Consider the following 56,302-nt stretch of genomic DNA (forward strand, 5'->3'; position numbering starts at 1 on the left):
CGGAAAACCCGTCGTCCCCGACGTGTACTGAATGTTGATCGCATCATCAGCCGACAACGCCGCCTGCGCGGTCCGGAGCTGCTGCGGATCGGCGGCCCGCCCGAGCTCCCCCAGCCGGTCCCAGCTCGGGTCGTCGAGCAGCACCACCTGCTCCAGAGCCGGGCAACGACCGCGCACCCCGTCGATGATGGCCACGTAGTCGGAGCTCTTGAACGACTGCGCCGACACCAGCATCCGCACACCGGCCTGCTGGAGGACGAACTCCAGCTCGTGCGCCCGGTAGGCCGGGTTGATGTTCACCAGGATCGCGCCAACCTGGGCCGTCGCGTACTGCGTCAACGTCCACTCGGCGCGGTTCGGCGCCCACACGCCGACCCGGTCGCCCTTGGCGATACCGGACTCCAGCAGGCCGAGGGCGATGCGGTCGACCTCCGCCGTGAACTCCCGGTAGGTCCAGCGCCGGCCCGTGGAGAACTCCACCAGGGCGTCGTGATCGGGGAAGCGCGCCGCCGTCCGATCCAGGTTCGCGCCGATGGTGTCACCCAGCAACGGGACATCCGAGACGCCGGACGCGTAGGACAGTTCGACCGCAGGCACGATTTCCTCCAAGCAGGTGGGGCGTGTTCGTGCCCGCACACTGTAGGGATCGCGTCCGCGGCGCATTACCCCCGAATCGGGGTAGGCCCCGGGCTCACGGCAGCAGCCAGGCGGACCGGGCGCGTACCACGGCCTCGTGCCGGGTGTGCGCACCCAGCCTGCGCATGGCGGTCCGCAGGTAGGCCTTGACGGTCTCAGGCGAGAGCGAAAGCCGTTCCGCCACATCGGCATTGGTGCAGCCGAGCGCCACCTGCGAGAGCACGTCGATCTCCCGGCGCGAGAGCCGGAACTCCGGCACCGGTGCGGCCTGGCCAGACCTCAGATCGGTGAGCCGCTGCGCGACCTCGTACATCCGGGACCGCAGGCCGTCGTCCTCCACCGAACCCGCGATCGCGCACAGCTCCGAGTGCACCGACCGCAGCTCTTCGAGGTTGGCCACGTCCGGCACGTCGGGTCGCTGCGTGGCCGCGATCGTCTCGGCCATCGCCAGCCGCCGGTCCACCTCGTCCCGCACCGCCAGCTCGTCAGCGAGCCGCTGACCAGCCATGATCAGGGAATCCCTGGTGCGGTCGCCGACAGCGACGCGCTGCCGGATGGCGCCGTAGAGCACGGCGCGGCACTTCCCGCGCACCCGCACCGGGACGGCGAGCACCGCCGACAGCCGCTCGGCCATGACCGGGCCGTCGTAGTCGTGGGTGATGTGCCGGGCGGCGCCGTAGTCGACGACGCCGATGGGCCTGCCGGACACGAGCGCCTGGCCGCCGACTCCCCGCCCCTCCTCGACCTCCAGGTTCCGCAGGCAGTTGGTCCGGGTTCCGAAGTACTCGGTGAGCCGGACGCTGGTGCTGGTGACCTCGCCGCCGAAGGCGACCGGGAAGTCGAGTTCGGCTGACACCGCGCGCAATTCGGCGCGCAGCGCATCGCGGTCGTCGGGTCGCAGCCGCGCTTCGGAGCCCGCCTGGTTCCCGGATCTCCGCGTCGCAGCGCCGTTGCCGCTTCCGGCCATAGTGTCCGTCCTCCATCGGCTGATCGACGCGTTCCGGTTCGCGTCGAAGACACCGCCACTCGTTCGTGGCATCGGGTTGCAAGACTATACCGGCCATTTGGCGTCTGAACCGATTCGCCTCACGCACGGCACGCGGGCTACCCACTTACGGGGGCGTCCAACCGAGTGGTTCTGCGATCACCTCGCGTAACAGATCGATCACCCTGATCAAGCGTTCGATCCGCTGACCACCGGCAACCCCGATCACGCTGCCCGAGCACCGTCCGTCACGCCCGGAACACCCTTCTTCGGGGGTATTGGAAGCGGAATCCGGTCCTGCAACATGTCTCGCCAACCGACTCACTCCGGCGAGTACCGGACGAAAACCCACAGTGACAATGACGTTTCCCGAACCTCGCGACGCTTCCGAACTGATCAGCCCGTCGAAAGGGTGAGCCTCATGCGAGCCAGTCGCACGGACACCGACACCACCACGACAGACGGCGCCACCGCTCCCAGCAGGCGCCGCTTCCTCGGATACCTGCTGGCGGCACCGACCCTGGTGGCCGCGGCCGAACTCGGCGGCGGATCCGTCTTCGGCACCCCCGAGGCGGCAGCCGCTCCCGGCGGAGGAGTGCCGCCCACACCGCAGGTCGCCGACCACGTCGACCTCACCGATGGCCTGGTCTACGCGGCGCGCCCCACCGCCAACCTCATCGCCGTGCAGATGAACGAGGACGGCTCGGCGTCGTTCGCGATGAACCGCACCGAGGTCGGCCAGGGGCTGAGCACGGCGATCGGCATGCTGATCGCCGAAGAGCTGGAACTCCCCCTGGAGAAGGTGCACATCACGCTCGCCGACGCCCGGCCGGAGCTGGTGTTCAACCAGCTCACCGGCGGTTCGGCGTCGATCAGCGCGTTGTACTGGCCGGTGCGCACAGCGGCCGCGATCGCCAAGGGCCGGTTGCTGGAGGCCGCGAGCCACGTGCTCGGTGAGCAGGTCGACCTGCTCACGGCCAAGGCCGGTTCGATCACCTCTGCCGCAGGCAACGTCCTGTCCTACGCCGACCTCGTCCACAAGGCGGCCAGCGACCGGACGACCGAGATCGAGGTCAACCTCAAGCCCGAGTCGGAGTTCAAGGTCGTCGGCAAGCCGACCAGGCGCACCGACGCGCTCGACGCGGTGACCGGCCGCAAGCAGTTCACCACCGACCTGAAGGTCCCCAACGCGAAGCCGACCATGGTGTGCCGGCCGCCGACGATCAACGGCACCGTGCGGAAGGTGAACAACCTCGACCAGGTGCGCACGATGCCGGGCGTCACCGACGTCGTTCAGATCACCACCGGCGTCGCGGTGCGCGGCGAGACGTTCGGCCAGTGCATCGACGCGGTCAACGCGCTCGACGTGGACTGGGGCCCCGGCCCGGTGGATCACGAGTCCGACGCGACGGTCGAGCAGCAGCTGAAGGACGCGACGCCACCGGCGGTCATCCCGCCGACACCGGCGACCCAGACCTTGGAGCGGCAGTACACCTTCAGCTTCGTCAACGGCAGCGCGCTCGGCGTCAACTCGGCGATCGCCGACGTCCGGCCCGACCGGGCCGAGATCTGGTCGACCGTCAAGGTACCGATCGTCGCGCAGGCGACCATCGCCCAGGAGCTGGGGCTGACCCAGCCGCAGGTCACCGTGCACGTGGTTCCCGGCGGCGGTTCGTTCGGACGGTGCCTGTTCCACGACGCCGCGTCCGAGGCCGCGGAGGTCTCCCAGAAGATCGGCAAGCCGGTCAAGCTGATGTGGCACCGGGCCGACGACTGCAGGCAGGGCCGGGTCCACCCGATGTCGGTCGGCACCATCCGGGCCTCGTTCACCGACGACGTGATCAGCCTGGAGCAGCACCTCGCGGGCGTGCGCACCGACTTCAGCCACGGCTTCGGCGAGGCGCTCACCTCGGTGGCGAACCGCTTGCCCTTGGGCAACTACACCGTCTCCGAGGTCATCTTCACGCTGACGACCCCGTCGCTGTACAACTTCGGCGTCACCAAGACGTTGCTGACCGAGACGAACCACTCGCCGTCCAACGTCCAGAAGGGCGGCGGTTTCAACACCGGCAGCACGCGCAACGTCTACTCGCCGGACGTGGCGACCACGCGGGAGCTGTTCGTCGACGAGCTGGCCGAGAAGATGGGCATGAACCCGTACGACTTCCGGCGCAAGTACGTCAAGAACGAGAACCTGCTGAAGGTCCTGGACAAGGCCGCCGAAGTGGGCGGGTGGGGTCAGCCCACCCCGGACGGAGTCGGCCACGGGATCGCCCTGCACCACGAGTACAAGAACTCGATGGCGTGCTTCGTGGAGATCGACTGCCGCCCGGAGACGGTCAACCGGCCGGTGCGGGACGGTGTCACGGGTCCGCGGGTGACGCGCGGTGTGCTCGTCACCATCCCCGGGCACGTCGTGGTGAACCCGCTCGGGCTGGAAGCCATGATGCAGGGCGGTTTCATCGACGGCATGGCCCAGGCGCTCACCGCCAGCGTCCACCTCAACGAGGGGCGCATCGCCGAGGCGAGCTGGGACAACTTCTTCTACTGCAGGCAGTGGAACCTGCCGTTCGAGTTCACCCCGGTCATCCTGCCCGCCGAGGAGAGCGAGATGCCCTCCGGTGGCGGAGAGATGGGTGTGGCGCCCGCGTTCGCGGCCACGGCGTGCGCCTACCGCGCGGCCACCGGCACGACGCCGACGCACTTCCCGATCAACCACAACGATCCGCTGGCGTTCGAGCCCTACCCGCACGTCCCACCGCTGCCGCCGTCGCCGACCAACGGCCTCGACCACACCTACTGAGGAGGCGGAATGCCTGAGCACACCTTCAAGCTGAACGGCAAGGAGATCACCGTCGAGGCCGAGGACGACGTCCGCCTGCTGTGGGTCATCCGCGACCTGCTCGGCGTCACCGGGCCGAAGTACGGGTGCGGGATCAACGTCTGCAAGGCCTGCACCAGCCACATCAACGGCAAGGCCTTCAACCCCTGCTCGGTGCAGGTCAAGGACGTGGAGCCGACCGACGAGATCACCACGATCGAGGGCTTGCCGGACACCGTGGGCGAGGAGCTGCACCCGATGCAGGAGTCGTGGCTCGACCACGACGTCGTGCAGTGCGGCTACTGCCAGCCCGGTCAGATCATGGCCGCGGTGGCCAAGGTGAAGCAAGCGCGGGCGAAGGGCCGCGAGATCACCGACGCCGACATCGAGGAGATCCGGAACGTGTGCCGCTGCGGCACCTACTTCCGCATCCGCGAAGCCATCAAGGACGGCGCCACCAGGATGTGACCCCCACACACCCACGCGCGAGGGGCGCTCCGCACCGCAGGAGCGCCCCTCGCGCGCCGTCGTCCGCACTCCCGGGCAGTTTTGGTCCGAATTGACCGGGCAAAACGGACTTCGATCACGGACGGTTCGGACCAAAACTGCCCGGGAGTGAGAACCTCGGAACCGGGGTCAGGCGGGGTCGGAGGCGGGCTCCAGGCGAATGATGACTCCCTTGGAGGTGGGGGTGTTGCTGGTGTCGGCGACGCTGTCGAGCGGGACCAGGACGTTGGTCTCCGGGTAGTAGGCGGCCGCCGACCCGCGTGCGGCCGGGTAGGCGACGACGCGGAAGTCCGTCGCCCGCCGCTCGACCCCGTCGTGCCAGACGCTGACCAGGTCCACCAGAGCGCGGTCGGCGATGCCGAGCTCCTCCAGATCGGCGGGGTTTACCATCACGACCCGGCGGGCGTTGTGGATGCCTCGGTAGCGGTCGTCGTTGGCGTACGGGATGGTGTTCCACTGGTCGTGCGAGCGCAGCGACTGCAGCACCAGGTACCCGTCCGGCGCGTCCAGCCACTCGAAGTCGTTGGAGCTGAACACCGCCTTGCCGCTGTCGGTGCGGAAGTCCCCGCTGTTGACGGGGTTCGGCAGCCGGAACCCGGCGGGGTCGGCGACGCGGCGGTTGAAGTCCTCGAAATCCGGTACCACGCGGGAGATCCGGTCGCGGATCGTGTCGTAGTCGCCCTCGAACTCCTCCCACGGGACGCCGTCGTCCTCCCCCAGCACCCGGCGCGCCAGGCGGGAGAGGATCGCGACCTCGCTGAGCAGCGACCCGGACGCGGGTTCGAGCCGGCCGTAGGACGCGTGCACCATGCTCATCGAGTCCTCGACGGTGACGAACTGCTCGACACCTCGCTGCACGTCCCGGTCACTTCGCCCCAGAGTGGGCAGGATCAGGGCGGTTTCGCCGCACACGGTGTGCGATCGGTTCAGCTTCGTGGAGATGTGCGCGGTGAGCCGGCACTGGCGCATCGCCTTCTCGGTGACCTCGCTGTCGGGGGTCGCCCGGACGAAGTTCCCCGCCACACCGAGGAAGAACCGCGCGCGACCGTCGAGCATCGCGCGGATGGAATCCACCGAGTCCCAGCCGTGCTCCTGCGGCGGCGTGAAGCCGAACTCCCGCTCGATCGAGTCCAGGAAGGACTGCGGAACCCGCTCCCAGATCCCCATCGTCCGGTCGCCCTGCACGTTGCTGTGACCGCGCACCGGGCACACCCCGGCCCCGGGCTTGCCGATGTTGCCGCGCAGCATCAGGAAGCTGACGATCTCGCGGATCGTGGCGACCCCGTGCTTCTGCTGCGTCAGCCCCATCGCCCAGCAGGCGATGACGCTGTTGCTGGCCAGCACCCTGTCGCGGACCTGCTCGATCTCCTCGCGGGTGAGCCCGGTCGCGGCGTGCACGGCGTCCCAGGACAGCTGCCTGGCCTGCCGCGCGAACTCCTCGAACCCGGTGGTGTGCGCGCGGATGAACTCGTGGTCCAGGACCGTGCCCGGCGCGGCGTCCTCGGCTTCGAGCAGCAGCAGGTTCAGCGCCTTGAACAGCGCGAGGTCCCCACCGGGACGGATCTGCAGGAACTGGTCGGCGATGGTCGTCCCCTTGCCGAGGACGCCGCTGACCTTCTGCGGGTTCTTGAACCGCATCAACCCGGCTTCGGGCAGCGGGTTGACCGCGACGACCTCGCCGCCGTTGTGCTTCGCCCGCTCCAGCGCGGTCAGCATCCGCGGGTGGTTGGTTCCCGGGTTCTGGCCGATGACGAAGATCAGGTCCGACTGGTGGAGGTCGTCGAGGCTGACGCTGCCCTTGCCGGTTCCCAGCGTCTCCATCATCGCCGAGCCGCTGGACTCGTGGCACATGTTGCTGCAGTCCGGCAGGTTGTTCGTGCCGTAGGCCCGCGCGAACAGCTGGAGCAGGAACGCGGCTTCGTTGCTGACCCGGCCCGAGGTGTAGAACAGGGCCTCGTTCGGCGAGTCGAGGGAGCGCAGCTCCTCGGCGAGCAGGTCGAGCGCGTCGTCCCAGCTGATCGGCTCGTAGAAGTCGGAGTCCGACCGCTTGACCATGGGCTCGGTGAGCCTGCCCTGCTGGTTGAGCCAGTAGTCGGACTTCTCGTCCAGTTCGGACACGGAGTGCTGCCGGAAGAACTCGGCCGTGACGCGCTTGGACGTCGCCTCGTCGCTGACGTGCTTGGCACCGTTCTCGCAGTACTCGTTCATCGGCCGGTGCTTCGGGTCCGGATCGGGCCACGCGCAACCGGGGCAGTCGATGCCCTTGCCCTGGTTGAGGTTCAGCAGCGTCAGCGCGGTCCGACGCGGCGAGGTCTGGCTGAGCGAGTACTGCAGGGCGTGCGCGACGGCAGGGGCACCGGTGGCCCACTCCTTCGGCGCGGTCACCTTGAGGTCGTCGCTCGGATCTTCCCACCCACTCATGCTGTGGCCGTTCCCCTGTTCTCGACCGGCGCACCGATGCGCCCGAATCTCGGTCACCCCAGCTAAGGCCGACCGCGGGAGCGCAGTCAAAGAAGCGACACCTATGGTTCGATAACGCACTCTTCTCAACGCGCCATCCCGGCTCGCCGCACCACCAAAACCACTGGTGGTGCGGCGAAAGCCGGCAGCGTTCAGGCGAGCGGGCCGAGCTCGGGTGTGCCCGGGATCACTCCCCGGGGGAACGAATCCACTTCGAACACCAGGGTCACGGCCGCAGCAGGACCGGGAGGGTTCGGGGGGCGTGTACGTGGACGCTCCTGCGGTAGGTGAGTTCGGCCGGGTCGGCGACGACGCGCAGATCCGGGTAGCGGTTGAACAGGGCGGCCAGCGCGATCTCGCCTTCCAGGCGGACGAGCGCCGCGCCGAGGCAGCGGTGGATCCCGTGGCCGAAGGCCAGGTGGCCCGTGGTGTCGCGATCCGGGTCCAGGCGGTCGGGATCGGGGTAGCGGTCCGGGTCGCGGTCGGCGGCTCCGGTGGAGAGGGTGACCGATTCGCCCCTGGCGATCTTCACTCCGCCGATCTCCAGGTCCTCGGTGGCGAAGCGCAGGGAGGCGTTGAGCGCCGGGGACAGCCAGCGCAGCAGCTCCTCGACCAGCGCCGGGACCTTCGCGGGTTCCGCGAGGCGAGCGCGCGCGGAGTCGTCGTCGACCAGGGCGCGGACGCTGTTGGTGATGAACACCGCGGTGGTCTCGTGACCGGCCATGAGCAGCAGCATGGCCATCGCGACGATCTCCAGGTCGGAGAGCCGGTCGCCCTCGTCGGAGGCGGAGATGAGCGCGGAGAGCAGGGCGTCGTCCGGCGCCGCGCGCTTGGCGGCGACCAGCCCTTCCAGGTAGGTGGCCATCTGCGCCGAGGCGCGGGCGAGCTCCTCGTCCGGGCACTCGTCGATGAGGACCGTGGACAGCCGCGCGAACTCCTCGCGGTCGATCTCGGGGACGCCGAGCAGCTCGCTGATCACCACCATCGGCAGCACGATCGCGTAGCGGGCGACGAGGTCGACCGGCTCGTCCTCGGGCAGCTCCGCCAGCAGTTCCTCCGCGAGGGCCTCCACGCGCGGGCGCAGCCTGGCGATGCGCCGTGCGGTGAACGCCTGGGTGACCAGCGCGCGCAGCCGGGTGTGCTCCGGCGGGTCGAGCGAGGTCAGCATGTGCGACATGGGCGCGGGCAGGCCGGGCGGCGCGGCGGCGCGCTCCTCCTCGGGCAGGCTGGAGCGCCAGTCCTTGGCGAGGCGTTCATCGGTGAGCCCCGCCCGCACCTCGTCGTAGCGGGTGACCAGCCAGCTCCGGCCGCCCTCGAAGTCGACCTCCTGGACGGGGCAGGACCGGCGCGCTTCGGCGAACGCGGCGTGCGGGTCCTCCCAGTAGTGCTCGGTGAAGGAATCCTTCTGCGTCGCACCGGTCATCGGTTTCTCCGTTCCGTGAAGCGCGGGTTCAGCGCGAGGAGTCGCGGTAGCGGCCGAGCGCGCGCAGGGCCATGCCCTGCGCGAGGGCCGGGTTGGTGTAGCGGCTGACGTAGCGGACGTACTCGTTGACGCTCTCCGACGGCCAGCCACCGCCCGGGTCGCGACGGCCCAGCAGCCAGCTCACGCCCGGCTGCACCGAACCGGGGTCGGCCCCGGCGGCGAGCAGCCCCGAGACGGCCCACCCGGTCTCCTCGACCGTCGGCGGAGCGCCATGCCCGTCGCCCCACGAGCCGTCGTCCCGCCGCGCCCGCTCCAGCCAGGTCTTCGCGCGCTGCGCCGTCGCGTCGTCGGCGCGGCCGGCCCTGGCGAAGGTCTCCAGCACGGCGGCGGTGGCCATCGTGTGGTGGCGGTACCAGACGGATTCGAAGGCGCCGTCGGGCAGCTGCACCTCGGACAGCCAGCGCAGCGCGCGCCGAATCCTGCTGTCGTCGGCCGGGATTCCCGAGTCCAGCAGCGCGTCGACCGCCTGAACCGTGGTCATCGGGCACGGCCCGCTGTTGGCGACCTTGGTGTTGCGCACGCACAACCCCCAAGAGCCGCGCGTGTCCTGCATCCGGGTCAGCCAGTCGACACCTGCCTCGACCGCCTCCGCCTGCTGCTCGCCCGGGAGCCGGCACAGCACGGACAGGATCTCGCCGGTCTCCAGCGTCGAGGGCCAGCCCGCGGTCCCGGCCCAGCCCCAATAGCCGGGCGGGCAGCCGAACGCCAGGAACGGGCGGTGCTGCTGCAGCCGCACGAACAGCTCCGTCGAGGCCGTGAGCCGCGGGTCCTGGGCGTAACCGGCCTCGGCCAGTCCGCGCACTGCGTACATGGTCCAGGCGGCGTCGAGCGGCCCGGTCTGCCACCAGCCGTCGGGGTGCATCGTCCTGCGGAACCAGCCCACCGCGGCCTCGACGAGGTCGGGGGCCAGCTCGGCGCGGGCCAGCCCGGTGCAGACCAGACCGGTGACCCAGGCGTTCTCGCACCACGCTCCGGTCGAGCCCTCGTGCTCGTGGACCTGCCGGATCGCCTTGAGCGCGTTGGGTTTCCCGAGCTTCGCCAGCAACCGGTGGAACGGGTTGAGCGGCTTGTGCCGCGCCTGGGCGAGCCCGAGCGCGAACGCCATCGGGATGCGCAGGTCGAACAGCTTGCGGTGCAGGCCGGGCAGCAGCGCGACTTCGAGCGGGAAGCGGCGCATCTCCTCGTGCCCGAGCCATCCGACGAAGCCGTAGTACTGCCGGCACCACGACACGACCTCGGGGTGCGGGATCGCGTCCAGCCCGCCGAAGTCGGTCATCCAGCGCTGTCCGGCCGACACCGCAGACGCACTGCCCTCCGGGTCCACCAGGTGCAGCACCGCCGAGCCGACCGCGGTGGGGCCCGCCTCGCTGTCCAGGCCCGGGACCATCGCCCATCCGCCGTCGGAGTTCTGGGTCCGGCGGAGCCACCCGGCTCCCGCCTCGATGAGGTCGGCGCTGCCTTCGGGGTCGGCGTAGTGCAGCGCGGAGAGAGCACCGACCGTGCCCAGCGTGGAGGTCAGGTTGTCCGCGGAGTAGTCGAAGACGCCGTCGGCGCGCTGGGACAGCAGCAGTGCCTCCGCGCCCTCGCTGATCGCCTGATCGAGGGCGTCGGTGTCGGGCTGCACCGTCGTCATGCGGGTTCCTCCAGTCCGGCCGCGGGCGTGCACCCACGACCTGCTCCACAAGGATGCCGCCGATTCTCGCGATCGCGGGAGCTCGGATGAGACTCGTTGCCCGCTGGACGCTTTCGGCTGGGCGGACTCTACGCGAGCACGCCGGTCCCGGACCAGGCATGACCGGGAACGAACCGGATCTTCCTTCGCCGACTTCCGGCAAATTCCCGGAGTTCCGTGAAATTCTCGGGTCATCCACAGTGAACCGTTCGGAGAACGCCGGACGGAATCATCGAATTTCCCGTATATCCGCCAGATTCGACGTGCATCGGCGCGGATTCGTTGACAACGGCCGCGGTGACGCTCAAAGATCGTGTTCGTCAGGCCGTCGGCGACAGACTCCGCTGGTCCATCCCGCCTGATTCCGGTCTCCACGTCGTGGGTCAAGCCCGCTCGCTTGCCGCATCGACGTGCGCACGTCATGAACGGAGATCAGCCTGTGCCCACCATCCGGCACCAGTTGTCCCTCAACGAGAACTTCGCGCCCCCGCTGCCGGGCGTGCGCGAGGCGATCGTGCACGCCGCCGACCGGGTCAACCTGACTCTCGACGCGATGTCCTCCGGGCTGACCAGCGCGATCGCCGAGCACGTCGGGCTGGACCCCAGCGAGGTCTTCGTCGGCCCCGGCTCTGGTGCGCTGCTGCAGCAGTTCCTCGCGGCCTTCGCCGGTGGTGGCGAGATCGTGCACGCCTGGCCGTCGTTCGAGATGTACCCCCTGCTGGTGCGCTGCGCGGGTGCCGAGCCCGTCGCCGTGCCGCTGCGCGATGACGCGCACGACCTCGACGCGATGGCCGACGCGGTCACCGACCGCACCAAGATCGTGCTGCTGTGCAACCCGAACAACCCGACGGGCACCACGTTCGGCGAGGACGAGCTGCGGAACTTCCTGAACCGGCTGCCCTCGGGTGTCCGGGTGCTCATCGACGAGGCCTACGCCGACTTCGCCGACCCGTCGGCGATCGCCCACGGCATCCGGCTCGCCGCCGAGGACCGGCGCGTGTCGGTGGTGCGCACCTTCTCCAAGTCCCACGGGCTCCTCGGTCTGCGGGTCGGCTACCTGGTGGCCGACGAAGCCGTGGTCACGGCCCTCACCCCCAGCTCGTACTTCTTCCGGGTCAGCACGGTCGCGCAGGACGCCGCGCTGGCCGCGCTCCGCGCCGACGACGTGATGCGCAAGCAGTGCGCCGAGGTGGCGGCCGAACGCGACCGGGTGCACGACGGGTTCACCCAGCTCGGGCTCGACGTCCCGCGCAGTCACGGCAACTTCCACTGGCTGCGCTTCGGCGAGGCCAACGAGGACTTCGTGCGCCTCTGCGACGAGTCCGGCGTGCAGGTGCGGACCCTCGCCGACGGAGCGGGGGTGCGGGTCACCGTCGGTTCGTCCGAGGCCAACGACCTCGTGCTGGAGCTGACCCGCCGATTCCTCAGCGGTGATCGGGCCGGCACGCCTCGGTCGGACAGCGCGTGACATGAGCGACGACAACGGGTTCACGTCACCGGAGTGGGTCGAGCTGCTCGACCGGGAGATGCGCAAGCGGTGGTCGGCGGTCGCCGACCGCACGGAGCAGATGGCCGGATCCGCCCTGCTGACACCCGGCAAGATGGTGCGACCGGTACTCCTGCTCAACTCGGCCGAGGCCACCGGCGGTGATGGCGCCAAGCTGCTGCCGGCCGCGCTGGCGGTGGAGTACCTGCACGTGGCCACGCTGGTGCACGACGACATCATCGACGACGACCAGCTGCGCCGCGGCAAGCCCACCGTGCACGCCCGCTACGGCATGGCCGACGCGCTGGTCACCGGTGACTTCCTCATCCTCAACGTGGTCACGGCGCTCTCGGAGTGCACAGCCGTCCCGGCCGCCGCCGTGCTCGAAGCGGCCCGGGTGATCGCGGGCGCGGGAGCCGACGTGTGCCGCGGTCAGGTGCGGGAGGCCGAGATGGCGGGCGACCTCACGTGTCCCGTGGGCGACTACCAGGAGATGGCGTCGCTCAAGACCGGTGCGTTGTTCCGCGGCGCCTGCCGGGCCGGGGCGATCCTGGGCGGCGCCGACGACGAGCACGCCGACGCGGTCACCCGCTACGCCGAGCACCTGGGCGTGGGTTTCCAGATCTTCGACGACCTGCTGCCCTATCTCGGCGATGCCACCGGGAAACCGGCCACCAGCGATGTCGCCAACCTGCGACCGACCCATCCGGTTCTCCTCGGCTACCAGACGGCCGGGGAAGGTGACCGGCAGCGGTTCGCCGAAGCGCTCTCCGGCCAGCTGCCCGCCGAGGACGCGCACGAGCTGATGCGCGAACTGCTGGTGACCACCGGGGCGCTGGAGCGCAGCCGGGAGCGCGCGGCCGAGGAGATCGCGGCTGCCCGCCACAGCCTCGACGGGCTGCCGGGCGAGGCGGCGGTCGAGCAGATGGTGCGGATCGCCGAGATGGCCATCGACCGGAGCCGGTAGCCGTGGGCGACATCGCGGACCGCGCCCGCCGCAGCCTGTGGGCGCACGTGCAGACCTGCCGCCCGTACACGCTGAGCTACCCGGTGCTGGTGGGCATCGCGGGCGCCGGGACGACGGGTGCGGCAGGCCTAGCGGAGTTCACCGTCGCGGGCGCGGGCACGGCGTTCGGCTGGTTGTCGGCGCACTACCTGGGCGACTACTTCGACCGCGAGCTGGACGAGGTCGCGAAACCGCAGCGCCCCATCCCGTCCGGCCGACTCGCGCCGGACGTCGCGCTGGCCACCGGCGTCGGATTCGCCACCGCTGCTGCGGTTCTGCTGGCCTGGTCCAACGTGCGGACGCTGCCGCTGGTCGTGCTCGCGCTGTGCGGGGTCGTGGCCTACAGCAGGTTCTGCAAAGCGCGCGGCGTGTCCGGGAACCTGGTGCGCGGGCTGATCACGGCCACGGCGTTCCTCATCGGCGCGATGGTCGCGGCACCGCTGCCGGGCTGGACCGCCCTCGGCTTCTCCGTGGTCTTCCTGCTGCACGACACCGCGTCGAACCTGGTGGGCACGATGCGGGACGTGGACGGCGATCGCGCCGCCGGCTATCGCTCGGTGCCGGTCCAGCGCGGGCAGCGCCACGCCGCCGGACTCGCTGTACTCCTCCATGTCTCGGCGCTGGGCATCGCCGCGCTCGGACTGCTGCTCCCGCACCGGCCCGGATATCCGGTTCTGCTGGTCGTGGCGGCGTGCGCCGGGTTGTGCGCGGTGGTCCCGCTGCTGTGGCTCGCTCCGGCGTTGAGCCAGGTCCGCGCGCTGCGGGCGCACGAGCTGCTGGTCGCTGAACGGTTGGTGCTCGCCACGGCGATCCTCGCCCGCACGGTTCCCGCGTTCGCCGCGATCGGCCTGCTGGTCCCGGTACTGGCCTTCACCGCCTGGTCCCAGGCCGTGATGCGGGCGCGCCACGAAATCGCCGACGAGGAGGTCCTCCCGACATGAGCTCCCCTGCTCCAGAGCACGCGGACGCCGTCATCTGCGGGGCGGGCGTGGCCGGCCTCGCCGCCGCCCACGCGCTCGGTTCGCTGGGCCGGCGGGTCGTCGTCGTGGAGAAGCGGCCGACCGTCCCCCGGATCCCCAAGGGCGAGGTCCTGCAACCCGGAGCGTTGCGGATCCTGGAGTCCTGGGGCATCACCAAGGTCCTGGAAGACCAAGGGGCCGTTCGCCTTTCCTCCCTCGTCGCGGTCGAGTCCCGGGGCCGGATGTCGCTGGACTACACGCAGCTGCCCGAGGGGTCGAACTGGCTGCTGTCGGCCGACCACGAGCAGATCCTCACCGCTCTCGCCGACAACCTTCCCGGCAACGTGGAAGTCCGCCGGGGCGTCGCGGTCCAGGACGTGGTCCGCGACGACGACGGGCGGATCGCCGGACTCGCGGTGAAGGGCGCGGGCGAGGTCCGCGCACCGCTGGTCGTGGCGGCCGACGGGGTGTCCTCGCGGCTGCGCAAGGCGGCGGGCATCGCAGCCGACCGGAAGGACTACCCGCACCGGCTGGTCGCGCTCGACGTTCCCGACGTCGGCGACGTCGCACCGGAGGTGATCGCCTACACCACCGAGCGCGGTCTCCGGATGCGATACCCGTTGCCGGGCAACAGGATCCGCCTCTACGTGCAGATCCGGCCGGACGACTTCCGCGGACTCGACGACGCCGGCACGCTGCGCTGGACCGACTCGCTCATCGCGGAACTTCCGGAGCTGGGCGCGTTCGGCGACCAGCTGCGGGCGTGCGTGGCGGACCGGCAGACGCTGCCGGTGTCGCACTTCACCGCTTCCGGGATCTCCGCTCCCGGCATCGCGCTCGTCGGCGAGTCGGCGCACTCGGTGCACCCGATGGCGGCGCAGGGCATGAACAGCGCCATCTACGACGCGCACGCGCTGAGCGGCTGCGTCGCCGATCACTCCGATGTGGACGCCGCGCTGACCGCCTACGAGGCCCAGCGGCTTCCCGAGATCGCCCAGATCGGCAAGATCAGCCACAACGCCTCGCGGATGCTCACCGACCTGTCGTGGGCGGGTCGCGCCATCGGGCGGCGCGCGCTGCGCAACACCGGCGCCAACGACCGACTGAGCTTCACCGTCATGCACAACCTGGCCGGGCTCGGACTGCACCCGATGTCGCCGTTCGACCGCCTGTGCCAGCTCGGACTGCTGCCGGACCCGCGGTCACGGCGCCGGCCTCGATGGGCATGAGGGCCGGCGCCGTGCGCTGCTCAGGGCCTGCCGCACTCCACCACGACCAGACCACCCGGCCACGTGCGGGTTTCGGTCACCTTCAAGCCCGCCTCGGCGGCCAGCACCTCGAAGTCCGCCGCGCTGCGCTCCTGACCGCCCAGCAGCACCAGCGACTGCAGGTCGAAGGAGGTGTTCTGCTTGGCGTGGTCGTCCCCGGCGAGGACCTCCACGATCACGACGCGGCCGTCACCGGCGGCCTCGGCGCAGCGCCGCAGGATCCGCACCGCGTTCTCGTCGTTCCAGTCGGTGAGCACCCGGGAGACCAGGTAGACGTCCCGGCCTTCCGGGAGCGGTTCGAAGAAGCTGCCCGGCACGAACTCGGCCGCCTCGGCCACTCCCGCCTCGGCGAGGAACCGGTCGGCCTCCGTCGCGACGGCCGGAAGGTCGAGGACCTCACCCGCCAGGTGCGGGTTGACCCGGACGATCTCCGACAGCAGCGCGCCCTGCCCCCCGCCGACGTCGATGACGCTCTTGACCGGAGCCCAGTCGAACTCGGCCGCCAACACCGGCCCGGTCTGCCAGGCGTAGGCGGCCATCACGTCGCCGAAGAACCGACGCAGGTCGTCGTTGCGCTGGTAGTCGTCCCAGAACGGCGTGCCGTGCACCGTCTCGTAGGCCGAGGTGCCGTTCCGCACCGAGTGCAGCATCCCGCTGAAGGCCATGTCCATCCGCGCGCCCGGCCCGTCGAGCACGAGCCAGTCCTTGAGCCACTTGCCGTCCTCGGCCAGGAGCTGCCGCGAGAGCGCCGTGAGCCCGTAGGTCCCCTCGTCGGTCTGCGCGAAGAGACCGATGCGCACGAGGTGCCGCAGCAGCCGTTCGAGGGATTCGCGATGAGCGCCCGTGGCGGTCGCCAGCGACCCGATCTCGGCGCCGCCCTCGGCGATCAGCTCCGGCAGCCGGAGGGTCACCGCCGTCCGGATGGCGAAAGGTGTTGCCAGGTCGATGAGACTGGCGAGTTCGAGACTCGTCTCGCGCGATTCCTCGGAATCCATGGATCTCTGCTTTCTTCGGGATCGAAGACCCGTCCGCCTCCGTGCTTTTCATCCTTACCGACCGCCGAACACCGCGTCAACGACCGCGATGAGATCCGCACTCCCCCGACACGAGCGGGTGCGAGCGCGCCCGGAAACCGTTGTTCCACAACGAGAACGAGGTGATTCACCATGACGACCATCGACGTCAGGCCCGCGTCCGGCGCACTGGGTGCCGAGGTCCGCGGAGTCGATCTGGAGCAGCTCACCGAGGACTCCTTCGCGCAGCTGCACACCTTGCTCCTGGAGAACCTGGTGCTGCTGTTCCCGGAGGCCGAGCAGCTCTCACCGGAGGCGCACAAGACCTTCGGCCGCTTCCTCGGCGAGCTGGAGGTGCACCCGTTCCTGCCCAAGCTGGACGGACACCAGGAGGTCGTGGTCCTGGACTCCGAGCAAGGAGCCAAGGCCGACGTCTGGCACACCGACGTGACCTTCCAGGCGAGCCCGCCGATCGCCTCGGTCCTGCAGATCGTGCAGTGCCCGCCGCGCGGCGGTGACACGATGTGGAGCAACCAGCACCTGGCCTACGAGAACCTCTCCGCGCCGCTGCGCGATCTGCTCGACGGGTTCACGGCCATCCACGCCTTCACCCACCCCAACGGCACCGTGTTCGAGGCCGAGCACCCGGTGGTGCGGGTGCACCCCGTGACAGGACGGCGCTCCCTCTACGTCAACCGCATGTTCACCACGCGCATCCCGCAGCTGCGCCGAGCGGAGAGCGACGCCTTGCTGCAGCACCTGTTCACCTCGTCGGAAAGGCCGGAGAACGTCTGCCGGTTCAGCTGGACCGAGGGCGCGATCGCCGTGTGGGACAACAGGGCGACCCAGCACTACGCGGTCAACGACTACACCGAACGCCGCATCGGCCGTCGCGTCACGATCCTCGGCGACGACCCGAAGGGCGAAGAACCCCGCTGGCCGCACCTCGCCGACGCCACCACGGCCGCCGACTTCCGCGCGAAGCCCTGACCCGGACCACTCCCCGAGCCGTTGCGCTCGGGGAGTGCACCAGTTCCCGCCAACGGCCGATTGCCACGGCGAGCGCGGCGTGGCTACTCTCGTCGTTCTTCATCTGCCTGGATGCGCAATGTGGGGATTGGGCTTGTGAGCAGAGCACTCGCTGCGGCGAAGGATCAGGACGACGCACCGGCACTACCGCTGTTCCACGGCGTCGTGCAGGTCCTGGAACTGATCAGGGAACTCTACGGACGACGGCACGAGCGCTCCCGCGAGCAGCACTCCGGCACCGGCGATCATCGCGGACTGCCGATGTTGTGCCTGGTCAGGTCGCGAGAGCACGAGGACCTGCTGCCCGCGATCGGTGAACTGCTCAAGGACGCCGAACCACATCGCGTGCCGCACGCCCACATCCGCCTGGAACCCGCTGGGACGGAACCCAAGGACGACCACCAGGCCGCGCAGAAGCCGCTCCCGCCGCCCGAGGTCGACACGATCCGCCAGCTTCTCGCCGACATCGCCGAACAGCTGACCGGACCGCTCAACGCGCAAGCGGGACGCATGCGCTTCCCCCGGTTCAGCCTGGCGCTGTGGCTGATGCGCCAGGACCTGTCCGGAACCGAGATCCCGAGGCGGGAGGCCGAACTCCGCAAGCGCCTGTGGCGGCGCGACCCCGCCCAGCGGATCGCGGAACTGATCAACGCCAACACCGCCGACGCGCCGGACCGCACGATCTGGTCGGTCCTCAAGGTGCTCGCGCTCGTGCCGTGGTTGTGGTTCCAGGTCAAGCTGCGCTGGCGAATGCCGTTCCCCGGCGGATACCGGTGGTTCCGGCGGCAGCGCTACCTCGCACCCGAAGTTCCCGGCAACTTCCTCGGTTTCGCCGAACGCCTGACCGAGAACGAGTGGAACAAGGAAGTTCCCGAGCAGGTCGCGAAGTTCCTGACCAACACGCTGCTGGAGGACCTGCGCCGCTCCTACCGCCGTTTTCCCTGGCGGCTGCGCGGCAAGTGGCGCACCACCTACACCACGGTCCTGCTCGACAACGTCACGCGTTCCAACGGTGGTTACGCGCTACTCAAGCTGGTCAACGACATCCGCAACGAGACCGGGCTCGTCGACCCGCTGCTGCTGATCACCACCAGCTCGCTGGTGCCGCCGCACGCCGTGGAGCCGACCGTCGACAACGTCCTCGACGTGGTGTCCCAGGCGCACGAGGCCGACAAGCAGGGATACCGCGCGTGGCGGCACAAGCTCGCCGGGGCCAGGCGGGCGCGCAGGGACATGACCTGGTACCTGCCTGTCGCGATTCCCACGGCCGCCACGACGGACGCGGACAAGAGCGAGATCCGCCGTCACCTGGCCGCCGCCGACGAGTACGCGCTCCCCTCGCCCCCGTGGTGGTCCCAGCGCGCCATCCCCGCCACCCTGCTGCTGGTCCTGCTCGGCGCGGGCGTGTTCACCTACTCGTCGTGGTCCGAGGCGCACTGCGGCATCCCCTTCCAGCCGCCGTGGCAGTGGGCCGGAGCATCACCGGACCTCAGCCACGTGCAGACCGCGGGTCAGGAGTGCGTCGGGGTCACCGACGGCACCTTCCTGGAAGCCTTCATCGGCGCGACCCCTTCGGGCCAGACGACACCGACCGCGGAGAGCGTGCGCACGCTCCTGTCCGAGCTGGGATCTATCGGCAAGGCCATCGCACAGGAGAACCGGACCGCCCTGGACACCGCTGCAGCCACCGCCCGACCGGTCCTCACGCTGGTGTACCTGGGCGACCTGTCCCCGGGAGCGGACGCGTTCAACCTCTCCGCGCAGCACGAAACGCTGGCCGGTATCGCCGTGGCCCAGGACAACCAGAACGAGGGCACCGACACACCGCTGGTTCGCGTGCTGATCGCCAACGGCGGCAAGGACATGAAGCATGGCGAGAAGGTCGTGCAGAACCAGATCGCCGCGCTGGCCAAGCAGGATCCGACGATCATCGGCGTCGTCGGCCTGAACTACAGCCGGGACGAGACCTTCAACGCCATCAAGGAGCTCGGGTCGGCAGGTCTGCCGACCGTTGCCTCCACGCTGTCCTACGACGGGGTCCCGACGTTCTCACCTACGTACTTCCAGGTCTCGCCGTCGAACCGAACGCAAGCGGCACGAGCGGTCGAGTTCGCCGCCCAGCGGGGTTTGACCGAGCACGCAAGGATTTACCGCGCCAGTGCCCGGGACCGCTACAGCACGAACCTCGCCGACGACGTAGCCGCCGAGTTCACCGCCAGGAATCCGGGAACGAACGCCGAGTGGCTGGCCGCCGACCCGCACGTGGCCGGTCGCCAAGCGTGCCTGGCCGGCCAGAACGATCTCGTGTACTACGCGGGCCGGGGAGCCGATTTCCGGGTCTTCCTCGACGGCGTCGCGTCGAGCTGCCCGAGCGATCCTCCAGTGATCCTCGGTGGCGACGACGTCGCCAGCCACGTTGCCAACCGGGAAGCGCGCAACGCCCAACGCGGCATCCCCTACTACTTCCAGTCCTTCGCGGTCGCCCCGCGCACCCCGGACCCCGACGACTCCCTGACGAACGGGCTGAACCCGGCTGCGCAGGACTTCTACTGCAAGCTCAACGTGTTCCTCCTGAAGCTGGACCAGCCCGCGAGCACCGACCCGTGCCCACCCCGGGAAGGCGACCTGTCGCTGGACGGGCACGCCGCGCTCGCCCACGACGCGGCGAGCGTCCTGCTCCGGGCGGCCGACCAGCTCCAGCGAGGTGGGCCGTTCCCGATCACCCCGGGCACCGTGTGGCGGCAGATCAACGCCGACCAGCACAGGGCGGAGGAGGACCTGCCGTCTCCGTACCACCTGGTGACCGGCACCATCGACTTCGGCACCGACACCAACAACCGCGTGCCGAAGGACAAGATGGTCTGGACGCTCCAGGTGGACAAGAAGAACGAGGTCTTAGCGCCCTAGACCTCCGGTCGTCCGGGAACGCGCCCGGACGACCGAAACCCGCGGAGTCACGTGGTGTGGGGTGTGTGGGGTGGGGAAGTTTTCATGAAAACTTCCCCACCCCACACACCCTGCACCCCACACACCCTGTTCAGCCTCGGCGTTGGACGTAGAGCCGGTTTCCCTCCGGGCCGGTCCACTCCACGCGGACGACACCGGCCACCGCCGCGTCGTCCACCCGCGACGGGTCGGCCCAGTACCCGGCGGCCGGGTTGCGGAAGAACGTGGCCCAGACCTGACCGTCGCCGTCGACGAACAGGTTGTTGTGGCCCGCGCCGATCCCGGCGGTCCAGCGCTTCGAGTAAGGACCTTCGAAGTGGTCCGAGACCGCGATGATCGCGTCGTACTGGTCGCGCTCGCCCTCCGGTGTGTAAGCATGGCGAACCTTGCCGTCGGGCTTCGTCTTCTTGTTCCAGGCCGCGTGCACGAGGTAGTACTTGCCCTCGTGCTTGAGCACGTGCGCGCCTTCGAGGTAGGGCTCGGGGTCGTAGCGCGTCTGCCGGAACTTCGGCAGGTTCGTCTTCTGGACGATGTCCTCCATGTCGTCGGTGAACTCGGCGTAGAGGTCGTTGTGCAGCACCAGCCACGTCTTGTCGCCTTCGGCGTAGATCCCGCCGTCGATGTGGTAGTAGACCTTCGGGTCGACTCCGTCGGGCGCACCGGGATTCAGCTCGCCGAAGGGCTTGTCGAGGTTGCCGCGCACCACGCGGTACGGGCCCGCGAGTCCGCCTTCGCTCTTGAGCAGGAACGAACCGACCTTGCGCGAGTGGTCACCCATGCACGCGACGACGTACCAGGTGCCGCGGACGTGGTGCACCTCCGGCGCCCAGACGTCGCCGCGCTTGTCGGCGCCTTCGCCCGCGTACCGCTGCCACGGCGCGACCACCGTGCGGCCCGGCTCGTTCTCGCCGACGAACTCGGGTGACCAGACCTTGCCCTTCTCCGCGTCAGGGCGGATGCCGGTGGTGTCCACGAGCGTCCACGGGCCGTCGAGGGAGTCGGCGGTCCAGAGGAAGATGCCGTCGTTCCACGGCGCGGCTCCCGGCCTGCTCGCCACCTTGGTGGTGCCGGTGGCGACGTAGACCTGCCTGCCGTCGACGACGAAGCGGTTGACGTAGGTGTCCCGGATCCACACCCTGCCGAGCTCTTCGTCGCGGGGACGGAGTTCCAGATCGAGAACCCGCGAGTTGTCGTCCCTGGGCTTGAGGTCCACGCGGGTGTCGGCGTCGCCGTAGGGCTCCACCGGAGGCCAGTTCGGCGGGTGTTCCTGCTGCGGCGACACCCCTGCCCCCCAGCTCGCGGCGGGCAGGAAGGTCGCCATCCCCAGTGCACCGGCGGCCCCCAGCAGCAGGGACCGGCGGTTCGGGTGCGGGCCGGTTTCGAAGCCGGGCATAGGAGTTCTCCTCTTCGTAGCGCACCACACGATGAAATCGACCGACATGCCCCCATCTCGGTCACCTGATCGACGTTACCGCCATTTCCCGCGGGCGGTTCGGGATTTCGGGGAAATTCGGCGGGTCGGCATCGCAGCGATCCATCTTCGCATTTCAGCGCACTGTTCAGGCAGGCCGCGGGGGCATTGTTGTCGCGGTCGTCCATCGCCTGGCGGCCATATTCGAACAGGTTGCGCTCAGGTGTTCAGCACCACAATTGAATTCGAGGAATTGTTCAGCGCGGCTCCGGCAGAATTGCGCGGACCTAACGGCTGGTGTGAATGAGGGCGTGCGCTCCCGTGGTCCGCCAGGGCTCGTCGCTGGTGTCGAGGGCGGCCACCACGTCGACGTCCAGGCCGACGGCGACCTCGGACTTCAGGACGCGCAGCGCGGCCACCGGCCCGGGGAAGTACGAGACGGCGTCGGCGAAGGGCCGGGTCGCGGGCCAGTGCCGGTCTCCGACGAGCCGCCGGTAGTTGAGGTCACCCTTGAAGATCGTGACGGCCGACGACTCGAATTCCGCCCGCAGGTCGCGCGGCATCTCGCTGAACTCCCTCGGAGCGCAGAAGAACGGGTGCGACCGAACCGAGATGTCGCCTGCCCGCAACGCGTTCTGCACGCGGGTGCCGATTTCCCCTGCCTCGCCGGGCAGTTCGGTGAGGTGGTTCAGGACTTCCAGGACGTCGGTCGGGGTGGCGTCGGAGACGTAGTAGGGGCTCGGTTTGACGTGCAGCACGACGCGCCCGGCACGTCCGGTGGTGAGCAGCCGGTCGACGAGCACCAGGTCGGCCGCGAGCTCACCGGCCGCGTTGTCGGCGACGAGGTGGACCGCGCCAGGCTCCCCGAACAGCGACCAGAACTCCTCCGGCGACCCGCTGATCAGCCCGGACGTGCCGCCGGCGGCGTCAGTGGACAGCTGGAAGGCCAGGTCCGCCTGGTTTCCCCACACCGCGGCCTGGACCACGGCGGCATCGCGCTCGGCACCGTCGAGGTGCGGGAGTTCGTCGAGAGCCTTCAGAGTCTCGGCCGTGGCGTCGTTGTGAAGCTCGGCGCGCTTCATCGGCGCGAACGGGTCGACACCCCGCCACGGTCCGGGGGCGAAGAAGCCGGTCGCCGCCAGCAGCTTCCGGAAGAAGTAGCTCTCCGCCCAGAGGAACGAGGTCTCCGCCCACGGCCGCCCGAGCTGGTCGGCGGCCCAGTCCGCCCACACCTGGTGGTCGGGCGCGTCGTCGTCGAGCGGCTCGACGACCCCTTCGGTCGACTCCCGCAGCAGCGCCGACAAGGCGTCCCGCACGTCGGGCCCGAACGGGTGCGCCGAGCAGAGCCGTTCGATCATCACCGGGTGGCGCTCGTGGAACACCCGCCACCCGAACGACCCCGGCTCGCCGATCCCGATCCAAGGCGCCACCACTGCGAACCCCTCCCCTGCTCCGCCCGAGCACGTCGACCCCATGCTCGCACGAAGGCCTCCACCCGCCCACGCCCTGCGCACGGACGGTGAGAGTGGGGCCATGAGCGGCGGTGGTCGAGGGGCAGTTTTGGTCCGAACCGTCCATGATCAACGACCGATTTGCCCGGTAAATTCGGACCAAAACTGCCCGGGTCACGCGCCGCGGAGGGCCGGGGCGACTTCCGCGGCGAGGAGGTCGATCGAAGCGCGGGCGTCTTCCACCGGCATTCCAGCCCATTCCGTGCGCAGCACGAAGTGGTTGACGCCCAGCTCGTCGCGCCACGGGAGCAGCGCCTCCAGGCAGTCCTGCGGGGAGCCGACGATGAACCGGTCATCGGCGAGGTCGGTGTAGTCGGCCCGGAACGAGTCCTTCCCGGGCAGGACCTTGTCCTGACCCCAGTCGGCGTAGACCTCGTACTTGCGGGCCAGGTGCGGCCGGGCGAGTTCCAACGCGCGTGCGCGGGTGGGGGCGCAGTAGATCTCGCGCATGAGCGGCAGCTCGCCGACCGGTCCGCGACCGGCCGCTGCGCGCTCGGCGTGGAAGAGGTCGAGCTGCCTGCGGATCGTGGTGGCCGTGGCGTGCGGGTTGATCAGCCAGGTGTCGGCCAGCCGGGCCGCGCGACGGACGGCGCCGTCGGCGTTGGCCGCCATCCACACCGGAGGTCTGGTGCGCGGCAGCGCGGTGGAGCGGACGCCGTCGAGGCGGCACCACGGGTTGTCGGCGTGGACCGGCCGCCCGCTCCACAGCTCCTCGACGATGCGGAGGTTCTCGGTGAACCGCTCGACCTTCTGCTCGGGGCGGATGCCGAAGGCCGCGTACTCGACCTCGCGGTAGCCGAGCCCGACGCCGAAGATCGACCGCCCGCCTGTGACGGTGTCCAGGCTCGCGAAGTTCTCCGCGGTGTCCACCGGGTTGTGCAGCGCGAGCAGGTGAATCCCGGTGCCGATGCGCATCTCCCCCGCCTCGGCGGCCAACCGCGCCAGCCACGGCAGCGGCTGGATGTGGGAGAAGGTCTCCGGCAGGTGGTGCTGCCCGGCGAACACCGAGTCGAGCCCGCCGTCGCGGGCGGCCCGGACGAGGCTGAGCTGCTCGCCCAGCGCCTCGACCGGGTCCCGTCCGCCTGGTTGCTGATGGGTCAGGAAGACCCCGACCTGGACCGCCCGGTCAGCCACGACAGGCCTCAGCGAAGTCGGACGCGGGCGTGTCGTCACCGAGCGAGAGCACCGCGTCGAGGACCTTCTCGGCGGTGCCTGCCGAGGTCGCCGTGCCGATGGTGTCCCGGAACTTCGCGACGATCTCGTCGTTGCTCAGCGGCCGCTCGTCGTGACCGCGGTTGACCTGCTCGCGGTGCCGCAGCACCCGCCCGTCGGCCAGCTCGATCTCGATGTGACCCGAATAGGCTGCGGGGAAAGCGCTTTCGTCGTCATCGCGCACCTCGACCTTGCCCGCCAGCGCGAGGACGTCCTGGTCCCGCAGCGCCTCGTCCTCCAGCTCGGTGAGCGTGAAGCGACCTCGCCGCAGCGCGGTGGCGACCACGAACGGCAAGCTGAACTTCGCGTCGTACTCGTCGCGCGGCGCCCACTTCGCCTCCAGCGGTTCGCACACGACCTTGCCCGGAACCGGGTGGATCGCGCACCGGATGCGGCTGATCTCGGTGTCACCGATCTCCGGCCGCAGGATGAGCGCGGCGTCGGCGAAGGCGTGGATGAAGTGGCAGATCGGGTACGGCTTGACGGCGGTGCGCATCAGCTCCCACGTCTCGCCCCAGCCCTCGGTCACCGCGTCCGGACGCACGTCGCGCCCGGTCAGGTGCGTGTTGTAGAGCCCGAACCGGCCTTCGTAGACCTCGTTCGGCCCGCTCCACCCGGCCTGGGCGAAGCTCGCGGCGGTGAGCCCGGACATCGCCGCCCACCCCGGGTGCAGCCGCTTCGTCCACGCGCCGTCGGCGAGGAATTCCAGCAGGCCGGCGCTCATCGAGCCGACGACGCCCTGCGCCATCGCCAACCGCTCGGCGTCCAGCCCGGCGACCTTGCCCGCCGCCACCGCAGCGCCGAACGCGCCCGCGACCGCGGTCGGGTGGAAGCCGACGTCGTGGAACCCGCCGGCCCCGCCGATGCCGACCCGCGCCGAGACCTCGACGCCCAGGATGTAGGCCAGCAGCAGATCCCGAGTGCCGGCGCCCCGCCCCACTGCGGCCGACAGCGCTGCGGGCAGCGCACCCGCCGACACGTGGGTGACGGCGGGGATGTGCGTGTCGTCGAAGTCCATGCCGTGGATGAGCACGCCGTTGAGCACCGCGGCGTCCCTGGCCGAGAGCCGGTCCGGCATGGCCAGCACCGGGTGGTCACCGGTGCCGAACGCGGTCAGCGCATCGCGCGCCACAGCCGCGAACGGGTAGCGAGTGGAGGCGAAGGCGAGGCCGACGGCATCGAGCACGAGGTGCCGGGCCCGCACCAGGACCTCGTCGGGGATGTCGGAAAGCGTTGCCTTCGAGGCGAATTCGGCAACCTGGCGGGACAGCGTCATGGTCGATCCTCCAGTTCCAGTCACCGCAGCGTCGCCTTGCCCGACAGCAGGGCCTTGGCGACGACGCCGCGCAGCACGTCGTTGGTGCCCTCGCCGATCGACATCAGCGGGGCGTCCCGGTACAGGCGCTCGACCTCGAACTCCGTGGAGTAGCCGTAGCCGCCGTGGATGCGCATCGCGGCCGTGGCGCAGGCCAGCGCCTGCTCGGACGCGAAGATCTTGGCCATGCCCGATTCGGTGTCCATCCGCACCCCGTCGTCCATCCGGGACGCCGCCCAGTAGGTCATCAGGCGAGCGGACTGCAACCGCACGGCGATCTCGGCGACCCGCAGCTGCACGGCTTGGAACTCGCCGATGGCCTGGCCGAAGGCCGTGCGGTCCCGGGCGTAGCCCAGCGCCTCCTCGTAGGCGCGCTGAGCGATGCCGACGCTGCGGGCGGCGATGTTGATCCGCCCGGTTTCCAGCGACGACAGCGCCTGCTGCATGCCCCGGCCCTCCACGCCGCCGAGCAGCTGCGAGGCGGGAACCCGCACGTCGGTCAGCACGACCTCGCAGGACTCGGTGCCCTTGTAGCCGAGCTTGCCGATGTCGCGGGTCACCTCCAGCCCGGGCGTGTCCGCATCCACCAGCAGGACGCTCATGCCCCGGTGCGCCGGGTCGGCCGTGGGATCGGTCTTGACCAGCACCGGCAGCGGGTCGGCGTGCCGGGCGTTGGTGATCCACATCTTGGTGCCGTTGACGACGTAGTGGTCGCCGTCGCGGCGCGCGGTGGTGCGGATGCCCTGCAGGTCGGTACCCGCACCGGGCTCGGTGAGCGCGATGCCGGTGCGCCGTTGCCCCGTCGCGAGCTCCGGCAGGTACTTCGCCTTCTGCTCCTCGGTGCCGTGCCGGGAGAGCATGAAGCAGGACACCGAGTGGCTGCCGAGGATGCCTGCGATGCCCATCCAGCCGCGCGAGATCTCCTCGAAGGCCAGCGCGAACGACACGGTGTCGGCGCCCAGCCCGCCGTACTCCTCGGGGATGGCCAGGCCGAACAGGCCGAGCCGCTTCATCCCCTCGACGATCTCCGTCGGGTAGCGGCCGGACTGCTCCCAGTCGCGAGCGACCGGCACGATCTCGCGGTCGACGAAGTCGTGCAGCGTGTCGCGGAACAGCCGTTGTTCGTCGTTGAGCTTGAAGTCCACTGCCTCAACCCTTCCCCAGCACGCCCGCTCGGCGCAGCGAGTCGATCTTGTCGTCGTCGTAGCCCAGTTCCCGCAGCACGCGGCCCGTGTCGGCACCCATCGGGGGCGCGCTCCGGGTGGGAACCCGGTCGGCACCCGGCGGGCCGACGCGCACCGCGCTGCGCAGCGTGCGCACGGTCCCGAAGTCGGGGTGCTCGGTGCTGGCGATGAGGTCGCGCTGCAGGGTGTGCGGATCGGTCATCGCGGCGGCGACGTCGTTGATCGGCGCGCACGGGATCGATGCCGCGTACAGCGGTTCCAGCCATTCGGCGACCGTGCGCCCCCGGAAGATCTCCTCCAGCGGCGGGAGGATCTCCTCCCGGTTGCGGTCGCGGTCGGCGAAGGTCAGGAAGCGCGGGTCCTCGGCCAGCTCGGGCCTCCCGATGACCTCGGTGAGCCGGTGCCAGAACTTCTCCTTGGCGCAGCCCACCACCAGCCACCCGTCGGAGGCCTCGAACGCCTGGAACGGCACCAGCGACGGGTGCGCCGACTGCCGGGTGCGCGCGGGCTCGTACCCGGCGGTCAGGTGCCAGGTCCCGGGGTAGGTGAGCAGGCTGATCGCGGTGTCGTAGAGCGAGAGGTCGCAGTCGGTGCCCACCCCGTCGCGGCGGGCGGCGTGGATGCCCGACAGCAGCGAGATCGCCGCCACGTACCCGCCGCAGTAGTCCACGAGGGACAGTCCGGTCTTCTGCGGCGCGCCTCCGGGTTCGCCGGTCAGCGACATCCACCCGCCGAGGGCCTGCAGCACGTAGTCGTAGCCCGGCTCCTTCGACCTCGGTCCCGTCATGCCGAACCCGGTCAGCGAGCAGCAGACGATCCGCGGGTTGATGTCCTTGAGGTCGTCGTAGCGGATCCGCAGCTTCTCCGGGACGTCGCCGCGCAGGTTCGAGTAGACCGCGTCGGCCTCCCGGACCAGGTCCTCGAACACCCCGCGTCCCTCGGCGGAGCGGATGTCGAGGGTGATCGAGGACTTGTCGCGGTTGAAGGACTGGAAGAACAGCGAGTCGCCCTCGGCGGCGTAGGGCGGCACGGTGCGCCCGACGTCGCCGTCGACCGACGGGTCCTCCACCTTGATGATCTGCGCGCCGAGCTCCGCCAGGTGCATCGACCCGAACGGGCCGGCGCCGTACTGCTCCAGCGAGATGATCCGCACGTCTTCCAGGGGTCTCATGGCTTCTCCAGACTCAGCGGCTCGGCCGCCTGCGGGAACAGCGATCCCGCCCCGCCCGCTTCGCTCTTGTGCACGTAGAAGGTGCGCTTGAACGACAGCACCTCGGCGGCGTCCTGGTTGAGCGTGCGGGTCTTGACCGTGACGATGCCCGCCTGCGGCCGCGATCCGGACTCGCGCTTGGCCAGCACGATCGACTCCGACCACAGGGTGTCGCCCGCGTAGACGGGTGCGGTCAGCTTGAGCTCGTCGAGCCCCAGGTTCGCGAAGGCGTTCTGGGTGAGGTCGGTGACCGACTGCCCTATCGCGATGGCGATCGTCAGGGGCGAGACCACCAGCATCCGCCCGAACTCCGACGAGGAACCGACCTGCGCGTTGAAGTGCGCCTGGTTGGTGTTCATCGTCAGCAACGTGAACCACGTGTTGTCGGTTTCGTTGACGGTTCGGCCGAGGGGGTGCTGGTAGACGTCCCCGATCTCGAAGTCCTCGAAGAATCGGCCCTGCCAGCCGGGTTTCACAGCCACAGCCACGTTCCCTTCCGAGAGTGCGCCGATGTCAGGCGCGTTCGATTTCTTCCAAGCGGCGGTTGGTGGTGCGCTCGCCGAACAGCTGCATCACCAGTCCCATCGCCAGCGCCGCCACGGCCAGGTAGACGTACACCGCGGACATGCCCAGCCCGGAGTACAGACCCGCGACCAGCAGGCCCCCGACCACACCGGCCAGGCGGCCGGATCCGTTGGCGATGCCGGAACCGAGCCCGCGCAGGTGCAGCGGGAAGACCTCGGCGATGTAGGTGTAGAGCGTCGCCACGCCGGTCTGCATGAGCATCGCCGCGCCGAAACCGCAGATCAGGATCGCCGCCGAGTGCGGAATCAGCCCGAACAGCAGCAGCAGGACCGCGACCGCGACCTGGAGCCCGAAGATCACCGTCTTGCGCTCGAATCGGTCGATGATCGGCATGGCCATCAGCGCACCGGGCACCGCGGCGATCGCCAGGATCGAGGAGAACGTCAGGCTCTGCGCCGTGGTGTAACCGCGCTCGACCAGCAGCGTCGGCACCCACGAGCTGAAGCCGTAGAACGACAGGATCAGGAACACGCACGCCGCCGAGGCGACGATCGTCTTGCGCAGGGTGGCGCCGCGCAGCAGCTCGCTCACCTTGCCCGCCACGACCGGGCGGTCCGGGGTGGGTTCCGGGAGCGGCTGTCCCGTGCGCGACTCGGCCTGCGCTTCGAGCTTCGAGACGAGCTCTTCCTCGCCGCCGGTCAGGCCGTGCGCGGCGCGCCAGCGCACCGACTCGGGCAGCACCCGCAGCGCCACGACGCCGGCGATCGCGCCCAGGGCACCGACCACGAAGATCCATCGCCAGCCGCCCTCTCCCAGCGGCACCAGCAGGCGCGCGGCCCAGGCCGCGATCGGGACTCCGGTGAGGCCGATGGCCAGCAACAGCGCCTGGTACCGGCCGCGGTGGGCGCGCGGGAACATCTCGCTGACCCACACCAGCAGCACGCCGGTCATGGCCTGCAGGCCGAAACCGGTGAGCACGCGCAGGATTCCCAGCGACCACGGTCCGACCGCGAAGGCGCTCAGCAACGAGAACAGCGAGTAGAAGAACACCGCGCCGATGAGCACCGGGCGTCGGCCGATGCGGTCGGAGAGCCTGCCGCCGACGATCGCCCCGAAGAACATGCCGACGAAGCCCGCCGAGGTGATGGCCCCGACGCCGCCGATGGACAGGCCCCACTCCGCGCGCAGGGCCGGGGCGGCGAAGGCGAAGGAGTTGAGGTCGACCAGGTCGAAGACGAACAGCGAGCCGAGCAGCCACGCCCAGCGGTGATGAGTCTTGGTGACGACCGGGATCCGGTCGAGGCGAGCGGCGAGATCGGCTGTCCCGCTGCCCGGCGGGGACACCCCGGTTTCGGGATCGGATGGTCGAGACGCCATGGGTCGTCCTCCCTCCGGCACGCAACGCTGCGCGCCTCACGGGCTCCGCGCCTGCCGCGCGGAGCGACCGGGTGGTCCCGGCCACACCGGCGACATTAATCATCAGACATTTAAAAGCGCAAGACCTCAGGCGTCGTTTCCAGCCTCGCCGGCGCGGAGCAGGACCGCCCGCGCCCGCAGCTCCACCGGCCGATCGATGAGCTTCCCGTCGAGCACCGCCACCCCGCCGGATCCGGCTGCGACCAGCACCTTCTTCGCCCACTCGACTTCCTGCCCGCTGGGCGCGAAGGCCTGAGCCACCACCGGCACCTGGCTCGGGTGGATGCAGAGCTTCGCGGTGTAGCCGAGGGAGAGCGCGTGCGCGCAGTCGGCCCGCAGCGCCTCCTCGTCCCGCACCGCCGTGGTGACGCCCTCGATGGGGGCGCCGACGCCGGCCACCCGCGCGGCCAGGACCAGGGCGGAACGCGCGTGGCGCAGCGCCTCCGAGTCGGCCGGGTCGACACCGAGCTCGGCCGCCAGGTCGACGCTGCCGAAGGCCGGCCGGACGACGCCCGCCGCGGCGCAGACCTCGGCCGCCAGGTGCACGCCGAGAGCCGTTTCGATCAGCGGGATCACGCGCGCGCCCGACCCCAGCTCGGCCGCCAGCGCGGCGACCTCCGCGGGGTCCTGCGCCTTCGGCAGCATCACCGGCACGGAGGGAACGGCCGCGACGTCGGCGGCGTACCACGGGGTCGAGGGCGGGTTGATGCGCACGGCCACGCGGGACGGCCCGGTGGCCAGCCAGTCGGCGACGGCCCTCCTCGCCTCCGGCTTGGCGTCGGGCGCGACCGCGTCCTCCAGGTCGAGGATCACCAGATCCGCACCGGACGCAACGGCTTTCGCGAAGCGGTCAGCTCGGTCACCGGGAACGAATAGGACGGTTCGGGCGCCGATCAACGATTCTTCACTCATACGTCTGACTTTTACACAGAAGGCCCACGTTCGGTAGCCGTGCGGGATAAGGTGGGATGGCAGTCAGAGCGGGTCACGAGGCCGTGGCACCGCGAGCAGCACTCCGGAGCGTGAACAGATGAGCTCGAACCAGGACCACCGGGGCACCGCGACCTCGCCGACCGGCGAGGGGCAGAACCCGTCCCCGGCCGCGCCCCGAGCGCACCTGCGGGTGCAGAAGGTCCGGCCCGCCTACCGGCAGGTCGCCGACGAGCTGCGCTCCCAGATCATGCGCGGAGTGCTCGAACCCGGCTCCCGGCTGCCGTCGGAGTCCGAGCTGACCGGCATGTTCGGCGTGAGCCGCTCCACCGTGCGCGAAGCGTTGCGCGCCCTGGCCAGCCAGCACCTGATCGAGACGCGGCGCGGCGTGCAGGGCGGATCCTTCGTCGCCGCACCGGAACCGGACAAGCTCGTCGACGACCTCGGCGGCATGCTCGGCGTTCTGGTCGCCACACCGCGCTTGGGCATCGGCGACCTGCTGGAGGCGCGGCTGCTGCTCGAACCCGCTGCGGCCCGCCTGGCCGCGCAACGGGCGGACACCGACACCATCGACGCGTTGCGGGCGGCTGCCGAAGCCCCGCGCGATTCCCGCGACCCCAGCGGCTTCGTCACGCACATGGACTTCCACACCATGATCCTCATGGCGACCGGGAACCTGATGCTCACGATGATGGGCCAGCCCGTCAGCGACGTGCTGCGCACGCGCCTCGACCGCGCTTCGGTCGCCCAGGAGCAGTGGGACCAGGTCGACACCTGCCACTTGAGCATCGTCGACCACATCGCGCGCGGCGAAGCGGCCGAGGCCGAGGAGGTCATGCGCAACCACCTCCTCGACCTCCGCGACCTCTACGGCGAGACCTGGCGAGATCAAGGCCGCAGCTGACCGGCGCGTTCGCGAGATCTTCAGCAACTCCCAGTTCCTGTCCAACCGGGATCCTCGATGCCGAGATGCCCGTTCAGCGTGGACCAGGTCTGGGCGCGGCCGAACTCACTCACCCGGACTCCTTCGACTCAGGAAAGCCATGATCCGGTAGTTGACCTCGATGTCCCGGTAGGTGGTGCCGGGCGCCACCCGGTTCGGGAGGTTGGTGCGTTCGCTTCCCGAGCTGGACCGCTCGTCGGTGCCCCCGGAGAAGTCGACCATGGTCTCCGGCGCTTCCAGGAACGTGATCTCCTCGGCGCGCGCGGTGCTGGTGAACGACACGTCCGCGCGATGCTCCCGGCTCACCGGCGTCGTTCCCTCCTGGAGGGGGCGCCGCGACTGCTGCGGCGCGGTCGGGTCTCCGGTTCCCTCGGCGCAGCACGCCTTTTCGGGGACTTCTCACCTCCGGAGCCGTCGCCTCCGACGACATCGCGGGCGCCCCGGCCGACCTGCTCGGCCGCGTCTCCCACGTCCTCGACGGCTTCTCCCGCACCAGCACCCACGTCCTCCACGGCGGAGCCCGTGCCCTCGCCCACGCTCTCGACCGCACCACCGGCACCAGCGCCCACGTCCTCGACCGCCTCGGCGGCCCCCTCGCCCACGTTCTCCACGGCACCGCCGGCACCAGATCCGACTTCCTCGACCGCCTCACCCGCACCTTCGCCCACGTCCGCTACCGCGCGGCCCACGCCGCTGGTGAGGTTCTCCAGGATCTGGGGGTTGCGGTCGATCGTCGTCAGCACCCGGTCGAGGACATCTGCGACGTTGTCGAGCCGGACGTTGAGCAGGGCCTGCGCTCGCACTCCCTTGAGCTGCAGAGCCACCCGCCCGAGCTCCGCGTCGACCCCGACGTTGAGCTTGAGCAGGTCGAGGACCTCCGCCTGAAGCGACACCCGCGCGCGGAGGTCCTCCACCTCCAGGCTGATCTCGTCGACCTCGACCACGGGAATGTCGAGATGGACGTCCGGATGCTCATCACGACGCTTGCCCTCGGACACGGGTTCGCCCTCGACACCCGACTCCACGAGCTCCGCGTTCTCCGGGCGCTCGTCCTCTGCTGCCATGGCCGAATCCCCTCCTCCAACGGCAACTCGCTCGACGTCACCAACAGCCTTAGTCGGCTGCGTTCTCCCCGGGTAAGAGGACTTCGGCCCTACCCGGCACCAGCTGGCGCTCCTAGTTTTGCGCTCACGAGCACGCGAGCAGGAGGCCCGGATGAGCAAGGTGCAGATCGCGACGGCCGTAGCGGTCGGATATGCCCTCGGCCGGACCCGCCGGATGAAGCTGGCGCTCATGGCCGGCGGGGTCCTGCTGGGGCGGCGTGTGAAGAGCCCCACCGACCTGCTGTCGAAGGCGGGGAGCGCGGTGCCGACCGAGCTCACCGGCACGCTCCGCGATCGCCTGGTCGATGCCGCCAGATCCGCTGCCGTGGCCGCCGCCAGCGACAAGATCGACTCCCTGGGCGACGACCTGTCCGAGCGGGCCGCCAAGATCCGTGCCGGGAAGGAAGAACCCGAGCCCGCCGAGCAAGACGAGTCCGAGGACGAACCTGCCGGGTCCAGCGACCAGCAGGACGAGTCCGACGACCAGCCTGCCGAGTCCGGTGGCCGGAAGTCGGCGTCCTCGCAGCGGCCGGAGGCCCAGGACGCGCCCGCGCGCGCACCCCGCAAGCCGTCCGCCCCGAGGAAGCCCAGGGCTTCTACCCGCAAGGCCGGTGGGAACGATGGCTGACGACGAGCGCCAGGAGACGCGCGGACTGGTGAAGGACTTGCCGTTCGACCACCTCAAGGACGCCGCTGCAGACCTCCTCGAAGCGATGGTCTCCCGGGCGGTCGGCTCGGTCACCGGCAAGATCACCGATCTCACCGGCAAGCTGACCGATGTCGCCGACAGCGGCGGTTCGGGGATCACCGCCGCGCTCACCGGAGCGAAGGACGTGGTCGAGGGCAAGTCACCGGTCAAGGCCGTGCTGAACACCGGAGCCGCAGGCGCCAAGGACAAGGTCCAGCAGGCGCTGGGCGGCGGTGGCGGCGGGAGCAGCGACGGCGGGAAGGTCGTCAACATCATCGAGCAGTTCGACGTCGGTCTCCCGGTTCGCGTCGCCTACGACCAGTGGACAACGTTCGAGGACTTCCCCAGCTTCACCAGGAAGGTGGAGAAGGTCGAGCAGGAATCGGACGAGACGATCACCTGGCGCGCCCAGATCTTCTTCTCCCACCGGGACTGGGAATCGACCATCGTCGAGCAGGTTCCGGACGAGCGGATCGTGTGGAGGTCGACCGGGTCGAAGGGCTACGCCGACGGCGCGGTGACCTTCCACGAGCTCGCGCCCACGATGACCCGCGTCCTGCTGGTCATCGAGTACTACCCCAAGGGCTTCTTCGAGAAGACCGCGAACCTCTGGCGTGCGCAGGGACGACGCGTTCGCTCGGACTTCAAGCACATCAAGCGGCACATGATGACGCGCACCATCCTCGAACAGGACGAGATCGAGGGCTGGCGCGGCGAGATCCGGGACGAGCAGGTCGTCAGAACCCACGAAGAAGCCCTCGACGAGGAGCAGGACGACTACGGCGAGGAGAGCGACGGGAGCGAGCCCGCCTCTCGCCGGGGGTGAGCGCCCTCCGGCACCTCCCACCGCTCCGGCGCCGGCGGTGGTGATCGACCCCTTCCCAGGTGTTTCCCAGCTCATTCCCCGCACGCGTGCGCATTTCCGGGCTAACTTGGTGATCGGAAGCACACCGGGCGGGAGGATCGACCATGAGTGGTCTCAGCGCGCCGCCCTCGGGGTTCCTGGGGCGGCTTCGCGGTCACGTCGTCGGCCAGGCCGCGATGTTCACCGCGGTCGGTGCCGCGACCACGCTCGCCAACGCCGTGCTCTTCCTGCTGCTGCGCGGCACGTTCAGCGCCGAGCTGTCGAACGTGCTGTCGGTGCTGACGACCACGATCGCCAGCAGCCTCGCGCACCGCCGGTGGGTGTTCTCCGACCGCGACGAGCACCCGATGCGGATGCACCTCCAGTCCCTCGCGGTGTTCGGCTTCTACTGCGCGTCGAACCAGATCGCGCTGTGGCTGCTCGGCCTGGCGGTCGAGCAGCCGTCGAACACGGCGGAGGCCGTTGCCGTGGCCGCGATGGCCCTGTTCGGCGGGACCAGCCGGTTCCTCGCGCTGCGCCTGTGGGTCTTCGCCCGCCGCGCCCGGGTTCGGAGCCAGGGCGGCGCGGGCGCGATCCGGGCGTAGTGCACGACCTCCTCAAGCGCTGAGCGGAAGCAACGCTGCTCGATATTCCGTTGCGAAGCCGGCCTCCCGCCTCTAGCGTTGATCGAACGTTCGAAAATTTCTGGGGGAATGTTCGATGCGCGATCAACGATGGCGCCGGGTGTCGGCTGCGGTTCTCGCGGTCGGTCTCGGCATGAGCGTGCCGGCGACCGCTGCTGCCGCGGACCAGCCGCTGGCCGATTCCAAGCCGGTGCTGCTGGTCCACGGCTACAACGAGGGCGCCGACGCGGATTGCGAAGACCTGTGGGGCGCGGCGCGCGACGAGTTCACCGGCCGGTCGGTGAGGACGATCGGCTACTACGAGAACGACGACCACTGCACCGAATTCGTCGACGGCCGGGGCAACAACGACAACAACACCAAGATCCAGGACCTCGCGAAGGAGTTCGCCAACCACGTCCACTCGCAGTACACGAGCAAGGGCCAGTCGGTCGACATCGTCGCTCACTCGATGGGCGGCCTGGTCACCCGGGTGGCCGTGCTCGGAACCCGCGAGGGCTGGAGCGGTTTCCCACCGAAGATCGACGTCGACGACGTCGTCACGCTCGGCACGCCGCACGGCGGCATCACCAAGAAACCCTGCTCCGGCCCGGACGAGTGCACCTACCAGTGGTGGCAGATGACGCGCGAGGAAGACGGCGGGTCGGGTTTCATCAGCAAGCTCCACGAGTCCGAGAAGGGCGCCCACGACCGCGGGTTCGACGACGCGTGGGCCGAGGGGATCGACTGGAGCCTGGTCGGCTCGGAGGAGGACACGACGGTGGCCTACGACCGGGCCATCGACAAGGGCTTCTGGGCGCACCAGAAGTACGGGTTCGACGAGGACCTGAACAACAACGGCACGGCCGACTGCACGAGCCCGAAGAACATCGACCACCAGGCCATCCGGCTGGAACGCGACGGCGACTACTGCCTCCGCTACTGGCACCACGGCGCCGACGGCGGCCCGTACACCACGGAAAAGGGTTGGGCACCACTGGAGATCGCGCGCAACGCGATCAACCACAAGGGCGACAACCTGCCACGATGAGACTGCGGCCGGGATGCGGTGACCGCGTCCCGGCCGTGTCTAAGGGGTCGTTTCAGAATGCGGCGGAGCCGCTGTCTCAGGTGTGGGACTCAGTCGGCACCGCCGCGGGTTCTCACACGTCGTCTCGCTGAGGACGACACGACGCCGTGTATTGGCATACATCAGTCGTGGCGCACGGAGTCCAGGCGGCGTGTGAGGTTCCGCTACCCGCACCGCCAAGCAAGGTGATTGCGCAAGAACCCCTAAGGCTGCGACCAGGCGACGGCGATCACGGCGGTGATCACCCCCGCGCCGATGAGGAAGGTCGCCAGCCGGAGCCCGCGGAACTTCATCGCGCCGAGCCGCGAGATCGTCAGCAGCTGCTGCCGGTACCAGCGCTGCGGGTCCGCGGTGATCCGCACGACGAACGCCGTCATCTCCTCGTCGGTCGTGCGCCGACTGCGGAACCCGCTGCCGCGCAGGTGCGGGCGCACCACCGCGAGCAGGACGAGAACCGCCAGCATGAGCAGCACCAGCGCGCACCACAGAGCGACGCGCCCGGCGGGCGGGATCGGGATCCGCGGCAGCACCGCGGCTCCCACCGTCACGATCGGCCCGAAGGTGGCCAGCAGCGTGCTCGCCTTCGTGTCGGTGCGGGCGATCGCGGCATCGGCGCGCGCGAGTTCGGCCCGCAGCACCTCCACCTCAACGCCGCGCGTGTTCCCGCGCTCGTCGCACTCCGACCCATCCGCGAGATCGCGGCCCATCTCCGTCTCCTACCGCTCGCCCGGTTGGTCCGGCCACGATACGTCCCAGGTCCGCGGGGCCGGAGGCGATCGCCCTCACTCGTTCAGATCGGCTCCCCTGGGTTCGCGGACCAGCGTGACGGCGAGGAACGAGATCACGCTGAGCACCATGATGTAGCCGCCGACCGCGTAGGCGCTGCCGGTGGCCTGGGTGAGCGCTTCGGCGATGGTCGGCGCGAAAGCACCGCCGAGGATGGCACCGAACGCGTAGCCGATGGACACGCCGGAGTAGCGCACGCGGGCCGGGAACATCTCGGCGTACATCGCCGACATCGGCCCGTAGGACAGCCCGATCCCGAACGAGAGCACGACGATGGCCAGCGCGAACATCACCGCGCTGCCGGTCTCCATCAGCATGAACATCGGCAGCATCCACACGAAGACGGCCCCGTAGCCGATCTGGAAGGTGCGCACCCGCCCGATCCGGTCGGACAGCGCCCCGGAGTGGACGGTGAACACCAGCCATCCGACGGCTCCGACGATGGTCGCCAGCAGCACCGTCGGCCGGGACAGCCCGAGGCTCTTGCCGTAGCTGAGGAAATAGGCGATCACCAGGTATCCGGCAGCGTTGTTGGCCACGAAGATCAGCGCGGCCAGCACCACGTTGCGGCTGTTGCTGCGGAACAGCTCCCGCAGCGGCGCGGACGAGTGGGCCTTGCGCTCCAGCATCTCCTGGAACACCGGGCTCTCCTCGACCAGCCGCCGCACCAGGTACCCGAACACGATGAGCACGACCGACAGCAGGAACGGGATCCGCCAGCCCCAGGCCAGGAACTGCTCCTCGCTGGTGGTGGAGCTGATCAGCCAGAGCACACCGGTGGCCAGAATCAGGCCCAGCGGAACACCGGTCTGCGGGTAGGACCCGAAGTACCCGCGCTTGCCCTGGGGCGCGTGTTCCACCGCCATCAGCGCGGCACCACCCCACTCCCCGCCCGCGGAGAAGCCCTGCACGACGCGAAGCACGATCAGCAGGACCGGCGCTGCGACCCCGATCTGCGCGTAGGTGGGCAGCAGCCCGATGAGCGCGGTCGCGGACCCCATCATGATCAGGGTCATCACCAGCATCGCCTTGCGCCCGAGCCGGTCGCCGAACCGTCCCGCGACCACGGCCCCGAGCGGCCGGAACAGGAAGCTGATGCCGATGGTCGCCAGCGACAGCAGGCTCGCCACTCCGGGCGCGTCCTGGCTCACCGGCCCGAAGAAGTGCGGCGCGAACACCAGGCTCGCCGCCTGCGCGTAGATGAAGAAGTCGTACCACTCGATGGTCGTCCCGACGAGCGTGCTGGCCAGCAACCGCCGCTCGTCCCTGGTCCGGCCAGCACTCGCAGCGCGCTGCACGGAGTCCGACATGCCTGGAACCTCGTCGTTCGTCGTCGGTGTGTTGGATGTCTGTCTAGTCGCGACGACACGCCAGGTCGAGACCCCACCCAGACGCATTCACGATGAATCTTCGCCGCGCTGCTCGTGCGCGCTCGACATCATCACGCGTGGTGACGGCGAGAACCGGAACCGCCGACGACCGGATCAGGAACGATCTGCTGCGCGAGAGCCCGGACCTGCGGATTCCGGCAGGAGCTCGGCCAGCAGTTCGTAGGAGTGGCGGCGGTCTTCGTGGTGGTGAACGGGGGTGGTCACCATGAGTTCTCGCGCGCTGGTCTTGCTGAGAAGCGCGTCGAGCTTCTGGCGGAGGGTGTCCGGGGTTCCGGTGAGCAGGCCTCGGGTGCGGTGGGCGACCTCGGCGCGTTCGTCGTGGGAGCAGCTGAGCTCGGCCGCGTCCTGCGGGGTGGGCAGGCGGATCCTGCTGCCTCTCAGCCGGCTGAGGGTTTTCACCCGGGTGGAGCCGGCGAGCCAGTCCGCTCGGGCGTCGGATTCCGCTGCGATGGCGGCGACGCTGATGAGGACTCGTGGTGCGGGGTTCGCGGCGGAGGGCCGGAACGCTTCCTCGTAGGTCTGGATCTGCTCCAGGCAGTCGGGGTTGAGGTGGTGGGCGACCGCGTACGGGAGTCCGTGCGCTCCGGCGAGCCGGGCGCTGGCGCTGGACTGGCCCAGCAGCCAGACGTCCGGTCGGTTGCCGACGGCCGGGATCGCCGCCACGGAGCCTAGTTCGGGCTCGGTCGATGCGAAGTGGCCGAGGAGTTCGGCGAGCTGGTCGGCGAAGTCGCCGCGATCCGGGGTGGCCTTGCGGACCGCTGCCACCGCTCGGGAGTTGCCGCCGGGTGCCCGGCCGATGCCCAGGTCGATCCGGCCGGGGTGCAGCGCTTCGAGAGTCCCGAACTGCTCGGCGACCACCAGGGGCGCGTGGTTCGGGAGGAGCACGCCGCCGCTTCCCACGCGCAGCGCGCCGGTGGCGTCCGCGATCCGGGCCACCAGCACCGCCGGAGCTGCGCTGGCGACCCCTCGCATGCTGTGGTGTTCCGGCACCCAGTACCGGTGGTAGCCGAGGGCGTCCGCCGCGCGGGCCAGGTCGACCGTGTTGTGCAGCGCCTCCCGCGCGGTGGCCCCCTCCACGATCGGCGAGGTGTCCAGCACCGACAGGCGCACATCGTTCGGCACTGCCAACGGTCACCTCTCCGGTTCGGCGGGCGCTCCTCAGACCGAGAACCGATCGTCCTTCACCGCGTCGATGAACGCACGCCACTGGGCCGGGCTCGCCGTGAGGTGCCCTGCCTGCGGCGACTTCGAATCGCGCACCGCCGCGTGATCGGACACGCGCCCGACTTCGACGCAGTCGCCGTTGGGGTGGCTGAAGCGCGACTTGCGCCAGCCGACCACGTGACCGACCTCGACGCAGTTGCCGATCGGATTGCTGCGGGTCGACTTCCGCCAGCCGTGGACCTCACTCATCTCGCACGCTCCCTCTCGTCCGCGATCGTGCCGATGAGCTCCGCACTAGCTTCGGGGCTCAGTGCCAGCTTGCCGATCTCCAGCACTGCTTGTCGATACCCCTGCACGTCGGCGGCATCGACGACGAACGTCCCAGAGCTGTGGTGCTCGAAGTGAATCGTCGGCGGGGAATCCGGGAACTCGTAGAGGACGAACGGGCCCGCGAGTCCCGGATGCCATCCGACGTGCGAGGGAACGACCTGCAGCGTCACGTTCCCCCGCTCCGCCGTGCTCCGCAGGTGGCGGAGCTGGTCGGCCATCACCTCGGAATCGCCGATCACGTCGCGGATCGCGTACTCGCCGATCATCGCGTGCAGGCGCAGCGGCGATCTCCGCGTGAGCACCTCGCGCCGGGAGGCCCGCACCGTCGTGCGTGTCTCGACCTCGCTCGGGGCCAATCCCGCCGCCAGCGACGCGGCGCGGGCGTAGTCGGTGATCTGCAGCAGACCCGGCACCGCCATCGGCGACCACTGCACGACATCGGATGCGGCTCGTTCGCATTCCACGACACCGGCGAGCTGAGGCGGAATGCCGGGAATTCCCACGGCGACCCAGTTCGGTTCGCCGGCGTTGCGGGCCATCTCGACGAGCCGGTGCTTCTCGTCCCCGCTCACCCCGGCCGCCGCGAGCAACGCCGCCACGTCCGCCTGCGTGGGCACCCTTCGGCCGGTCTCCCAGTGCGACACGGTTCCGTGGCTCATACCGAGCCGTTTGCTCAGCTCTCGTCCGCTGATCCCGGATTCTTCGCGAACCGTTCGAATGGCTGCGGCGAGCGCCCGAGCTCGCGGTGTCACCGCACCGATGTCTCCAGGCACGAATTGAATCGTAGGAACACCTGGCTGGTATATCCATCCCACTACCGGGTAATTGATCAATGACTACTAGACGTCAATTCTGTTGCTGACACCGAAAACAGCTGGGGGCTGCGATGTATCCGTTTCACTGGGTCCCGACGAACGCGTCGCGGCATGCGAGCACCGATCGGCGCCCGGCAGGCACTCTCGCGTATCCGACCGGTACGGCGGTCTCGACGTTGTGCGGGCTCGCAGGCCAGGTCGCCGACAACTCGGAACTCGCGTGGCTGTGGCCGTCCTGCCCGGAGTGCTACCGGGCAGCGGTCGAGATAGCCCGAGCGACCGTCGGATGAGCGCCGAAACCACGCGGCTGGCGGTGTTGCTCCGCAGCACGCAGTGGATGCTCGACGATCTGGCCCACGAGGTCGGAGGCGGAGCGCTCAACAGCACCGAACTCGCCACGACCGCCAACGCCCTCGACGAAGTCGCCACGCTCCTGCGCGATCTCTCCCGAACTCGCCATCCACTCGGATAACCCGATCCATCGCAGACCGAATTCATGCCGAGAACCGTGCGCGCGAAAATCCGCAGTTCTCCTGATCGTTCGCGAAGAATTCCGCTTAGCCCACGGGTTCTCGGTCGGTCCGGGACGCGCGGGCGAGCCGGCGGGCGCGAAGACCGAGCCAGGTCAGGAGGGCGAGCACCGCGACCACGAGGTACTCGATCAGCGGGATCCGGACGATCTCACCGAGATCGGCCAGAGAACGGGTCGAGTACACGGCGATCGCCGCCGCGAGGTAGCCCGTGACCAGCACCCAGCGGGTGGGTTTCGACAGGCCCAGGCCGTGCATCTGGGTGATGACGAAGACCCCGAGGAAGCCGAATAGGAACATCGGCCACAGCCCGTCCGGACCGGTGTTCATCACCGCCACCAGGGTTCCGTGCACGACGACCAGCACCTCCAGCGTCAGGGTCCACCATCGGTCGGTGTGGGCGCGGGTGAAGAACAAGCTCCCCTGCAGCAGCAGCAAGAACATGTAGACGAAACCGATCAGGTGGCCGCTGGTGTTCTCCATCGGGTGGAACCAGAACGTGTAGACGGCGGCCCAGCTGAACAGATAACCGTGGTAGGTCCGGACGAACCGGGTGACCTCCGCCGAGATCGGCGCGGGCCGGCCGAAGAACATCCCCCGGCGGCGGTTCTCCATGATCAGCACGACGATCAGCAGCACGACCACCGACGCCTGCGAGCTGAACACCGACACGTCCTGGGCGAGCCCGTCGTAGAACACCTGCGTTTGCAGCTCGTGCAGCGCGATGAAACCACCGTTCGCGGCGAGCGCGACCACGTTCACCGGGTGCAGACCCCGCGCGTACTCGCGGACGTGCCGCTGCGCGTAGAAGATCAGCCCCCAGCTGACCAGCTGGTGCGCGACGTAGCCGCCCCAGGCCGAAGCCCTGGTCCAGAACGTGGGCTCGGGCAGCTTCCAGTAGTACCAGGACGCGCCCCGATCGGGCAGCAGAGCGACGTCCAACCACCACCCACCTGCCCAGACACCGGCGGTGAGCAGCAGGCACGCGGCCACCCCCAGACCGAGCACGGTGCGCGAGTTCGTCAGCATTCCCGGATTATCCACCCTCCTCGCACCGAAAATCACCGTCTTGACCAGGGATGACCGGCGACGTAGCTTGCCTAGCAAGCGCTTGGTTCGGCAGAGGAAGTGGTGTCAATGGCGATACCTGGTTCGGTGCCAGTTGCGGAGGCGGTGGACAGGCGCCAGGTGCGGAAGGTGGCCCTGTCGGGACTGCTGGGCACCGTCATCGAGTACTACGACTTCCTGCTCTACTCCACGATGGCCGCGCTGGTCTTCGGGACCCTGTACTTCCCGGGTTCGGATCCGGCCCTGGCCACGATCGCCGCGTTCGGGACGCTGGCCGCCGGGTACGTCGCGCGCCCGCTCGGCGGGCTGCTGTTCGGCCACTTCGGCGACAAGCTGGGGCGGAAGTCCGCGCTGGTCACGAGCATGGTGCTGATGGGTGTCGCCAGCGTGCTCATCGGCGTGCTGCCCACCTACTCCTCGATCGGGCTCACCGCGCCGGTCCTGCTGGTGCTGCTGCGCTGCGTGCAGGGCATCGCGGTCGGCGGCGAGTACGGCGGGGCCGCGCTGATGGTCATCGAGCACGCCGACGCGCGCCGACGCGGCGCCTGGGTGGGGATCATGCAGGCCGGATCACCGCTGGGATCGCTGCTGTCCAACGGCGCGGTGGCGCTGGTGACGATGCTGCCCCGCGAGGACTTCGTGTCGTGGGGCTGGCGGATTCCGTTCCTGGCCAGCGCGATCCTGCTGATCATCGGGCTCTACGTGCGCTTGAGCGTGGTGGAGAGCCCGCTGTTCAAGCAGGCGATGGAGAAGGCCGGGAAGCGGGAACCGCTGCCGCTGCTGAAGGTGCTTCGGCATCCCCGCGCCGTGCTGCTGGCCTGCGCTGCGGGTATCGGCCCGTTCGCGATGACGGCGCTGATCGGCTCGCACAGCGTCGCCTACGCCAAGGGGCTCGGGTACGACCTGCCGGACATCATGCGCGCGCACCTGCTGATCAGCCTCGCCGGGCTGATCGGCATCCCGCTGTTCTCGGCGCTGTCGGACCGCATCGGCAGGCGCAGGGTGCTGCTGATCGGCGCGACCGGGGCGGTGCTGTTCGCGTTCCCGATGTACGCGCTGCTGGGCATGCGGACCGTGCCCGCCATGATCGCGGCGCTGGTGATCGCCCAGATCTTCCAGAACCTCATGTACGCGCCGCTGGCACCGATGCTGTCGGAGATGTTCGGCACCCGCGTGCGCTACACCGGGGTGTCGCTGGGATACCAGATGGCGAGCCTGATCGGCGCGGGCTTCACCCCGATGATCGCCGCCGCGCTCGTCGCCGGGACGGGCGGGTCGAGCCTGCCGCTGAGCTGCATCATCGTCGGCGCGGTCGGGATCTCGGTCCTCTCGGTGCTGATGATCTCCGAGACCCGGGGCCGCGACCTCGGTGAAGCGCCGTGAGCACGTTCGCCGAGATCACGTGGTCCCGCTGCGGAGACCAGCGGGTCGGGCTGCGCTTCGAGGACCGGTCGTGGACGTGGGCGCAGGTCGTGACCGAGGGGGCGCGGCGAGCGGGACTGCTGCGCCGGCTCGGCGTCCGCCACGTCGGGCTGCTGCTGGAGAACGTGCCGGACTACGTGTTCTGGATCGTCGGCGCCGCGCTGGAGGGCGCGGTCGTGGTGGGGATCAACCCGACCCGGCGCGGGGCCGGGCTGGCTCGCGACATCCGGCACACCGACTGCGAGCTGGTCATCACCGAGCAGCGCCTGGCCGGGCTGCTCGACGGGCTCGACCACGGGGCCGCGGTGCTCGACGTCGACGGCGACGAGTATCGGACCGCGCTCGGCGAGGCGGCGATGCCGGAGGCGTTGCCGGATCCGGAGAGCACGTTGCTGCTGCTGTTCAGCTCGGGATCGACCGGGGCGCCGAAGGCGGTGAAGTGCTCGCAGGGGCGTCTGGGCGCGCTCGCCGAGTCGCTGGCCGAGCGGACCGAGCTCACGCGGGATTCGGTGTCGTACCTGTGCATGCCCTTGTTCCACGGGAACTCCGCGATGATGAACCTCGCGCCCGCGATGCACGTCGGGTCGACGGTGTGCTTGGCGCGGAGGTTCTCGGCGTCCGGTTTCGCGCGCGACGTCCACCGCTACGGCGTCACCTTCGTCAACTACGTGGGCCGCGCGCTGTCCTACGTGCTCGCCCAGCCGGAAGGTGCCGCGGACCGGGCGAGCACTCTGCGGCTCGCGGTCGGGACGGAAGCCTCGCCGGTCGACGCCGCGCGCTTCGCCGAGCGGTTCGGCTGCCACGTGTCCGAGGGGTACGGGATGAGCGAGGGCGTGCTGCGGATCAACCGGACCGCCGAGACTCCACCGGATTCGCTCGGCCTGCCCGTCGGTGGTGCCGACGTGCGCGTGCTGCGGGAGGACACCGCGGCGGAGTGCCCACCAGCGGAGTCCGACGAGCACGGGCGCTTGCGCAACTCCGCGGAGGCCATCGGGCAGATCGTCGCCGTCGGGAAGGCCTCGGCGTTCGAGGGCTACTACAACAACCCCGAGGCTCAGGCCGAGCGCGTGCGCGGCGAGGACTTCTGGACCGGGGACCTCGCCTACCGCGATGCCGACGGGTACTTCTACTTCGCCGGCCGCACCGCCGACTGGATCCGCGTGGACGGGGAGAACTTCGCGGCGGTGTCGCTGGAACGCATCATCCAGCGGTGGGAGCCCGTCGAAGCGGTCGCGGTCTACCCGGTCCCGGACCCGCGCAGCGGGGATCAGGTGATGGCGGCGTTGCAGATCCGGGGCGAGTTCGATCCCGAGGACTTCGCGGACTTCCTCACCGCACAACCGGACCTGGGGACCAAGTGGCTCCCCCGCTTCGTCCGCATCACACCGGAGATCCCCACGACGGCCAGCAACAAGACCGCCAAGTCACCGCTGCGCCTGTCGGCCTGGCGAACCCACGACCCGATCTACCACCGCCCCACCCAGCACCCCGCCTACCGCCTGTTCACCCCACGAGCCCGAGACCACTGGGAACAAGACTTCGCCACCCACGACCGCACGTCCCTCCTGCCCTCCGACCAATCCCGGTCTTAGTCGTGGTGTCCGGGGAGGTCGTCCCGATGGGTGGGGAAGTTTTCATGAAAACTTCCCCACCCCACCGACCAGACATCTCGGCTGCGCAAGGCCTCGGTTCGGACTTATACCGGGACCTGCCCCGCCCTCGTTGCCAACGTCACCCGGCTCGAAGGCATGGGAGTCAGTCCGTCGGCCAGCGGGGTTCTGCTGCCGGGTCGATGTCGAGGGCTGATTTGCCGATGGTCTCCAGGGCGACGTCGTTGTTCGGCGGGTGGAACTGTCCCGCGCGGACGTCCCGGTAGTAGCGCTCCAGCGGGAGCTTGCGGAAGATGCCCTGGCCACCGGCCATCCGGATGCACCGGTCGACCGCTGCGTCCGCGGCGTTGACCGCGGTGTACTTGATGGTGTTGAGCTCCAGCGGGCTGAGCATCCCGGTCTCGGACCGGCGCCGGAGCCCGTCGGAGACCAGCGCTTCCGCCGGGCGCAGCAGGAGCTCGATCTCCGCGGCGTTGTGGACCTGCGCCGGCTGGCGCGACATCGGCAGCGACGCCCCGGTGACCGTCTTGCTGGTGACGTGGTCGTAGGCGTAGCGCACGGCCGCCCGCGCCACACCCAGGTAGATGGCGGCGACGTTGAACGCGAACCAGGCGAACCCGCGCTCGCGAGCCGCGTCCCACACCAACGCGCCTTCAGCGGGATCGGCTCCGGGCTGGACGGCGGCGTGCGGCACGAAGACGTCGTCGAAAACCACGTCCCACGAACCGGTTCCGCGCATCGCCATGGTGTCCCACGTGTCGATGAATTTCAGACCGGGTGTGTCCCGCATCAGCCCGAACAGCAGCAGCCGACCGGTCTCGGTGTCGGCGGCCGTGCCCCAGAAGAACCCGAGGACCGGTGCCAGCGAGCAGAACGACTTGCGGCCGCTGACCACGTAGCCGCCCTCCACCGGCTTCGCCGGGGTCGAGGAGGTCCGGACGTTCAGCCCGGTCGCGGCATCCGTGAGGCTCCCGCCGACGATGGTTCCACCGTTGACCATCTGGAACAGCGGCTCGGTCTCCTTCTCCCCGTTGCGCCACCCCTCGGCGGCGGCACCGAGGCCGAAGATGTGCATGTTGGTCGCCAGCGCCGTCGACGCGCAGCCGCTCGCCAGGATGCCCTGGCAACGCACGACGGTGTCCAGGTCGGCCCCGCCACCGCCGAGCTCCTTCGGGACGGCGAGCGTGAGGTAGCCGGCCTCCTTCATCCTCTCGACGTTCTCGGTCGGGAAAGCTCCTGTGCGGTCGGTTTCGGCTGCGGTCTCGGCGAACTCGGCCGCGAGCTCAGCGGCGACCTCGGTCCAGTCGGTCATTCACGGCTCCACGATGATCTTGCAGTGCTGTTCGGGGTTTCCGAGGGCTTCGAAGGCCCACGCGATGTCGTCCAGCCGCACCCGAGCGGTCACCAGCGGCGCCACGTCGATCTCGCCTTCGGCGATGCTGCGCAGCGAGGTCGCGAACTCCTCGGGGCTGTAGCCGAGGGCGAACTGGACGTTGAGCTCCTTGCTGATGCCGAAGTAGGGGTTGATCGAGTCGGTCTCCATGCACACCCCGACCACCACGACACGCGCGGAGTGCGGAGCGCGCTTGAGGACGTCGTTGAGGATTCCGGGCACCCCGATCGCCTCGAACACGACTGGAGCGCCGCTGCGCCAAGGGTTTTCCTCACGCGGGTCGACGGTGCTCGTGGCGCCGAGGGATTCCGCGATGGCCCGGCGCGCAGGTGAGTGATCGGAGGCCACGATCGGGCCGATCCCGCGCACCTTCAGCGCGGCGATCACCGACAGCCCGACCGGGCCGCAGCCCAGAACCAGCGCGCCTTCGCCCTGCTGGATGCCGGACTTGTTGACCGCGTGCAGCCCGACGGCCATCGGTTCGGTCAGGGCCGCGTGGTGCGCGGGCAGCCCGTTGGGCACCGGCAGCAGCAGCGGCGCCGACAGCAGCAGCCGTTCGCCGTACCCGGCGTTGACGGTGTTGGAGTAGACGATGGCCTGCACTCCCCCGTCACCGAGCAGGATCGGCATGGAGGTCACCAGGTCACCGGCTTGCGCTGAGTCGACGCCGGGCCCGGTTTCCAGGACCTCCGCGGCGAACTCGTGTCCCATGTAGACGTCGCGGGAGAGGTCGATGGACCCGCCGTTCGGACCGCCCTCCATCTCCTCGCCGAGCGCGAGCATCTGGTCGCCGAACCGGGCGAAGTGCAGGTCGGATCCGCAGATCCCGCACGCCTTGACCTGAGCCAGCACCTGACCCGGCCCCGGTTCGGGCTCGGCCACGTCGTCTCGGACGGAGATCCGCCCGGAGTTGAGCACCGCCGCGCGCATCAGGCCGTGCCCTCGCTCTCGGCGACGTGCTGCTTGTGGGCCTTGACGACCGCTTCGCCCGCCCGGCCGAAGATCTCCTCGCGCTTGCCCACGGCCCACTCGTGCGAGGCGCGCGGCGCCGACAAGCGGCCCTTGAAGTGCGGGATCACGTACTGGGCGAACAGCCGGTAGGAGTTGAGCGTGCGTTCCGGCGATGCCCAGTCGTGGCCGAGCAGCAGGAACGTGCCGAACCCGCCCGCCTGCTCCAGCAACCCTTCGATGTAGGCGATCGCGTCGTCCGGGGTGCCGATCACGACGCTGTCGGAGTCGGCGTAGGACTCGACGAATTCCCTGCGGGACTGCGGTTTTCCGTCGGTGTTCTCGGCGAGCGGGACGAAACCCGCGCCGCCGCCGAAGTACCCCGCGAACTCCTGCAGCCCGTAGGTGCAGTCGTCGATCGCCTGCTCGCGGGTCTCGGCGATGTGCATCGTGCCGAGCACCCGCCAGCTGGAGCGGTCGGGTTCCGGGTTGCCTGCCTTCTTCGCCTGCTCCTCGACGACGCCCCACGCCTTGCCGATCGCGGCGAAGCCCTCGTTGGCCGCCGACATCGACAGCGACAGCAGCGACGTCCCGTACTTGCCCGCCAGGCGCGGACCCGAGGGCGAGACCATCGCGGCCACGGCCACTTCCGGGTGCGGCCACTGGTGCGGCCTGACCTGCAACCGGCCTTCGTTGATCTGGAACCAGTCGGTCTTGCGGGTGACCGGTTCCTCGCCCCGGAACAGCGCGAGGATCGCCTCCAGGGATTCCTCCATCATGCGACGCTGCTCGACCGGGTCGATGCCCAGCACGTAGGCGTCGGTGGGCAGCGCACCGGGACCGGCACCGAAGATCAACCGGCCGCGGGTGAGGTGGTCCAGCGTCACCAGCCGGTCGGCCAGCAGCCACGGGTGGTGGTAGGGCAGCGATACGACCCCGGTGCCGAGCCGGATCGTGCGGGTGCGCTGCGCCGCGGCGGCGATGAAAACCTCCGGACTGGAGATGATCTCGTAGCCGCCGGAGTGGTGCTCGCCGAACCACGCCTCGTCGAAGCCGAAGCGGTCCAGCGCTTCGACGCGTTCGAGGTCGTACTCCAGGGCCAACGTCGGGTCCTGGCCGACGGGGTGGAACGGCGCGTAGAAGACGCCGAAGTTCAGCGGTTTTCTCATGCGTTCTCCCCGTGACCGATCGAGTGGAGGAATTCGAGGATCGCCGTGTTGACCTCGTCGGGAGCTTCCTGCTGGACCCAGTGCCCGGCACCCTCGACGAGCTCGGTGCCCCGGTGGTCGGCCAGCCATCCGTCCTGAATGGACGGAGGTGTCATGACGATCACCGGGTCGGCGGTGCCGCCGATGAACAAGCTCGGGACTTCGACCTTCGCCCCGGCCAGCTGCGGCGTCCGCTCCCAGTTGCGGTCGAAGTTGCGGTACCAGTTCAGGCCGCCGGTGAACCCGGTGCGGCTGAACTCGGCGATGTAGAAGTCGAGTTCGTCCTGGCCGAGCCACGACGGCAACGCTTCCGGTTCCGGGAACCGGTCGACGAAACCGCGCTCGTCGTCGGCGACGTCCAACCCGCCCGGCAGGCCCGGTTCCACCCGGGTGCCCGCGAGCATCCGGCGCAGCGCGGTGGCCGGTACGGCGTTGAGCTCGGCGTCGGCGACACCTGGCTCCTGGAAGTACAGGATGTAGAAGAAGTTCCGCCCGTACCGGGCCTTGAACGCCTCGGTCGGCGGGACCGGGAGACGCGGCATGAACGGGACGCTCATCCCGCACACCCCCGCGACGCGGTCGGGGTGCAGCAGCGCCGTCTGCCACACGACCATCGAGCCCCAGTCGTGGCCGACGAGAACGGCCTTCTCCTCGCCGATGTCGTCCAGCAGCGCGATGAGGTCGCCGCTGAGGTGCTTGATGTCGTAGTCCTCGATGGCATCCGGCCGCGACGATCGACCGTAACCGCGCTGGTCGGGGGCGATGGCCCGATAGCCGGCCTCGGCGATCGCGGGCAGCTGGTGCCGCCACGAGTAGGCCAGCTCGGGAAAACCGTGCGAGAAGATCACCGGCGGTCCGGAACCTTCTTCGACGACGTGCAGCTCCACGCCGTTGCAGCGAATGGTGCGTTCTGGCATCCGGGCCTCCTTGCCCTGGGCCGTGTGAGCGGAGCGGGATAGCTACTGGAAACACCCGTTTCCAGAAAAATACGGTATGGTAACGCGTGTTGCCAAGACCTGATGACTCCGCGAAACCCACTCGCTGGGCGGGTGTTCCAGCCGCCGACCGGGTGTCGGCGCGGCGTGCCCTGCTGCTCGACGCGACCTTGGAGCTGCTCGGCACCGAGGGCTGGTCGGGCACCTCGGTGCGGGCGATCTGCCACGCGGCGAGGCTCAACCCGCGCTACTTCTACGAGAGCTTCACCGACCTCGACGAGCTGGTCATCGCGCTCTACGACCAGCTCATCGCCGACCTCCGCGAGCAGGTCACCGAAGCCGTCGAGAACGCGGGCGAGCGATCACCGCTGCGAGCCCTGGTGGAGACCACGGTCGAGTTCATCGACGCCGATCACCGGCGCGGCCGGGTCCTCTACGTCGAGGCGCTGGGCAACGAGAAGCTCAACCGCCGCCGCGTGGAGACGGGATTCATCATCGCCGGCCACGTCCAGGCCGCGCGCGGCGACGGCACCGACGACCAGCTCAGCATGATCACCGCCTCGATCCTCGTCGGCGGCTTCAGCGAACTCCTGCTCGCCTGGCTCAACGGGATCATCACCATCTCCAAGCCAGAACTCGTCGACGCAGCCACCCAACTCTTCGCCGCCATGACCAGCACTGCCGAGGCCATGACGTCGCGCTGACCTCGACCGGGCGGTCCGCGCTGCCGGGGGCGGATCTGCTGTGAGCAGCGCGGGGATCCTGGAACGCCGTCGTGGCGGCATGGTCGGGACATGGCCAACGACGAGAAGCAGCCGATGTTCGACCACCGGCTTCGCGAACGGTTCTACAGCCAGCGGGTCCTGGTGCTCGACGGCCCGCTCGACGACGACAACGGGACGGTGCTGATCACGCAGCTGCTGTCCCTCGCCCACGCCGATCCGGACAAGGACATCGCGCTGTGGATCCACTCCCCCGGCGGTTCGGTGCCCTCGATGCTGGCGATCCGCGACGTGGTGCGGCTCGTGCCGTGCGACGTCTCCACGCTCGCGCTCGGATTGGCCTGCAGCGCCGGGCAGTTCCTGCTGTCGGCCGGCACCGCGGGCAAGCGCTTCGCGCTGCCGCACTCGCGGATCCTGATGCACCAGGGCTCGGCGGGGATCAGCGGTTCGGCTGTCGAGGTGGAGGTGCAGGCCGACGACCTGCGCTACACGCGCGACACGGTCCTGGGCCTCATCGCCGAGGACACCGGCCAGCCCGTGGAGCGGGTGTTCTCCGACTCCCTGCACGACCGCTGGTTCAGCGCTGAGCAGGCGCGCGAGTACGGGTTCGTCGACCACATCGTCGAGGGGCTCGGCCAGTTGATGCCGATGCGCTACCCGGTGGGGCTCGGAGTGGATTCGGGGGCGCGGGCATGACCAGCTACACGATCCCGAACGTCATCACCCGCAGCACCAACGGCGAGCGGATCATGGACGTCTACTCGCACCTGCTGGCCGAGCGCATCGTCTACCTCGGCACCCCGATCGACTCCGGCGTCGCCAACGCCCTGATCGCGCAGCTGCTGCACCTGGAGGCCGACAGCCCAGACCGGGAGATCAACCTCTACATCAACTCCGAGGGCGGCGACCCGTCGGCGATGCTGGCGCTCTACGACACCATCCGCTACATCAAGGCCCCCGTCGCCACGACCTGCGTCGGGCAGGCGGTGGCCGCCAGCGCGGTGCTGCTGGCCGCCGGAGCGCCCGGCCGCCGCGCCGTCCTCCCGCACACGCGGGTGGTGCTGCACCAGCCGGCCGCCCAAGGACGGGGCACGATCCCGGACCTGATCCTGCAGGCGGACGAGGTGGTCCGGGTGCGCACCCAGCTGGAGGAGATCCTCTCGCGGCACACGGGCCGGGACGTGGCGACGCTGCGGCACGACACGGACCGCGATCGCGTCTTCGACGCGCAGGAATCGGTCGCCTACGGCCTCGCCGACCACGTCCTGGACGAACGGGGGAAGTTTTCATGAAAACTTCCCCTCACCCCGCTAAACCGCCATGAGGAGCGGGCCGGAAGGGCGACCGACGGGAGCGGAGAACATGCCCTGGGTCATCCGGACCTGGCCGACGATGCCGGTGAGCAGCTCCGCGAGGTCGACGTCGAGCGCTCCGCTGACGGCGGCGATCATCTCGCTCGACGGCTCCTTGCGGCCCCGCTCCATCTCCGAGAGGTACTGAGGGGACACACCGGCTCGTTCGGCGACGTCGACGAGCCGGTCACCCCGTTCTTCCCTGATCGCGCGAAGCGCGCGGCCGAGCTCCTCGCGCCAGAGCGGGTCGGGCTCGGCCTTGCGCTTCCGGTTGAAGTCAAGAACGTCCGCCATGCACCAATCCTGACACCCGCCGGACGTCCCGGGACCGCCGTTCCGCTGACAGCGGAACCGATCAGGCCTGGACGAGGCGGTGGGTGTAGCCGGCGTCGAGCAGGCGGCGGTAGGCGTCCTCGACCTCGGCGGGCACGTCTTGCGGGATGGCGAAGCCGCGCTCGGCGTAGACGGTGATGCGCTGGGTGTCGCCGACAAGCATGGCGATGACGCGGTCGGCGTCACCGATGGCCGCGACGTACTCGTCGAGGGGGATCCGTTGCGAGCTGCAGATGATGTCGACCTCCGGCCAGACCTTCTTGGCCGTGGCGAACGCCCGTCGCTGCTGGTAGGGCTTGGACACCAGCAGCAGGGACCCGACGTCGCAACCGGCGAGGAGCTCGCGGGTGAACTCGATGTTCTCCGCGGTGTTGGTCGCTCTCGGCTCGACCAGGATCGCCTCGTCAGGGACGCCGAGGGCGACAGCGTGCTCGCGGTAGTGAACGGCCTCACCCCTCGGGAACCGCTCCGCGGTCGTCGGCGCGTTCGCTCCGGTGAACACGACGAGCGGGAACCAGCCCGCGTCGTGGAGCTCGACGACGTGGTCGGCGACCCCGAGATCATGACTCCCCAGACCGACTCCGACATCGCATCGCCGCAGCTCATGACCCATGTCGTGGTAGTCCCACAGCCGCTGCACGTCGGCGCGCAGCCCTTCCGGAACCACGGTGCTGCTGCCCATGCCCACCCATCTCGGACGCTCGGCCGGTCGCCGCGAACCTACCGCTCGGCGCTGCCCGGGAGGGAGACGGAGATAATAGTTTCAGTGTTACTACTCGGACCTACCATCGGGGTATGAACCACAACGCGCGCAAGACGCGGTGCCCGCGAGGACACCTGCTGGAGGCGCCGAACCTGGTCACGGCCTCGGCCAAGCGCGGTCTCCGCGCGTGCCTGGCCTGCCACCGCGCGCGGCGGGCGAAGAACTACTACGGCTGGAGCGACGAGCGCTTCACCTCCGACGCCGATCGCCGCTACCGCGCGATGAGCCTGGAAGACTCGTCCACCGTCTGAGAACTGCTGGGATCTTGCGTGGCGGTGCGGTCGCCAGAAGCCCTCGAAGAAGAAGGCACAGCGCCTCCGCACCCTCCCCCTCCGTGCCCTCCGTACCCTCCCTCTCCATCCCCTCCGCGGCCCGTCCCTGATGCGTGTCGTGCGCGTTGGGTGGGGTGGGGAAGTTTTCATGAAAACTTTCCCACCCCACCCAACGGATCAGGCCGCAGCCCACGCCCACCCAACGGATCAGGCTGCCGCGTCTTGGAGTTCGGTGGGTTCGGCGATGACGTCGACCATCGCGCCGTTGCGGGTCACGGTGATCTGCAACGGTTTTCCGATGGCTTCGGCGAACATCAGCCGCTGCAGGCCCTGGGCGTTGCGGACCGGTTCACCTGCGGCGGTCAGGACGAGATCGCCGGGGTGCAGGCCCGCGCGGTCGGCGGGGCTGCGGCGCACGACGTCCACGACGCGCAGGCCCGTTCGCTGGTCCAGGCGCGCGGCCAGAGCCTCCGGCAGCGGCGCGGGCGTGGTGACAAGCCCGAGGTAGGCGCGCCGAACCCGCCCGGTCCGCATCAGCGAGTAGATGATCCGCCGCGTGGTCGAGTTGATCGGAACCGCCAGCCCCACGCCGATCCCGGCCACAGCCGTGTTGATGCCGACCACGACTCCCCGCGCGTCGGCGAGCGCTCCCCCGGAGTTGCCGGGGTTGAGCGCAGCATCGGTCTGGATCACGTCCTCGATCATCCGCGCGGCATGACCGCCGCCCGACGGCATCGACCGCCCTAGCCCGCTGACGACGCCCGCCGTGACCGAACCGGTCAAGCCGAGCGGATTTCCCACCGCCACCACCAGCTGACCCACGACGAGGTCGTCGCTGTCGCCGAGCTCGACAGGTTTCGGCGTCGGCCCGTCGACGCGGACCACCGCGAGGTCCGACAGCGGATCCGCGCCCACCACCGACAGCTCACCGCTCGTGCCGTCCGCGAAGTACGCCGTGCCGGCCCGCGAACCGCCGAGCACGTGAGCGTTGGTCAGCAGGAACCCGTCCTCGGTGAACACCACCGCGGACCCCTTGGCCTCTCCCCACTCACCACGCGTGCGCACGCTCGCCACGCTCGGCGTGATCTGCGCGGCGACCGAGCTGACGGTGCGCGAGTACGCATCCATGGCACCGGACGAGTCCGGAACTCCGATCCCCGCCATCGCACCCTCCCCACCTCGTGCCGATGCACCGGTAACGCCACCCGCCCACCAGGGCATTCCCGGTGCGCAGCCGGAGAAACGCGTCGATCACGGGCAGGTCCAGCCCGCCCTTCCGCGAGGGAGCCGGGTTCAGCGGTAGGCGCGGAGGAAGGCGTCGACTCCGTCTGCGATGAGGTCGTGGAGCTCTTCGGGATCGTTCGCGATGTCCGGGGTCTCGTCGATGACGTCGAGGGCCAGGCGCATGGTCAGCGCGATGAAGTGCTGGACCGCGCGGCGCGGGTTGGGGACGCGGAGCCGGCCGGCTTCGGCGTAGCGGAGGAAGCGCTCCTGCAGGGAGCGCTCGGGTTCGTCGTCGAGCTGCTCCGGCAGGCGCGAGGCTTGGCTGTTGAGGCGGCGGAAGTTGACGTAGACCGAGGACGGGAACGTTTCCGTCGTGACCCGCTGGGCGAAGGCGTGCAGGGCCTCGCGGAGGTCGCGGTCGGCGGTGAGCTCGTCGTCGATGGCGGAGCGGATGGTGCGCAGCAGCACCTCGCCCGAGCGCTCCAGCGCCCCCTGGAACAGGGCTCGCTTGTCGCCGAAGTGGTCGTAGACGGTGCGCTTGGAGACCTCCGCACGGGCGGCGATGGCGTCCACGCTGACGACGTCGAAGCCTTCGGAGACGAACAGCTCCTCGGCGGCGTCCAGGATCGCCGCGCGCTTCATCTCGGTCCGCCTCCGCCGTCCGGGCGCCTGCGGGGCCGTCTTCGGTGTCGCCATGGTTCTCATCCTATTCTCAGGCAATCCACACTACACCGTGTAGTGTAGTTTTTCGTCAGGCAACGAGCACGGCGATGCGGGGAGTGGCGCATGCAGGTCATCGACGACGTGGGAACCGGGCTCCGCACCAGGTGGGACCGGCGGCTCCTCGGCCTGGTCGCGGTGCTGGTCCTGGTCAACTTCATGGTGGACACCGCCATCACCGCACCGCTGATCGTCCTGCCGCAGATGCTCGATCACTTCGGCACCGATCAGGCGGCCTGGCTCAACGCCAGCGCGATGCTGGCCGGCGCGATGTGGGCTCCCCTGCTCGGCAAGAGCGCCGACGTCCACGGCAAGCGCAAGGTCCTGGTGCTCACGCTGCTGATCAGCTGCGCAGGTGCCCTGGTGTGCGCGATCGCGCCCACCACGTGGATGTTCGTGGCGGGCCGGCTGCTGCAGGGCTCCGCCGTGGCGGCGATGTTCCTGACCGTGGCGATCGTCCGCGACGTCTGCGCGCCGCGCCTGGCGATGGTCGTCGTCGGCATCGTCACCTCGGGATCTGCTGTGCTGAACATCGTGTCGCGCTTCGCGACGGAGAAGCTGGCCGCTGAGAACGGTTTCCAGGTCCTGTTCGTCCTCTCCGCAGCGGTCGCCGCCGCGATGGCGCTGGCGGTGCGCGTCGTGGTGGCCGAGTCGCCGATCACCACACCGGGCAGGATCGACTTCGGCGGGGCTGCGCTGCTCGGCACCGGCCTGATCGGCGTGCTCAGCTACATCAGCCTCGGTTCCGAGCTCGGATGGCTGGAGATCGGACCGCTCGTGCTGCTCGTCGCCGGGGCGGCGGCGCTGGTGCGGTGGTGGATCGTCTCCGGCCGCGTGGCCGAACCGCTGATCGACGTGCGAGGACTCGGCGGGCCGCTGCTGCTCACGCTGCTGATCGTGGTGCTGGCGACCGGCTCGTACCAGAGCATGCTGCAACTGCTACCGCTCGTCGGGGACGTCTCGCTCCACCAGGGTCTCGGGTACGGGCTCGCCGGGCAGGGATCGACCGCGATGCTGCTGGCCGCACCCGGTGTCGGCGT

The 56,302-nt window shown here is 69.7% G+C and carries 53 protein-coding genes (1 of these 53 cut by a window edge); 22 read left to right on the plus strand and 31 right to left on the minus strand.

Annotation, left to right across the window (positions count from 1 at the left end):
* Both ACYVF3_RS27355 and ACYVF3_RS27360 read right to left on the minus strand, forming a co-directional pair.
* The coding region (locus ACYVF3_RS27355; RefSeq protein ID WP_461157136.1) for an AMP-binding protein at positions 1-597 on the minus strand (597 nt) is incomplete at its 3' end.
* 94 nt (positions 598-691) lie between these two features.
* Entirely contained in the window at positions 692-1,603 is a 912-nt protein-coding gene (locus ACYVF3_RS27360; RefSeq protein ID WP_461157137.1) for a helix-turn-helix transcriptional regulator, read from the minus strand.
* A gap of 439 nt (positions 1,604-2,042) precedes the next feature.
* On the opposite strand from ACYVF3_RS27360, the gene ACYVF3_RS27365 reads away from it, so the two are divergent.
* A complete protein-coding gene (locus tag ACYVF3_RS27365) occupies positions 2,043-4,424 on the plus strand; it encodes a molybdopterin cofactor-binding domain-containing protein (RefSeq protein WP_461157138.1) in 2,382 nt (793 codons plus the stop codon).
* A 9-nt stretch (positions 4,425-4,433) separates the two neighbouring features.
* Positions 4,434-4,910, plus strand: a complete 477-nt coding sequence (locus ACYVF3_RS27370) for a (2Fe-2S)-binding protein (RefSeq protein WP_461157139.1) — start codon at positions 4,434-4,436, stop codon at positions 4,908-4,910.
* 168 nt (positions 4,911-5,078) lie between these two features.
* Here ACYVF3_RS27370 and ACYVF3_RS27375 read toward each other — a convergent pair whose 3' ends face one another.
* The 3 genes from ACYVF3_RS27375 to ACYVF3_RS27385 form a co-directional block, all read right to left on the minus strand.
* Entirely contained in the window at positions 5,079-7,370 is a 2,292-nt protein-coding gene (locus ACYVF3_RS27375) for an FdhF/YdeP family oxidoreductase (protein WP_461157140.1), read from the minus strand.
* A 265-nt stretch (positions 7,371-7,635) separates the two neighbouring features.
* Positions 7,636-8,832 carry a cytochrome P450 family protein gene (locus ACYVF3_RS27380; protein WP_461157141.1) on the minus strand — a complete coding sequence of 399 codons (1,197 nt, stop codon included), beginning with the start codon at positions 8,830-8,832 and terminating at the stop codon, positions 7,636-7,638.
* Positions 8,833-8,860: 28 nt separating this feature from the next.
* Positions 8,861-10,525: a prenyltransferase/squalene oxidase repeat-containing protein gene (locus ACYVF3_RS27385; RefSeq protein ID WP_461157142.1), complete on the minus strand. Its 1,665-nt coding sequence runs from the start codon at positions 10,523-10,525 to the stop codon at positions 8,861-8,863.
* A 478-nt stretch (positions 10,526-11,003) separates the two neighbouring features.
* On the opposite strand from ACYVF3_RS27385, the gene ACYVF3_RS27390 reads away from it, so the two are divergent.
* Genes ACYVF3_RS27390 through ACYVF3_RS27405 form a run of 4 tightly spaced genes read left to right on the plus strand, consistent with a single transcriptional unit; the run spans position 11,004 to position 15,244 of the window.
* Positions 11,004-12,032: an aminotransferase class I/II-fold pyridoxal phosphate-dependent enzyme gene (locus tag ACYVF3_RS27390; RefSeq protein ID WP_461157143.1), complete on the plus strand. Its 1,029-nt coding sequence runs from the start codon at positions 11,004-11,006 to the stop codon at positions 12,030-12,032.
* A 1-nt stretch (position 12,033) separates the two neighbouring features.
* Positions 12,034-13,017, plus strand: coding sequence for a polyprenyl synthetase family protein (locus tag ACYVF3_RS27395; RefSeq protein WP_461157144.1), 984 nt, complete (start codon positions 12,034-12,036; stop codon positions 13,015-13,017).
* Between the two features lie 2 nt (positions 13,018-13,019).
* Positions 13,020-13,997, plus strand: a complete 978-nt coding sequence (locus ACYVF3_RS27400; protein ID WP_461157145.1) for a UbiA family prenyltransferase — start codon at positions 13,020-13,022, stop codon at positions 13,995-13,997.
* Positions 13,994-15,244, plus strand: a complete 1,251-nt coding sequence (locus ACYVF3_RS27405) for an FAD-dependent oxidoreductase (protein WP_461157146.1) — start codon at positions 13,994-13,996, stop codon at positions 15,242-15,244. Before ACYVF3_RS27400 ends, ACYVF3_RS27405 begins: the two co-directional genes overlap by 4 nt.
* 20 nt (positions 15,245-15,264) lie before the next feature.
* Here the strand turns inward: ACYVF3_RS27405 and ACYVF3_RS27410 are convergent, their stop codons facing one another.
* Positions 15,265-16,278: a methyltransferase gene (locus tag ACYVF3_RS27410; protein WP_461157147.1), complete on the minus strand. Its 1,014-nt coding sequence runs from the start codon at positions 16,276-16,278 to the stop codon at positions 15,265-15,267.
* 171 nt (positions 16,279-16,449) lie between these two features.
* Here ACYVF3_RS27410 and ACYVF3_RS27415 point away from each other — a divergent pair, with 171 nt between their 5' ends.
* Positions 16,450-17,286: a TauD/TfdA dioxygenase family protein gene (locus ACYVF3_RS27415; protein ID WP_461157148.1), complete on the plus strand. Its 837-nt coding sequence runs from the start codon at positions 16,450-16,452 to the stop codon at positions 17,284-17,286.
* A gap of 135 nt (positions 17,287-17,421) precedes the next feature.
* A complete protein-coding gene (locus ACYVF3_RS27420) occupies positions 17,422-20,232 on the plus strand; it encodes an ABC transporter substrate-binding protein (RefSeq protein WP_461157149.1) in 2,811 nt (936 codons plus the stop codon).
* A gap of 130 nt (positions 20,233-20,362) precedes the next feature.
* Here ACYVF3_RS27420 and ACYVF3_RS27425 read toward each other — a convergent pair whose 3' ends face one another.
* The 9 genes from ACYVF3_RS27425 to ACYVF3_RS27465 all read right to left on the minus strand — a co-directional run bounded on the left by ACYVF3_RS27425 (position 20,363) and on the right by ACYVF3_RS27465 (position 30,967).
* Positions 20,363-21,664, minus strand: a complete 1,302-nt coding sequence (locus tag ACYVF3_RS27425) for a family 43 glycosylhydrolase (RefSeq protein WP_461157150.1) — start codon at positions 21,662-21,664, stop codon at positions 20,363-20,365.
* Between the two features lie 305 nt (positions 21,665-21,969).
* Positions 21,970-23,115 (minus strand): damage-control phosphatase ARMT1 family protein, encoded by a 1,146-nt coding sequence (locus tag ACYVF3_RS27430; protein ID WP_461157151.1) that lies wholly within the window; start codon positions 23,113-23,115, stop codon positions 21,970-21,972.
* A 192-nt stretch (positions 23,116-23,307) separates the two neighbouring features.
* The gene (locus ACYVF3_RS27435) at positions 23,308-24,327 is read right to left on the minus strand and encodes an LLM class flavin-dependent oxidoreductase (RefSeq protein ID WP_461157152.1); all 1,020 of its coding nucleotides are present in this window, start codon (positions 24,325-24,327) and stop codon (positions 23,308-23,310) included.
* Entirely contained in the window at positions 24,320-25,681 is a 1,362-nt protein-coding gene (locus tag ACYVF3_RS27440) for an MmgE/PrpD family protein (protein ID WP_461157153.1), read from the minus strand. The genes ACYVF3_RS27435 and ACYVF3_RS27440 overlap by 8 nt, the downstream gene beginning before the upstream one ends.
* A gap of 20 nt (positions 25,682-25,701) precedes the next feature.
* A complete protein-coding gene (locus ACYVF3_RS27445) occupies positions 25,702-26,865 on the minus strand; it encodes an acyl-CoA dehydrogenase family protein (protein WP_461157154.1) in 1,164 nt (387 codons plus the stop codon).
* Positions 26,866-26,869: 4 nt separating this feature from the next.
* The gene (locus ACYVF3_RS27450) at positions 26,870-28,075 is read right to left on the minus strand and encodes a CaiB/BaiF CoA transferase family protein (protein WP_461157155.1); all 1,206 of its coding nucleotides are present in this window, start codon (positions 28,073-28,075) and stop codon (positions 26,870-26,872) included.
* On the minus strand, positions 28,072-28,596 hold the full coding sequence (locus tag ACYVF3_RS27455) for a MaoC family dehydratase (RefSeq protein WP_461157156.1): 525 nt from the start codon (positions 28,594-28,596) through the stop codon (positions 28,072-28,074). Before ACYVF3_RS27455 ends, ACYVF3_RS27450 begins: the two co-directional genes overlap by 4 nt.
* Positions 28,597-28,627: 31 nt before the next feature.
* A complete protein-coding gene (locus ACYVF3_RS27460) occupies positions 28,628-30,016 on the minus strand; it encodes an MFS transporter (RefSeq protein WP_461157157.1) in 1,389 nt (462 codons plus the stop codon).
* A gap of 126 nt (positions 30,017-30,142) precedes the next feature.
* Entirely contained in the window at positions 30,143-30,967 is an 825-nt protein-coding gene (locus tag ACYVF3_RS27465; RefSeq protein WP_461157158.1) for an HpcH/HpaI aldolase/citrate lyase family protein, read from the minus strand.
* A gap of 118 nt (positions 30,968-31,085) precedes the next feature.
* Here ACYVF3_RS27465 and ACYVF3_RS27470 point away from each other — a divergent pair, with 118 nt between their 5' ends.
* Positions 31,086-31,889, plus strand: a complete 804-nt coding sequence (locus ACYVF3_RS27470) for a FadR/GntR family transcriptional regulator (protein ID WP_461157159.1) — start codon at positions 31,086-31,088, stop codon at positions 31,887-31,889.
* 105 nt (positions 31,890-31,994) lie between these two features.
* On the opposite strand, the gene ACYVF3_RS27475 is transcribed toward ACYVF3_RS27470, so the two are convergent.
* Positions 31,995-32,234: a hypothetical protein gene (locus tag ACYVF3_RS27475; RefSeq protein ID WP_461157160.1), complete on the minus strand. Its 240-nt coding sequence runs from the start codon at positions 32,232-32,234 to the stop codon at positions 31,995-31,997.
* The gene (locus ACYVF3_RS27480) at positions 32,231-32,992 is read right to left on the minus strand and encodes a hypothetical protein (RefSeq protein ID WP_461157161.1); all 762 of its coding nucleotides are present in this window, start codon (positions 32,990-32,992) and stop codon (positions 32,231-32,233) included. The genes ACYVF3_RS27475 and ACYVF3_RS27480 overlap by 4 nt, the downstream gene beginning before the upstream one ends.
* Before the next feature lie 151 nt (positions 32,993-33,143).
* Between ACYVF3_RS27480 and ACYVF3_RS27485 the strand changes: the two genes are divergently transcribed.
* The 4 genes from ACYVF3_RS27485 (at position 33,144) to ACYVF3_RS27500 (ending at position 36,237) form a co-directional block, all read left to right on the plus strand.
* Positions 33,144-33,659 (plus strand): hypothetical protein, encoded by a 516-nt coding sequence (locus ACYVF3_RS27485; protein WP_461157162.1) that lies wholly within the window; start codon positions 33,144-33,146, stop codon positions 33,657-33,659.
* The gene (locus ACYVF3_RS27490; protein WP_461157163.1) at positions 33,652-34,545 is read left to right on the plus strand and encodes an SRPBCC family protein; all 894 of its coding nucleotides are present in this window, start codon (positions 33,652-33,654) and stop codon (positions 34,543-34,545) included. The genes ACYVF3_RS27485 and ACYVF3_RS27490 overlap by 8 nt, the downstream gene beginning before the upstream one ends.
* A 143-nt stretch (positions 34,546-34,688) precedes the next feature.
* Positions 34,689-35,168 (plus strand): GtrA family protein, encoded by a 480-nt coding sequence (locus ACYVF3_RS27495; RefSeq protein WP_461157164.1) that lies wholly within the window; start codon positions 34,689-34,691, stop codon positions 35,166-35,168.
* A 115-nt stretch (positions 35,169-35,283) separates the two neighbouring features.
* Positions 35,284-36,237 (plus strand): esterase/lipase family protein, encoded by a 954-nt coding sequence (locus ACYVF3_RS27500; protein WP_461157165.1) that lies wholly within the window; start codon positions 35,284-35,286, stop codon positions 36,235-36,237.
* Between the two features lie 242 nt (positions 36,238-36,479).
* Here ACYVF3_RS27500 and ACYVF3_RS27505 read toward each other — a convergent pair whose 3' ends face one another.
* The 5 genes from ACYVF3_RS27505 to ACYVF3_RS27525 all read right to left on the minus strand — a co-directional run bounded on the left by ACYVF3_RS27505 (position 36,480) and on the right by ACYVF3_RS27525 (position 40,720).
* Positions 36,480-36,983, minus strand: a complete 504-nt coding sequence (locus ACYVF3_RS27505) for a Pycsar system effector family protein (protein ID WP_461157166.1) — start codon at positions 36,981-36,983, stop codon at positions 36,480-36,482.
* 75 nt (positions 36,984-37,058) lie between these two features.
* A complete protein-coding gene (locus ACYVF3_RS27510) occupies positions 37,059-38,372 on the minus strand; it encodes an MFS transporter (protein WP_461157167.1) in 1,314 nt (437 codons plus the stop codon).
* A 174-nt stretch (positions 38,373-38,546) separates the two neighbouring features.
* Positions 38,547-39,575 (minus strand): LLM class flavin-dependent oxidoreductase, encoded by a 1,029-nt coding sequence (locus ACYVF3_RS27515; RefSeq protein WP_461157168.1) that lies wholly within the window; start codon positions 39,573-39,575, stop codon positions 38,547-38,549.
* A 36-nt stretch (positions 39,576-39,611) separates the two neighbouring features.
* Positions 39,612-39,866 (minus strand): DUF397 domain-containing protein, encoded by a 255-nt coding sequence (locus tag ACYVF3_RS27520; RefSeq protein ID WP_461157169.1) that lies wholly within the window; start codon positions 39,864-39,866, stop codon positions 39,612-39,614.
* On the minus strand, positions 39,863-40,720 hold the full coding sequence (locus ACYVF3_RS27525; RefSeq protein WP_461157170.1) for a Scr1 family TA system antitoxin-like transcriptional regulator: 858 nt from the start codon (positions 40,718-40,720) through the stop codon (positions 39,863-39,865). Before ACYVF3_RS27525 ends, ACYVF3_RS27520 begins: the two co-directional genes overlap by 4 nt.
* A gap of 113 nt (positions 40,721-40,833) precedes the next feature.
* Between ACYVF3_RS27525 and ACYVF3_RS27530 the strand changes: the two genes are divergently transcribed.
* Both ACYVF3_RS27530 and ACYVF3_RS27535 read left to right on the plus strand, forming a co-directional pair.
* Positions 40,834-41,052 (plus strand): zinc finger protein, encoded by a 219-nt coding sequence (locus ACYVF3_RS27530; RefSeq protein WP_461157171.1) that lies wholly within the window; start codon positions 40,834-40,836, stop codon positions 41,050-41,052.
* Positions 41,049-41,234, plus strand: coding sequence for a hypothetical protein (locus ACYVF3_RS27535; protein ID WP_461157172.1), 186 nt, complete (start codon positions 41,049-41,051; stop codon positions 41,232-41,234). Before ACYVF3_RS27530 ends, ACYVF3_RS27535 begins: the two co-directional genes overlap by 4 nt.
* Before the next feature lie 85 nt (positions 41,235-41,319).
* Here ACYVF3_RS27535 and ACYVF3_RS27540 read toward each other — a convergent pair whose 3' ends face one another.
* Positions 41,320-42,321, minus strand: coding sequence for a hypothetical protein (locus tag ACYVF3_RS27540; protein WP_461157173.1), 1,002 nt, complete (start codon positions 42,319-42,321; stop codon positions 41,320-41,322).
* Positions 42,322-42,489: 168 nt separating this feature from the next.
* On the opposite strand from ACYVF3_RS27540, the gene ACYVF3_RS27545 reads away from it, so the two are divergent.
* Complete coding sequence (locus tag ACYVF3_RS27545) at positions 42,490-43,743, plus strand: MFS transporter (protein ID WP_461157174.1); 1,254 nt, start codon at positions 42,490-42,492, stop codon at positions 43,741-43,743.
* Positions 43,740-45,374: an AMP-binding protein gene (locus tag ACYVF3_RS27550; RefSeq protein WP_461157175.1), complete on the plus strand. Its 1,635-nt coding sequence runs from the start codon at positions 43,740-43,742 to the stop codon at positions 45,372-45,374. The genes ACYVF3_RS27545 and ACYVF3_RS27550 overlap by 4 nt, the downstream gene beginning before the upstream one ends.
* Positions 45,375-45,537: 163 nt before the next feature.
* On the opposite strand, the gene ACYVF3_RS27555 is transcribed toward ACYVF3_RS27550, so the two are convergent.
* From ACYVF3_RS27555 to ACYVF3_RS27570, 4 genes are read right to left on the minus strand one after another with little or no spacing between them, the layout of a single operon-like run.
* A complete protein-coding gene (locus ACYVF3_RS27555) occupies positions 45,538-46,704 on the minus strand; it encodes an acyl-CoA dehydrogenase family protein (RefSeq protein ID WP_461157176.1) in 1,167 nt (388 codons plus the stop codon).
* Positions 46,705-47,715 carry a zinc-binding dehydrogenase gene (locus ACYVF3_RS27560; protein ID WP_461157177.1) on the minus strand — a complete coding sequence of 337 codons (1,011 nt, stop codon included), beginning with the start codon at positions 47,713-47,715 and terminating at the stop codon, positions 46,705-46,707.
* Complete coding sequence (locus ACYVF3_RS27565) at positions 47,715-48,902, minus strand: LLM class flavin-dependent oxidoreductase (protein ID WP_461157178.1); 1,188 nt, start codon at positions 48,900-48,902, stop codon at positions 47,715-47,717. The genes ACYVF3_RS27560 and ACYVF3_RS27565 overlap by 1 nt, the downstream gene beginning before the upstream one ends.
* Positions 48,899-49,858, minus strand: coding sequence for an alpha/beta fold hydrolase (locus tag ACYVF3_RS27570; RefSeq protein WP_461157179.1), 960 nt, complete (start codon positions 49,856-49,858; stop codon positions 48,899-48,901). Before ACYVF3_RS27570 ends, ACYVF3_RS27565 begins: the two co-directional genes overlap by 4 nt.
* A gap of 89 nt (positions 49,859-49,947) precedes the next feature.
* Between ACYVF3_RS27570 and ACYVF3_RS27575 the strand changes: the two genes are divergently transcribed.
* The 3 genes from ACYVF3_RS27575 (at position 49,948) to ACYVF3_RS27585 (ending at position 51,890) form a co-directional block, all read left to right on the plus strand.
* Positions 49,948-50,580 carry a TetR/AcrR family transcriptional regulator gene (locus tag ACYVF3_RS27575; RefSeq protein ID WP_461157180.1) on the plus strand — a complete coding sequence of 211 codons (633 nt, stop codon included), beginning with the start codon at positions 49,948-49,950 and terminating at the stop codon, positions 50,578-50,580.
* A gap of 90 nt (positions 50,581-50,670) precedes the next feature.
* A complete protein-coding gene (locus tag ACYVF3_RS27580) occupies positions 50,671-51,294 on the plus strand; it encodes a ClpP family protease (RefSeq protein WP_461157181.1) in 624 nt (207 codons plus the stop codon).
* Positions 51,291-51,890 carry a ClpP family protease gene (locus ACYVF3_RS27585; RefSeq protein WP_461157182.1) on the plus strand — a complete coding sequence of 200 codons (600 nt, stop codon included), beginning with the start codon at positions 51,291-51,293 and terminating at the stop codon, positions 51,888-51,890. The genes ACYVF3_RS27580 and ACYVF3_RS27585 overlap by 4 nt, the downstream gene beginning before the upstream one ends.
* A gap of 18 nt (positions 51,891-51,908) precedes the next feature.
* Here the strand turns inward: ACYVF3_RS27585 and ACYVF3_RS27590 are convergent, their stop codons facing one another.
* Positions 51,909-52,244: a helix-turn-helix domain-containing protein gene (locus tag ACYVF3_RS27590; RefSeq protein ID WP_461157183.1), complete on the minus strand. Its 336-nt coding sequence runs from the start codon at positions 52,242-52,244 to the stop codon at positions 51,909-51,911.
* A gap of 61 nt (positions 52,245-52,305) precedes the next feature.
* Positions 52,306-52,965, minus strand: coding sequence for a YdcF family protein (locus ACYVF3_RS27595; RefSeq protein ID WP_461157184.1), 660 nt, complete (start codon positions 52,963-52,965; stop codon positions 52,306-52,308).
* A gap of 113 nt (positions 52,966-53,078) precedes the next feature.
* Between ACYVF3_RS27595 and ACYVF3_RS27600 the strand changes: the two genes are divergently transcribed.
* Entirely contained in the window at positions 53,079-53,297 is a 219-nt protein-coding gene (locus ACYVF3_RS27600) for a hypothetical protein (RefSeq protein ID WP_461157185.1), read from the plus strand.
* Between the two features lie 228 nt (positions 53,298-53,525).
* Here the strand turns inward: ACYVF3_RS27600 and ACYVF3_RS27605 are convergent, their stop codons facing one another.
* On the minus strand, positions 53,526-54,482 hold the full coding sequence (locus ACYVF3_RS27605; RefSeq protein WP_461157186.1) for a S1C family serine protease: 957 nt from the start codon (positions 54,480-54,482) through the stop codon (positions 53,526-53,528).
* Positions 54,483-54,611: 129 nt separating this feature from the next.
* Complete coding sequence (locus ACYVF3_RS27610; protein ID WP_461157187.1) at positions 54,612-55,238, minus strand: TetR/AcrR family transcriptional regulator; 627 nt, start codon at positions 55,236-55,238, stop codon at positions 54,612-54,614.
* 90 nt (positions 55,239-55,328) lie between these two features.
* Here ACYVF3_RS27610 and ACYVF3_RS27615 point away from each other — a divergent pair, with 90 nt between their 5' ends.
* On the plus strand, positions 55,329-56,302 hold the 5' portion of the coding sequence (locus tag ACYVF3_RS27615; RefSeq protein WP_461157188.1) for an MFS transporter. Its footprint extends 436 nt past the window's final position; only the first 974 of its 1,410 coding nucleotides appear in the window; the start codon lies at positions 55,329-55,331; its stop codon lies off the right edge, out of view.

Source organism: Saccharopolyspora tripterygii, assembly GCF_054778355.1.

Excerpts from the sequence above, each read along its gene's own strand:
- ACYVF3_RS27530 (WP_461157171.1), top strand. The coding sequence starts at position 40,834 with ATGTATCCGTTTCACTGGGTCCCGACGAACGCGTCGCGGCATGCGAGC.
- ACYVF3_RS27410 (WP_461157147.1), bottom strand. The coding sequence starts at position 16,278 with ATGGATTCCGAGGAATCGCGCGAGACGAGTCTCGAACTCGCCAGTCTC.
- ACYVF3_RS27535 (WP_461157172.1), top strand. The coding sequence starts at position 41,049 with ATGAGCGCCGAAACCACGCGGCTGGCGGTGTTGCTCCGCAGCACGCAG.
- ACYVF3_RS27585 (WP_461157182.1), top strand. The coding sequence starts at position 51,291 with ATGACCAGCTACACGATCCCGAACGTCATCACCCGCAGCACCAACGGC.
- ACYVF3_RS27425 (WP_461157150.1), bottom strand. The coding sequence starts at position 21,664 with ATGCCCGGCTTCGAAACCGGCCCGCACCCGAACCGCCGGTCCCTGCTG.
- ACYVF3_RS27460 (WP_461157157.1), bottom strand. The coding sequence starts at position 30,016 with ATGGCGTCTCGACCATCCGATCCCGAAACCGGGGTGTCCCCGCCGGGC.
- ACYVF3_RS27360 (WP_461157137.1), bottom strand. The coding sequence starts at position 1,603 with ATGGCCGGAAGCGGCAACGGCGCTGCGACGCGGAGATCCGGGAACCAG.
- ACYVF3_RS27365 (WP_461157138.1), top strand. The coding sequence starts at position 2,043 with ATGCGAGCCAGTCGCACGGACACCGACACCACCACGACAGACGGCGCC.
- ACYVF3_RS27440 (WP_461157153.1), bottom strand. The coding sequence starts at position 25,681 with ATGACGCTGTCCCGCCAGGTTGCCGAATTCGCCTCGAAGGCAACGCTT.
- ACYVF3_RS27380 (WP_461157141.1), bottom strand. The coding sequence starts at position 8,832 with ATGACCGGTGCGACGCAGAAGGATTCCTTCACCGAGCACTACTGGGAG.
- ACYVF3_RS27570 (WP_461157179.1), bottom strand. The coding sequence starts at position 49,858 with ATGCCAGAACGCACCATTCGCTGCAACGGCGTGGAGCTGCACGTCGTC.
- ACYVF3_RS27395 (WP_461157144.1), top strand. The coding sequence starts at position 12,034 with ATGAGCGACGACAACGGGTTCACGTCACCGGAGTGGGTCGAGCTGCTC.
- ACYVF3_RS27415 (WP_461157148.1), top strand. The coding sequence starts at position 16,450 with ATGACGACCATCGACGTCAGGCCCGCGTCCGGCGCACTGGGTGCCGAG.
- ACYVF3_RS27405 (WP_461157146.1), top strand. The coding sequence starts at position 13,994 with ATGAGCTCCCCTGCTCCAGAGCACGCGGACGCCGTCATCTGCGGGGCG.
- ACYVF3_RS27540 (WP_461157173.1), bottom strand. The coding sequence starts at position 42,321 with ATGCTGACGAACTCGCGCACCGTGCTCGGTCTGGGGGTGGCCGCGTGC.
- ACYVF3_RS27485 (WP_461157162.1), top strand. The coding sequence starts at position 33,144 with ATGAGCAAGGTGCAGATCGCGACGGCCGTAGCGGTCGGATATGCCCTC.
- ACYVF3_RS27465 (WP_461157158.1), bottom strand. The coding sequence starts at position 30,967 with ATGAGTGAAGAATCGTTGATCGGCGCCCGAACCGTCCTATTCGTTCCC.
- ACYVF3_RS27605 (WP_461157186.1), bottom strand. The coding sequence starts at position 54,482 with ATGGCGGGGATCGGAGTTCCGGACTCGTCCGGTGCCATGGATGCGTAC.
- ACYVF3_RS27490 (WP_461157163.1), top strand. The coding sequence starts at position 33,652 with ATGGCTGACGACGAGCGCCAGGAGACGCGCGGACTGGTGAAGGACTTG.
- ACYVF3_RS27600 (WP_461157185.1), top strand. The coding sequence starts at position 53,079 with ATGAACCACAACGCGCGCAAGACGCGGTGCCCGCGAGGACACCTGCTG.
- ACYVF3_RS27520 (WP_461157169.1), bottom strand. The coding sequence starts at position 39,866 with ATGAGTGAGGTCCACGGCTGGCGGAAGTCGACCCGCAGCAATCCGATC.
- ACYVF3_RS27470 (WP_461157159.1), top strand. The coding sequence starts at position 31,086 with ATGAGCTCGAACCAGGACCACCGGGGCACCGCGACCTCGCCGACCGGC.
- ACYVF3_RS27375 (WP_461157140.1), bottom strand. The coding sequence starts at position 7,370 with ATGAGTGGGTGGGAAGATCCGAGCGACGACCTCAAGGTGACCGCGCCG.
- ACYVF3_RS27385 (WP_461157142.1), bottom strand. The coding sequence starts at position 10,525 with ATGACGACGGTGCAGCCCGACACCGACGCCCTCGATCAGGCGATCAGC.
- ACYVF3_RS27500 (WP_461157165.1), top strand. The coding sequence starts at position 35,284 with ATGCGCGATCAACGATGGCGCCGGGTGTCGGCTGCGGTTCTCGCGGTC.
- ACYVF3_RS27555 (WP_461157176.1), bottom strand. The coding sequence starts at position 46,704 with ATGACCGACTGGACCGAGGTCGCCGCTGAGCTCGCGGCCGAGTTCGCC.
- ACYVF3_RS27610 (WP_461157187.1), bottom strand. The coding sequence starts at position 55,238 with ATGGCGACACCGAAGACGGCCCCGCAGGCGCCCGGACGGCGGAGGCGG.
- ACYVF3_RS27580 (WP_461157181.1), top strand. The coding sequence starts at position 50,671 with ATGGCCAACGACGAGAAGCAGCCGATGTTCGACCACCGGCTTCGCGAA.
- ACYVF3_RS27495 (WP_461157164.1), top strand. The coding sequence starts at position 34,689 with ATGAGTGGTCTCAGCGCGCCGCCCTCGGGGTTCCTGGGGCGGCTTCGC.
- ACYVF3_RS27595 (WP_461157184.1), bottom strand. The coding sequence starts at position 52,965 with ATGGGCAGCAGCACCGTGGTTCCGGAAGGGCTGCGCGCCGACGTGCAG.
- ACYVF3_RS27480 (WP_461157161.1), bottom strand. The coding sequence starts at position 32,992 with ATGGCAGCAGAGGACGAGCGCCCGGAGAACGCGGAGCTCGTGGAGTCG.
- ACYVF3_RS27505 (WP_461157166.1), bottom strand. The coding sequence starts at position 36,983 with ATGGGCCGCGATCTCGCGGATGGGTCGGAGTGCGACGAGCGCGGGAAC.
- ACYVF3_RS27450 (WP_461157155.1), bottom strand. The coding sequence starts at position 28,075 with ATGAGACCCCTGGAAGACGTGCGGATCATCTCGCTGGAGCAGTACGGC.
- ACYVF3_RS27510 (WP_461157167.1), bottom strand. The coding sequence starts at position 38,372 with ATGTCGGACTCCGTGCAGCGCGCTGCGAGTGCTGGCCGGACCAGGGAC.
- ACYVF3_RS27560 (WP_461157177.1), bottom strand. The coding sequence starts at position 47,715 with ATGCGCGCGGCGGTGCTCAACTCCGGGCGGATCTCCGTCCGAGACGAC.
- ACYVF3_RS27590 (WP_461157183.1), bottom strand. The coding sequence starts at position 52,244 with ATGGCGGACGTTCTTGACTTCAACCGGAAGCGCAAGGCCGAGCCCGAC.
- ACYVF3_RS27565 (WP_461157178.1), bottom strand. The coding sequence starts at position 48,902 with ATGAGAAAACCGCTGAACTTCGGCGTCTTCTACGCGCCGTTCCACCCC.
- ACYVF3_RS27370 (WP_461157139.1), top strand. The coding sequence starts at position 4,434 with ATGCCTGAGCACACCTTCAAGCTGAACGGCAAGGAGATCACCGTCGAG.